Origin of the sequence: Nitrosomonas sp. Nm51, assembly GCF_900111165.1 — a bacterium.
In the GTDB taxonomy this organism is placed as follows: domain Bacteria; phylum Pseudomonadota; class Gammaproteobacteria; order Burkholderiales; family Nitrosomonadaceae; genus Nitrosomonas.
In genome coordinates this window covers 1-57,671 of the sequence record NZ_FOGH01000010.1, presented here as the reverse complement: position 1 = coordinate 57,671, position 57,671 = coordinate 1, and the positions used below count along the sequence as shown (strand labels likewise).

The 57,671-nt window shown below is 49.7% G+C and carries 56 protein-coding genes (1 of these 56 running past the window's edge); 22 read left to right on the top strand and 34 right to left on the bottom strand.

Annotated elements, in window-relative coordinates; genetic code table 11:
• The 5 genes in view from hrpA to BMY60_RS05670 are tightly spaced (at most 25 nt apart) and all read right to left on the bottom strand, a layout consistent with a single transcriptional unit that may run on beyond the window.
• Nucleotides 1-2,646, bottom strand: the 5' portion of a protein-coding gene (gene hrpA, locus BMY60_RS05685) for an ATP-dependent RNA helicase HrpA (protein ID WP_090332041.1). The gene continues 1,128 nt to the left of window position 1, outside the view; the window shows 2,646 of its 3,774 coding nt (coding positions 1-2,646); it begins with the start codon at nt 2,644-2,646; its stop codon lies beyond the left edge, outside the window.
• Nucleotides 2,647-2,661: 15 nt separating this feature from the next.
• The gene (locus BMY60_RS15240) at nt 2,662-2,865 is read right to left on the bottom strand and encodes a glutathione S-transferase family protein (RefSeq protein ID WP_143057365.1); all 204 of its coding nucleotides are present in this window, start codon (nt 2,863-2,865) and stop codon (nt 2,662-2,664) included.
• 16 nt (nt 2,866-2,881) lie between these two features.
• Nucleotides 2,882-3,673 carry a co-chaperone DjlA gene (gene djlA, locus BMY60_RS05680; RefSeq protein WP_090332039.1) on the bottom strand — a complete coding sequence of 264 codons (792 nt, stop codon included), beginning with the start codon at nt 3,671-3,673 and terminating at the stop codon, nt 2,882-2,884.
• Between the two features lie 23 nt (nt 3,674-3,696).
• The gene (locus BMY60_RS05675; RefSeq protein WP_090332038.1) at nt 3,697-4,764 is read right to left on the bottom strand and encodes an SDR family oxidoreductase; all 1,068 of its coding nucleotides are present in this window, start codon (nt 4,762-4,764) and stop codon (nt 3,697-3,699) included.
• 25 nt (nt 4,765-4,789) lie between these two features.
• Nucleotides 4,790-6,070: a nucleotide sugar dehydrogenase gene (locus tag BMY60_RS05670; protein ID WP_090332036.1), complete on the bottom strand. Its 1,281-nt coding sequence runs from the start codon at nt 6,068-6,070 to the stop codon at nt 4,790-4,792.
• A 482-nt stretch (nt 6,071-6,552) separates the two neighbouring features.
• Here BMY60_RS05670 and prsT point away from each other — a divergent pair, with 482 nt between their 5' ends.
• Entirely contained in the window at nt 6,553-9,351 is a 2,799-nt protein-coding gene (prsT, locus tag BMY60_RS05665) for an XrtA/PEP-CTERM system TPR-repeat protein PrsT (protein ID WP_090332034.1), read from the top strand.
• A 122-nt stretch (nt 9,352-9,473) separates the two neighbouring features.
• Here the strand turns inward: prsT and BMY60_RS05660 are convergent, their stop codons facing one another.
• Nucleotides 9,474-9,716, bottom strand: coding sequence for a BolA family protein (locus BMY60_RS05660; RefSeq protein ID WP_090332032.1), 243 nt, complete (start codon nt 9,714-9,716; stop codon nt 9,474-9,476).
• A gap of 611 nt (nt 9,717-10,327) precedes the next feature.
• On the opposite strand from BMY60_RS05660, the gene BMY60_RS05650 reads away from it, so the two are divergent.
• From BMY60_RS05650 to BMY60_RS05635, 4 genes are read left to right on the top strand one after another with little or no spacing between them, the layout of a single operon-like run.
• A complete protein-coding gene (locus BMY60_RS05650) occupies nt 10,328-11,080 on the top strand; it encodes an endonuclease/exonuclease/phosphatase family protein (RefSeq protein WP_090332028.1) in 753 nt (250 codons plus the stop codon).
• A complete protein-coding gene (gene clsB, locus BMY60_RS05645) occupies nt 11,077-12,261 on the top strand; it encodes a cardiolipin synthase ClsB (protein ID WP_090332026.1) in 1,185 nt (394 codons plus the stop codon). The genes BMY60_RS05650 and clsB overlap by 4 nt, the downstream gene beginning before the upstream one ends.
• Before the next feature lie 6 nt (nt 12,262-12,267).
• Nucleotides 12,268-13,281, top strand: a complete 1,014-nt coding sequence (locus BMY60_RS05640; protein ID WP_090332024.1) for an L-threonylcarbamoyladenylate synthase — start codon at nt 12,268-12,270, stop codon at nt 13,279-13,281.
• 5 nt (nt 13,282-13,286) lie between these two features.
• Nucleotides 13,287-14,072, top strand: coding sequence for an HAD family hydrolase (locus tag BMY60_RS05635; RefSeq protein ID WP_090332022.1), 786 nt, complete (start codon nt 13,287-13,289; stop codon nt 14,070-14,072).
• A 44-nt stretch (nt 14,073-14,116) separates the two neighbouring features.
• Here BMY60_RS05635 and dksA read toward each other — a convergent pair whose 3' ends face one another.
• Nucleotides 14,117-14,542: an RNA polymerase-binding protein DksA gene (gene dksA, locus BMY60_RS05630; protein ID WP_090332020.1), complete on the bottom strand. Its 426-nt coding sequence runs from the start codon at nt 14,540-14,542 to the stop codon at nt 14,117-14,119.
• A gap of 409 nt (nt 14,543-14,951) precedes the next feature.
• Here dksA and rpmE point away from each other — a divergent pair, with 409 nt between their 5' ends.
• Nucleotides 14,952-15,194, top strand: coding sequence for a 50S ribosomal protein L31 (rpmE, locus tag BMY60_RS05625; RefSeq protein WP_090332019.1), 243 nt, complete (start codon nt 14,952-14,954; stop codon nt 15,192-15,194).
• A gap of 289 nt (nt 15,195-15,483) precedes the next feature.
• Here the strand turns inward: rpmE and BMY60_RS05620 are convergent, their stop codons facing one another.
• Both BMY60_RS05620 and hemP read right to left on the bottom strand, forming a co-directional pair.
• Complete coding sequence (locus tag BMY60_RS05620; RefSeq protein WP_218141632.1) at nt 15,484-16,035, bottom strand: DUF2325 domain-containing protein; 552 nt, start codon at nt 16,033-16,035, stop codon at nt 15,484-15,486.
• A 133-nt stretch (nt 16,036-16,168) separates the two neighbouring features.
• Nucleotides 16,169-16,300 (bottom strand): hemin uptake protein HemP, encoded by a 132-nt coding sequence (gene hemP / locus BMY60_RS05615; protein WP_256250709.1) that lies wholly within the window; start codon nt 16,298-16,300, stop codon nt 16,169-16,171.
• Nucleotides 16,301-16,647: 347 nt separating this feature from the next.
• Here hemP and BMY60_RS05610 point away from each other — a divergent pair, with 347 nt between their 5' ends.
• Nucleotides 16,648-17,007: a hypothetical protein gene (locus tag BMY60_RS05610; RefSeq protein WP_090332014.1), complete on the top strand. Its 360-nt coding sequence runs from the start codon at nt 16,648-16,650 to the stop codon at nt 17,005-17,007.
• Between the two features lie 10 nt (nt 17,008-17,017).
• On the opposite strand, the gene BMY60_RS05605 is transcribed toward BMY60_RS05610, so the two are convergent.
• Both BMY60_RS05605 and BMY60_RS05600 read right to left on the bottom strand, forming a co-directional pair.
• The gene (locus tag BMY60_RS05605; protein WP_090332012.1) at nt 17,018-17,500 is read right to left on the bottom strand and encodes a disulfide bond formation protein B; all 483 of its coding nucleotides are present in this window, start codon (nt 17,498-17,500) and stop codon (nt 17,018-17,020) included.
• A gap of 12 nt (nt 17,501-17,512) precedes the next feature.
• Nucleotides 17,513-18,118: a tetratricopeptide repeat protein gene (locus tag BMY60_RS05600; protein ID WP_090332010.1), complete on the bottom strand. Its 606-nt coding sequence runs from the start codon at nt 18,116-18,118 to the stop codon at nt 17,513-17,515.
• Nucleotides 18,119-18,254: 136 nt separating this feature from the next.
• Between BMY60_RS05600 and BMY60_RS05595 the strand changes: the two genes are divergently transcribed.
• Entirely contained in the window at nt 18,255-19,094 is an 840-nt protein-coding gene (locus BMY60_RS05595) for a hypothetical protein (protein WP_256250706.1), read from the top strand.
• A 67-nt stretch (nt 19,095-19,161) separates the two neighbouring features.
• Here BMY60_RS05595 and queC read toward each other — a convergent pair whose 3' ends face one another.
• From queC to BMY60_RS05535, 12 genes are all read right to left on the bottom strand, one after another.
• Nucleotides 19,162-19,857 carry a 7-cyano-7-deazaguanine synthase QueC gene (queC, locus tag BMY60_RS05590; protein ID WP_090332008.1) on the bottom strand — a complete coding sequence of 232 codons (696 nt, stop codon included), beginning with the start codon at nt 19,855-19,857 and terminating at the stop codon, nt 19,162-19,164.
• Nucleotides 19,858-19,863: 6 nt separating this feature from the next.
• On the bottom strand, nt 19,864-20,559 hold the full coding sequence (gene queE, locus BMY60_RS05585) for a 7-carboxy-7-deazaguanine synthase QueE (protein ID WP_256250705.1): 696 nt from the start codon (nt 20,557-20,559) through the stop codon (nt 19,864-19,866).
• Nucleotides 20,560-20,572: 13 nt separating this feature from the next.
• Nucleotides 20,573-21,508, bottom strand: a complete 936-nt coding sequence (ybgF, locus tag BMY60_RS05580) for a tol-pal system protein YbgF (protein WP_090332005.1) — start codon at nt 21,506-21,508, stop codon at nt 20,573-20,575.
• A 3-nt stretch (nt 21,509-21,511) separates the two neighbouring features.
• Nucleotides 21,512-22,030 carry a peptidoglycan-associated lipoprotein Pal gene (gene pal / locus BMY60_RS05575; protein WP_090332003.1) on the bottom strand — a complete coding sequence of 173 codons (519 nt, stop codon included), beginning with the start codon at nt 22,028-22,030 and terminating at the stop codon, nt 21,512-21,514.
• A gap of 37 nt (nt 22,031-22,067) precedes the next feature.
• Nucleotides 22,068-23,366, bottom strand: a complete 1,299-nt coding sequence (tolB, locus tag BMY60_RS05570) for a Tol-Pal system beta propeller repeat protein TolB (protein ID WP_090332001.1) — start codon at nt 23,364-23,366, stop codon at nt 22,068-22,070.
• A gap of 46 nt (nt 23,367-23,412) precedes the next feature.
• A complete protein-coding gene (gene tolA, locus BMY60_RS05565; RefSeq protein ID WP_090331999.1) occupies nt 23,413-24,330 on the bottom strand; it encodes a cell envelope integrity protein TolA in 918 nt (305 codons plus the stop codon).
• A gap of 45 nt (nt 24,331-24,375) precedes the next feature.
• The gene (tolR, locus tag BMY60_RS05560) at nt 24,376-24,789 is read right to left on the bottom strand and encodes a protein TolR (RefSeq protein WP_090331997.1); all 414 of its coding nucleotides are present in this window, start codon (nt 24,787-24,789) and stop codon (nt 24,376-24,378) included.
• Nucleotides 24,790-24,797: 8 nt separating this feature from the next.
• Nucleotides 24,798-25,487, bottom strand: a complete 690-nt coding sequence (gene tolQ / locus BMY60_RS05555; RefSeq protein WP_090331995.1) for a protein TolQ — start codon at nt 25,485-25,487, stop codon at nt 24,798-24,800.
• A complete protein-coding gene (gene ybgC, locus BMY60_RS05550) occupies nt 25,484-25,894 on the bottom strand; it encodes a tol-pal system-associated acyl-CoA thioesterase (RefSeq protein WP_090331993.1) in 411 nt (136 codons plus the stop codon). The genes tolQ and ybgC overlap by 4 nt, the downstream gene beginning before the upstream one ends.
• Before the next feature lie 146 nt (nt 25,895-26,040).
• Nucleotides 26,041-27,321 (bottom strand): HlyC/CorC family transporter, encoded by a 1,281-nt coding sequence (locus tag BMY60_RS05545; protein ID WP_090331991.1) that lies wholly within the window; start codon nt 27,319-27,321, stop codon nt 26,041-26,043.
• A gap of 82 nt (nt 27,322-27,403) precedes the next feature.
• Entirely contained in the window at nt 27,404-28,171 is a 768-nt protein-coding gene (gene xth / locus BMY60_RS05540) for an exodeoxyribonuclease III (RefSeq protein WP_090331989.1), read from the bottom strand.
• Between the two features lie 59 nt (nt 28,172-28,230).
• Complete coding sequence (locus tag BMY60_RS05535; RefSeq protein ID WP_371264192.1) at nt 28,231-28,905, bottom strand: alpha/beta hydrolase; 675 nt, start codon at nt 28,903-28,905, stop codon at nt 28,231-28,233.
• A 95-nt stretch (nt 28,906-29,000) separates the two neighbouring features.
• Here BMY60_RS05535 and BMY60_RS05530 point away from each other — a divergent pair, with 95 nt between their 5' ends.
• From BMY60_RS05530 to BMY60_RS05490, 9 genes are all read left to right on the top strand, one after another.
• Nucleotides 29,001-30,107: a transglutaminase-like domain-containing protein gene (locus BMY60_RS05530; protein WP_090331975.1), complete on the top strand. Its 1,107-nt coding sequence runs from the start codon at nt 29,001-29,003 to the stop codon at nt 30,105-30,107.
• Between the two features lie 312 nt (nt 30,108-30,419).
• Entirely contained in the window at nt 30,420-30,554 is a 135-nt protein-coding gene (gene rpmH, locus BMY60_RS05525; RefSeq protein WP_090332080.1) for a 50S ribosomal protein L34, read from the top strand.
• Nucleotides 30,542-30,946, top strand: coding sequence for a ribonuclease P protein component (gene rnpA / locus BMY60_RS05520; protein ID WP_256250708.1), 405 nt, complete (start codon nt 30,542-30,544; stop codon nt 30,944-30,946). The genes rpmH and rnpA overlap by 13 nt, the downstream gene beginning before the upstream one ends.
• Nucleotides 30,931-31,140: a membrane protein insertion efficiency factor YidD gene (gene yidD / locus BMY60_RS05515; RefSeq protein WP_218141631.1), complete on the top strand. Its 210-nt coding sequence runs from the start codon at nt 30,931-30,933 to the stop codon at nt 31,138-31,140. The genes rnpA and yidD overlap by 16 nt, the downstream gene beginning before the upstream one ends.
• Before the next feature lie 113 nt (nt 31,141-31,253).
• The gene (yidC, locus tag BMY60_RS05510) at nt 31,254-33,203 is read left to right on the top strand and encodes a membrane protein insertase YidC (RefSeq protein ID WP_256250704.1); all 1,950 of its coding nucleotides are present in this window, start codon (nt 31,254-31,256) and stop codon (nt 33,201-33,203) included.
• A 74-nt stretch (nt 33,204-33,277) separates the two neighbouring features.
• Nucleotides 33,278-34,636, top strand: a complete 1,359-nt coding sequence (mnmE, locus tag BMY60_RS05505) for a tRNA uridine-5-carboxymethylaminomethyl(34) synthesis GTPase MnmE (RefSeq protein ID WP_090331971.1) — start codon at nt 33,278-33,280, stop codon at nt 34,634-34,636.
• Nucleotides 34,637-35,012: 376 nt separating this feature from the next.
• A complete protein-coding gene (locus BMY60_RS05500; RefSeq protein WP_090331970.1) occupies nt 35,013-35,222 on the top strand; it encodes a DUF2934 domain-containing protein in 210 nt (69 codons plus the stop codon).
• A 302-nt stretch (nt 35,223-35,524) separates the two neighbouring features.
• The gene (locus BMY60_RS05495; protein WP_090331968.1) at nt 35,525-35,983 is read left to right on the top strand and encodes a hypothetical protein; all 459 of its coding nucleotides are present in this window, start codon (nt 35,525-35,527) and stop codon (nt 35,981-35,983) included.
• A 111-nt stretch (nt 35,984-36,094) separates the two neighbouring features.
• The gene (locus tag BMY60_RS05490) at nt 36,095-36,652 is read left to right on the top strand and encodes a FecR domain-containing protein (RefSeq protein WP_143057363.1); all 558 of its coding nucleotides are present in this window, start codon (nt 36,095-36,097) and stop codon (nt 36,650-36,652) included.
• A 54-nt stretch (nt 36,653-36,706) separates the two neighbouring features.
• Here BMY60_RS05490 and BMY60_RS05485 read toward each other — a convergent pair whose 3' ends face one another.
• The 5 genes from BMY60_RS05485 to BMY60_RS05465 form a co-directional block, all read right to left on the bottom strand.
• Nucleotides 36,707-37,858 carry an NAD(P)/FAD-dependent oxidoreductase gene (locus BMY60_RS05485; protein ID WP_090331965.1) on the bottom strand — a complete coding sequence of 384 codons (1,152 nt, stop codon included), beginning with the start codon at nt 37,856-37,858 and terminating at the stop codon, nt 36,707-36,709.
• Nucleotides 37,859-37,890: 32 nt separating this feature from the next.
• Complete coding sequence (locus BMY60_RS05480; protein WP_090331964.1) at nt 37,891-38,070, bottom strand: hypothetical protein; 180 nt, start codon at nt 38,068-38,070, stop codon at nt 37,891-37,893.
• Nucleotides 38,063-40,258 (bottom strand): LodA/GoxA family CTQ-dependent oxidase, encoded by a 2,196-nt coding sequence (locus BMY60_RS05475; protein ID WP_090331962.1) that lies wholly within the window; start codon nt 40,256-40,258, stop codon nt 38,063-38,065. The genes BMY60_RS05480 and BMY60_RS05475 overlap by 8 nt, the downstream gene beginning before the upstream one ends.
• A 188-nt stretch (nt 40,259-40,446) precedes the next feature.
• Nucleotides 40,447-42,642, bottom strand: coding sequence for a tyrosinase family protein (locus BMY60_RS05470; protein ID WP_090331957.1), 2,196 nt, complete (start codon nt 42,640-42,642; stop codon nt 40,447-40,449).
• A gap of 193 nt (nt 42,643-42,835) precedes the next feature.
• Entirely contained in the window at nt 42,836-44,524 is a 1,689-nt protein-coding gene (locus BMY60_RS05465; RefSeq protein ID WP_090331956.1) for a multicopper oxidase family protein, read from the bottom strand.
• Between the two features lie 288 nt (nt 44,525-44,812).
• On the opposite strand from BMY60_RS05465, the gene BMY60_RS05460 reads away from it, so the two are divergent.
• Both BMY60_RS05460 and BMY60_RS05450 read left to right on the top strand, forming a co-directional pair.
• Complete coding sequence (locus tag BMY60_RS05460; RefSeq protein ID WP_143057362.1) at nt 44,813-45,088, top strand: hypothetical protein; 276 nt, start codon at nt 44,813-44,815, stop codon at nt 45,086-45,088.
• A 345-nt stretch (nt 45,089-45,433) separates the two neighbouring features.
• Nucleotides 45,434-48,256, top strand: coding sequence for an AMP-binding protein (locus BMY60_RS05450; RefSeq protein ID WP_090331949.1), 2,823 nt, complete (start codon nt 45,434-45,436; stop codon nt 48,254-48,256).
• 111 nt (nt 48,257-48,367) lie between these two features.
• On the opposite strand, the gene BMY60_RS05445 is transcribed toward BMY60_RS05450, so the two are convergent.
• From BMY60_RS05445 to BMY60_RS05415, 6 genes are all read right to left on the bottom strand, one after another.
• On the bottom strand, nt 48,368-49,513 hold the full coding sequence (locus tag BMY60_RS05445; RefSeq protein WP_090331946.1) for a HupE/UreJ family protein: 1,146 nt from the start codon (nt 49,511-49,513) through the stop codon (nt 48,368-48,370).
• Nucleotides 49,510-50,751, bottom strand: coding sequence for a tetratricopeptide repeat protein (locus BMY60_RS05440; RefSeq protein ID WP_090331945.1), 1,242 nt, complete (start codon nt 50,749-50,751; stop codon nt 49,510-49,512). The genes BMY60_RS05445 and BMY60_RS05440 overlap by 4 nt, the downstream gene beginning before the upstream one ends.
• A 96-nt stretch (nt 50,752-50,847) precedes the next feature.
• On the bottom strand, nt 50,848-52,365 hold the full coding sequence (locus tag BMY60_RS05435; RefSeq protein ID WP_090331944.1) for a DUF4331 domain-containing protein: 1,518 nt from the start codon (nt 52,363-52,365) through the stop codon (nt 50,848-50,850).
• 1,106 nt (nt 52,366-53,471) lie between these two features.
• Nucleotides 53,472-54,977 (bottom strand): DVUA0089 family protein, encoded by a 1,506-nt coding sequence (locus BMY60_RS05425; protein WP_090331940.1) that lies wholly within the window; start codon nt 54,975-54,977, stop codon nt 53,472-53,474.
• Between the two features lie 86 nt (nt 54,978-55,063).
• Complete coding sequence (locus BMY60_RS05420) at nt 55,064-55,267, bottom strand: hypothetical protein (RefSeq protein WP_090331938.1); 204 nt, start codon at nt 55,265-55,267, stop codon at nt 55,064-55,066.
• A complete protein-coding gene (locus BMY60_RS05415; protein ID WP_143057361.1) occupies nt 55,267-55,686 on the bottom strand; it encodes a hypothetical protein in 420 nt (139 codons plus the stop codon). Before BMY60_RS05415 ends, BMY60_RS05420 begins: the two co-directional genes overlap by 1 nt.
• A 547-nt stretch (nt 55,687-56,233) precedes the next feature.
• On the opposite strand from BMY60_RS05415, the gene BMY60_RS05410 reads away from it, so the two are divergent.
• The 3 genes from BMY60_RS05410 to BMY60_RS15970 form a co-directional block, all read left to right on the top strand.
• A complete protein-coding gene (locus BMY60_RS05410) occupies nt 56,234-56,689 on the top strand; it encodes a hypothetical protein (RefSeq protein WP_090331934.1) in 456 nt (151 codons plus the stop codon).
• Between the two features lie 356 nt (nt 56,690-57,045).
• The gene (locus BMY60_RS15235) at nt 57,046-57,348 is read left to right on the top strand and encodes a hypothetical protein (RefSeq protein ID WP_143057360.1); all 303 of its coding nucleotides are present in this window, start codon (nt 57,046-57,048) and stop codon (nt 57,346-57,348) included.
• 63 nt (nt 57,349-57,411) lie between these two features.
• Nucleotides 57,412-57,671: hypothetical protein (locus BMY60_RS15970; RefSeq protein WP_218141630.1), on the top strand; the 260-nt coding region annotated here is incomplete at its 3' end.

The window sequence follows — 57,671 nt, the reverse complement described above, 5'->3', positions numbered from 1 at the left end:
TTGCAGAAATTCCGTTACTGATTCGGGGATCGGCACCAGCAGGCGGCGTATCTGCTTGGGCAGCGCTTTCAGGTACCAGGTAACTTTTTCGCGGATCAGTCCGGGCACCAGATAATCAAATTGCTCGGCATCGAGCCGGTTGAGCACCGGCAGAGGAATGGGGGCGGTGACGCCGTCGAGCACGTGTCCCGGGTCAAAGCGGTAGCTGAGCGCAAGGCCGATGCCGCCGGATAATGCAAGCCGTTCCGGGAATTGCACTTCGACCGCATCACCCGAATGACGGGTCAGCAGCTCGCGGTCCAGATACAGCAGTGTAGAATTTTCCCGCTCGGCCTGCTTGCGCCAGTGCTCAAAACCGGCGCCGTTATAAATGCGCTGCGGTATGCGTGTATCGTAAAACGCAAAAATTGTTTCATCGTCCACCAGCACATCCTGCCGGCGCGTTTTATGTTCCAGCTCCTCAATCTCTTTGACAAGCCGCCGGTTATGCGCAAAAAACGGCGCCCTGGTGTGATATTCGCCGGCAATCAGCGCGCCGCGAATAAACAGCCCGCGTGATTCCTCAGGATTGATCCGGCCATAATGCACCGGCCTTTTGGTTACGACTGGAAGCCCGTACAGGGTAACGCGTTCATAGGCGATCACTTCGGCACGTTTTTTTTGCCAGTGCGGGTCGAAATAATCGTGCCTGCAGAGATTGCCTGCTATTTTTTCGATCCATCCCGGATCGATGCGCGCAGCGCAACGTCCGTACAGTCTGCTGGTTTCAACCAGTTCGGCGCAAACCACCCATTTTGCCTTGGCCTTGCCTTTTTTCAGCGCGGAACCGGGAAAGATTGAAAACCTGATGCCGCGCGCACCAAGATATTCACCTTCCTTTTCAGTTTTGAAACCGATATTGCCAAGCAATCCCGCGAGCAGGGCGCGGTGTATTTCATCGTAAGTCGCCGGTATTTCGTTCGGCCTGAAACCGAATTCTTTCACCAGAACGTTAAGCTGGTTATGGATTTCCCGCCATTCGCGCAGACGGCGGCAGGACAGAAAATGGGCCTGGCACTGCGCAACAAGTTTGCGGTTGGATTTCTTGTGTTTGAGCAGCTTGTCGAAAAATTCCCACAGCTTCAGATAACTCATAAAATCGGAGCGCTCGTCAAGAAACCGGCGGTGCGCCTGATCGGCTGCGTCCTGGTGTTCGAACGGACGATCGCGCGGGTCCTGCAGACTGAGCGCTGATGCGATGATAAGCACTTCATGCAGACAGTTTTCGTGTTTGGCCGCAAGTACCATGCGTGCGATGCGGGGATCGATCGGGAATTTTGCGAGTTGCCAGCCCAGCCGGGTCAAACGTTTGTTTTCGTCAACGCCACCGACTTCTGCCAGTAACTGATAACCATCCGCTATCATGCGCGCAGACGGCGCTTCCAGAAATGGAAAATTCTCCACGTCACCGATCTTGAGCGACTTCATGCGTAAAATTACCGACGCCAGTGACGAGCGCAGGATTTCCGGCTCGGTGAATTCCGGCCTGGCCTGATAGTCATCTTCCGAATACAGCCGGTAACAGATACCGCTTGCTATACGTCCGCAACGCCCCGCGCGCTGATCGGCTGAAGCGCGTGAAATCTTTTCCGTCTGTAACTGCTCAACTTTGTTACGGTAACTGTAGCGGTTAATGCGCGCCCAGCCGGTGTCGACTACATAACGGATGCCGGGCACGGTCAACGATGTCTCGGCCACATTGGTTGCCAGAACAATGCGCCGCACCTGGCCGAGCCTGAATACGCGCTCCTGTTCGCTGTATGACAGACGCGCAAACAACGGCAAAATTTCCACGTTAGGAACGCCGGACGGCTTGCGGTCGAAATGATGTTTGCGCAGCAATTCGGCTGTTTCACGGATTTCGCGTTCGCCCGGCAAAAAAACCAGAATGTCGCCCGATGAGCTTGATTGCATGATTTCATCGACAGCGCTGAGTATCTTTTGCTGCATATCGATATCTTCATCATCAGGCATGATCGGCCGATAGCGGATGTCAACCGGATAGGCGCGCCCGGATACTTCAATCACCGGCGCATGGTCAAAGTGCCTGGAAAACCGTTCAGCATCGATGGTGGCGGATGTCACAATCAGTTTGAGATCAGACCGTGAAGGCAATAAACGCGTGATATAACCCAGCAGAAAATCGATATTCAGACTGCGTTCATGCGCTTCATCGATGATGAGGGTATCGTATGCCAGCAGCTTCGGATCGCTTTGCGTTTCCGCAAGCAGAATACCGTCAGTCATGAGTTTGATATAACTGTCAGCGCCGATCTTGTCCGAGAACCGGACTTTATAGCCGACAGCCTTTCCCAGCGGTGAATCCAGTTCTGTGGCAATACGCGCGGCCACAGACCGTGCCGCAATGCGCCGCGGTTGCGTGTGGCCGATTATACCTCCGACACCACGTTCAAGCTCCAGACAGATTTTGGGCAACTGCGTGGTTTTACCCGATCCTGTTTCGCCGCAGACAATGACAACCTGATTTTCAGCAATCGCCTGTTTGATGGCTTCGCGCTTGGCAACAACGGGAAGATTCTCCGGATAGATGGGCTGAGGCAACCGTGCGAGGCGGTTTGCTAATTGATCCGGCAAATCATGCTCCATAAACCGACCGGCGCCCTACGCGTTCATCCACACCTGAAAAATATCCGATGATAACCGTGTATCGAACCATCGAATCAGACGCGTATACTGTAGACTGTAATGCATAAAACCCGTCTTTATCGACACACACTGCCGGACAAACGGAAAAGTAGCCATATCCGTCACAGTTAGCCGCTCACCCGTCGAATAGCGGCGAAAAGTAAAAGGCAATGGTTTCATTGTGTCAACTTGCCAGTTAAGCTGTAGTGCGGTTTTGCGTTCGGTGTTTTTTGATCAGATCATACGCTGTCTGAATTTCCTTGGCCTGCTCGGTAGCGACCGAAATCATTTCTTCGGGCAACCCCTGCCCCGTCAATTTATCCGGATGATACTGGCTCATCAGCTTGCGGTAGGCGCGCTTGATTTCCTGGTCCGAACTGTGCCGGTTCACGCCCAGCGCTTTATACGCATCCTCCAGTGCACCGGCAGAAGATGCCGCCTGCCCGCCGGCAAAGCGCATCTGGTTAATCACCATGTCCAGAAGGCGGTCAAACGCCGCTTTGCTGTAACCCAAACGGCCGGCTATATCTTTTAGGAAACGCGATTCCGCCGCATTCAGCTGACCGTCCGAAAGCCCCACACTGATCAAATACACCAACAGCATTTGCCGAAGATTTCTTGAGCTGCCACACACCGCCATGAACTCGGCCAGTTTGGGTTTGATATCAAACATCGGCAGGGCGCCGCGTTTAAACAATTCAATCGCCCTGATCCGGTGTTCAGACGTCATACCCAGTTGCCGCATGAACTGCTCGACGTGCGCGACCTCATTTTCGGAAATACGGCCATCGACCTTGGCCAGTTTCCCCATCAAAATAAATACGGTTTCCAGAAACACAGACTGACGCCGGGCAGCCGTAAAGATATTCATACCGCCCGTCCCAGTCGATTTGAACCGGTCGATAATGCTGCCTACTATAAAACCGAGAATACTGCCCAGAAAACCCAGGACCAGGAACCCCGCTACAACCCCCAGAATCTTAAACAAAACGGTTCTTCATCTTTGTATTATTATACTGCCTGGTGATTGCGTGGTCCGTTACCCGATCTTTTTGAAAGGTCAGTCACATACCAGTCCATTGCCGATTGCAGCCCTTCCTGAATTACGTGTGTTGGCTTAAAACCCAGTAAATTTCTTGCTTTGGTAATATCCGCCTGTGAATGGCGCACATCACCGGCACGAAAATCGGCATATTCAGGCTTAAACGTTTTTAAATGCGGGAATTTATCCACGAGCAAAGCATGCATCATGGCAAAAAGCTGATTCAGGCTCGTCCGTTCATTGACGGCAACATTATACACCTGATTGATGGCGTCCTCATTTGAGGTAAGCGCGGACAGCACATTGGCCTGTACCACATTGTCGATGTAACAAAAATCTCTGCTGGTCTCGCCATCACCATTGATGTAGAGCGGCTTGTTCCTGATTAATGCCGACACCCATAACGGTATGACGGCGGCATAGGCGCCGTTGGGATCCTGCCGGGGCCCGAACACATTAAAATAGCGCAGCCCGATGGATGCAGCGCCGTAGCAGCGCGCAAAAACATCAGCGTATAGTTCGTTGACGTACTTGGTTACCGCATAAGGTGAAAGCGGCTGGCCGATAACGGACTCCACTTTGGGCAAGCCGGGATGATCGCCGTAAGTTGAGCTCGATGCCGCGTAAACAAAACGCTTGACACGGGCATCACGTGCGGCAACCAGCATGTTCAGAAAGCCGGACACGTTGTTTTCATTGGTGAGAATCGGGTCATTAATAGAGCGCGGCACCGAACCCAAAGCCGCCTGATGCAATACGAAATCCACATTTTCACAAGCGGCATTGCATGTCTCGAGATTACGGATATCGCCCTGGATAAATCTGAAATGACCCCAGGTATCGTTTCCTACAATATCCTTGACCTGATCAAGATTATGCTGGTAACCGGTTGAAAAATTATCCAGTCCGATTACATGCTGATTCAATTTTAACAAAGCCTCCAGCAAATTGGAGCCAATAAAACCGGCGACACCTGTAATCAGCCAGCAATACCGGTTTTCGGACAAATGCCGTTGTATATCCTGATAACGCGTCATTTCAGTGGTTCCTCGCAAAACCGGATTAAAGCCGCCAGACGTGAAATCCAGCAGCCTGCAGCGCAGACTGGCTGAATTTTGATTTCACATCGATAAAACAGCCGTTCTCTGAGATTTTAGCCTGTATATCAGGAATCGTTTTCGTTAAAAATTCGACATGGGAAACGGCAACAATCATGGCCTCGGCACGCGGCAGATCCTCCCATGTTTCAAGTGTGACGCCATATTCATCCAGCGCCTCTGCCGAATCGGTTACCGGATCGCACACATGAATCTCTACACCATAATCCTGTAGTTCACGAACAATATCGATTACTTTGGAATTTCTCAGATCGGGACAATTCTCCTTAAACGTCAGGCCAAGTACATTGACTTTGGCTCCGCGCACATTAAAACCGGCTTTAATAATCTGTTTAATGGTCTGCTCCGCAACATATTTCGCCATATTGTCATTTATGCGGCGGCCCGCAAGAATCACCTGGGGCATATATCCGATCATCTCGGCTTTGTGTGTTAAATAGTATGGATCAACACCAATACAATGGCCGCCAACCAGGCCGGGGCGGAACGGAAGAAAATTCCATTTTGTTCCCGCCGCCTCCAGGATATCCGATGTGTCGATATCCAGCTTGTCAAAAATCATTGCCAGCTCGTTCATCAGCGCGATATTCAAGTCACGCTGCGTATTTTCAATCACTTTGGCCGCTTCTGCAACTTTGATACTCGCCGCGCGGTATACACCGGCGGTAATAACGCTTTCATATAATTGCGCGATTTTTTCCAGTGAATCTTCATCGTCGCCTGACACGACTTTGACAATCGTAGTCAGCGTGTGTTCTTTATCACCTGGATTGATACGTTCCGGAGAATAGCCGACATGAAAATCCTGTTTCCACTTTAGCCCGGAGAACTTTTCCAGTACAGGAATACATACCTCCTCTGTCGCCCCAGGATAGACCGTTGATTCATAAACGATAATAGCGCCTGCCTTCATGTTTTTACCAACCGTCTCGCTTGCGCCGGTCAACGGTCTGAAATCCGGTTGATGCGCCTGATCAACGGGCGTCGGTACTGCTACGACGATAAAATCCGCCTGCGCCAAATCCGCTGCATCCGTCGTAAAAACAAGCTGTCCAGCCGACTGCAGCTCTTTAGTTGAGACTTCTCCCGTGGGATCAATATGTTGCCGATAATTCTGAATTTTCTCGCCGGCAAGATCAAAACCAATTGTCTGACGTTTTTTGCCGAATTCAACAGCCAGCGGTAAACCCACATAACCTAATCCAACTACTGCAACGATACCCATAAATTTTTCTCCAGTTCAACATGTCTGCAATGCCAAAAAACAATTTATGCACTATAAATGGTTTAATGATTGATAAATACTGTACTATAGCGTCAGATTATTCATTTTTTGAACATGCATCGATGATCAGCGTGCATTAGCTCAAACTAAGCTGTATTTGCTGCTTTTATACGTATAAAAACCCGGGCCTGGGTATGGTATAACTATAAAAGTTAACCAGATAAAAATGCCAATTACGTTCCTAGCCTGCTAAAACATATTGATAAAACAGAGTGTAAGCACGTACCCAATCAAATTTCAGCACATCCGGTGATTTAAAACCGTAAACACGTTGTCAACATTGACGTTATGCTTATCATTCCAGGTATCATGGTTAAATACGCAATTTACGCAAGCCGATACCGACTAAACACAAACGTCAATATTAACAGGCTTTGAACGATTGGTCGTCTTTGGCAATAATTTCAAATTGGAGAATAATCATGCATGATTTCTTTTTTTGTATTCAAAAAAAACACTGGCTCAACAATATTAAATCCGCCCTGGTTTGCGCACTGATTATACTCGGATTGACAGCATGCGGCGAAACCAAGGATGCTGAAACTTTAATTGCTGAAGCTACTGAATACCAGAAAAAAGGTGATGTCAATGCAGCCATCATACAATTCAAGAATGCCATACGGCAGGAACCTAATAACGCAAAAGCACGTTTCTTACTCGGCGCCATCTATCAGCAGCGCAATGATCCGCTATCTGCGGAGAAAGAACTGAGCCGCGCACTCGAACTTGGAATGGATGCGCAACGCGTGCTTCCCGTCTTATACCAAGTATTATTCGATTTGGGAAAATTTCAGCAGTTACTGGACACGATTGAACAAAATCCTCAAGTCAGTTCGCATGAAATACAAATCCTGCACGGGAATACTTTGCTGGCATTAATGCGAAATCAGGAGGCCAAAATCATTTTTGACCGGCTGCTTGCTGAAAATCCAGATTCTCCAGATGCCTTGATCGGATTGGCGCAATACGCGCTCAGCGAGAAAGATCTCGCACTTGCCAGCCAATACGCCGATCAGGCAGTCGAAAAAAACCCGGAAAGTTTAACCGCCTGGAGATTTAAGGCAAACCTGCTGCGCGCACAAAACAAATTTGACGAAGCCCTGAAAGCCTTCGACCAGGTCATTCAATTATCTCCTGACAATGCAACGGCGTATTACGACAAAGCCTCCATTGAAATCGGTCTTGGCCGATTCGACGATGCCGAAAACAGCATAGCGCTTGCGCGCGAAATAGCACCTGACAGTATCTTATTACATCAAACACAGGCATTTCTGGATTTTAATCAGAGAGAGTATGCGAAAGCCTTGAATTCCATTCAAACTGTACTCAGCGCCGCGCCCGAGCATCTCCCAAGTGTATTGCTGGCCGGAGCAATTCAGCTTTCGCTGGGCTCATTTATACAGGCGGAACAATACCTTGAGCAGTATTTAAAAAATATTCCCGGAAATCTTTATGCGCGCAAACTCATGATCGACGCACTACTCAAAAACAATAAAACCCAACAGGCTATCGAGTATCTGGAACCTGCATTACCTGTTGCGCAAGAGGATCCGCAATTGCTTGCGCTAGCAGGTGAAACTTACATGCGTGCAGGAAATTTTACTAAAGCTACGGAATTTTATGAAAAAGCCAATGCGCTCGTACCGGATAACGCAATGCTGCATACCGCACTGGGCATGACCCGGCTGGCGATGGGAGACCGGGAACAAGGCATAGCCGAACTTGAACTGGCCACCGATTTGGATAAAGGTTCTCCGAGAGCCGGTATTTTATTGATTTTGATGCATTTTCGTGCCAACGAATTTGACAAGGCTTTAGCGGAAATAGATGAACTGGTGCAGTCAGATCCACAAAATCCGCTTTATCATAATTTAAAAGGTGTTGCATACATGGGCAAGGAGGATTTTGTCAAGGCCAGCGAGAATTTTAACAAAGCACTCGCGATTCAACCCGATTTTTTCCCGGCAATTTCCAATCTTGCCAGGCTCGATATGCGCGATCAAAAACCGGAAGCAGCTCAAAATAGATTTAAAGCCATACTTAAAAAAGATGATAACAATATTCAAGCCATGAATGCATTGGCGGCTTTAGCGTTATCGCGAGGCGATGTAAAGGAAGCGACACACTGGCTGGAATTGTCCAGCAATAAAAATCCGGACGCTCTTGAGCCTGCGTTGCGTCTGGCTGCACATTATTTAAACCAGGATGAACAGGAAAAAGCCCTGCTGCTTTCCCGCAAACTGTATGGCTCGCGTCCCAACGAACCGCGCGTACTCGAATTATTAGGCCAGGTGCAGCTTGCACAAAAGAACTATACCGCCGCCCTTGATAGCTATGAAAAACTGGCCGCACAATTACCGGATTCCGCTGCCGCTCAGTTTAAGATTGCCGAAATCAATGCAGCCAGGAAAGATTACGCTGCAGCAGAGTCGGCATTGAAAAAAGCATTATTTATCAACCCCGACTATATCCAGGCAAAAGTTGCGCAAGCCAAATTGGCCATGCTTGAAGACAATGATAACAAGGCTATATCGATCGCCCGAAAAATTCAAAAGGAACACGCCGATATCCCAGTCGGTTATGAAATCGAAGGCGATTTGTTGCTGCAACAAAAAAAACCTGAATTGGCATTAGCAGCTTATGAAAAAGCCTTTGCCGCCAAACAGACAAGTCTGTTGGCCATTAAAATTCATACCGCCCTCAACCACGCCGGTAATGAGAAAAAAGCACATGCGCATATATCACAATGGGTATCTGATAACCCGGATGACAATGCGGCACGCTTATACCTTGCCAATGTGTATTTAAACAAAAAGCAATACAATGAGGCGACGAAAGAGTATGAGGCCATCCTGAAAAACAACCCGAGACAGATTACATCGCTAAATAATCTGGCATGGTTATATCATCAGAGCAACGATCCGCGGGCTCTGGACATTGCACAAAAAGCATATGAAATGGCGCCAGAATCACCGGCTATAGCCGACACATTTGGTTGGATTCTCGCGCAAAAAGGAGAACTGGAACGCGCACTTGAACTGCTGGAAAACGCCGCATCCAAGCAACCCGACAATGCGACGATTCAATATCACTATGCGCATACACTGGTAAAGGCAGGCAATCAAAACGAGGCACGACAAATTCTGAATGAAATAACGTCATCAGATGCCGCGTTTCCTGAAATCAGCGAAGCCAGAGAATTGCTGGAACAGATCAAATAAGTTCCTGTATAAAAAAGCATATCGAGAACCGATGCAAATGAATACGCACCCTCGCTTCTGCTCAGAGCCGGATTGCCTGATTCTGCTTTATCAGGGGGTGCGTCATGCGGCTTTACCAACTCTCAGGTATTCTCGGCCCATTGCTCCGGCGTAAATGTTTTCATTGACAATGCATGAATTTCCTGTTTCATTTTATCGCCAAGTGCTTGATAAACAAGCTGGTGCTGCTGAATCGTTCGCTTTCCCTTGAATTCCGAACTGACAACGACCGCCTGAAAATGATGACCATCGTCACCCTCAACGCGCACTAATTCGCAAGGCAGCGAGGCTTCAATATGATTTTTAATATTTTCTGCTGTAATCATTTTTTTCTCTTCCAAAGTTTATATCGTAATGGATAAACCGGTTTTTATCATGCGTATTTCTCTGTTGTTTCCAATTGGGCTTAGCCAGCAATACTGCAATACTGCATACAGTTAAGAAAACGCTTCACAGACCAAAAGGCTTGAAAATATCTGATTTACGCCAATATTGGATGTTGAGGATGATCAAAAAATAGTTGCGTTTTTCCGTATTAATTTTTTTCATGCGAAAAATTCGATTTCTATAGTATGACAATCACCGGTAAAATTTCATATTCAAGCTAATTAGCATACTATGTGCATTACTGGCAAATATTTTACGCAAAAAGCTGTCGGTATAGATTAGAGGGTGCCGTCATGTGTTATGTGCAATTCTGTTTGTTTTTCGGACAAAAGGATCAGGTTTTTGTGCCGCAGGACATGCCGGAGCATATTCAAGGCGCGAAAACGACAATAATTTTGTCCGAAAAACAAACCCGAAGGGCGCGGCAGATTTTTGATGAATGTTTGTTCAAGCACTTTGAACAAACATTCATCAAAAATCTGCCGCGCATAATTACGCATAACACATGACTGCGCCCCTAGACAAATAATTTATTTCTTTACGATCAACCGTGCTTAACAGATTACATATTGCCACTTACAACATTCACAAAGGGTTCTCCAGTTTTAATCAACGCCTGATTGTGCATAAACAGCGAGACTGTTTGCGCGATCTTAATGCAGATATTGTTTTCCTTCAGGAAGTCGTGGGGCATCACGCCAAACATGCGGCGCGTTTTACAAACTGGCCCGGCGGCAGTCAACATGAATTTTTTGCCGATTCGGTATGGCCGGAGTCGATATACGGAAAAAATGCTGTTTACGAATCAGGACACCACGGAAACGCCATTTTGAGCCGTTATCCGATTGTTTCCTGGGAAAACGAAGATATTTCAGCCCATCGTTTTGAAAGCAGGGGTCTGTTACACTGCGAAATCAGCATACCCCGATGGGCGGAAAATCTGCATTGCATCTGTGTGCATCTGGGATTGTTTAAAAAAGGCAGACACACACAATTAAAAGCTTTAAAAAAACGCATTAAAAAACTCGTTCCTGCATATGCGCCATTGGTTATAGCCGGGGACTTTAACGACTGGCGAGAAATGACTGGTCCAGCAGTAGCGCACGCACTCGATCTCACTGAAGTTTTCGAATTCACTGATGGCAGGGTAGCGCGCAGTTTTCCATCTGCATTGCCGATATTGCGTCTGGACCGCATTTATGTCCGCGGCTTTCATATAGAAAATGCATCCGTGCATCATGGCCGCCCCTGGTCAAAAACATCTGACCATGCCGCATTATCTACCAGCGTCATTCGTAGATGAGCAGCGCAACGAATGTAAGTGGCAACGCTGTCAAGCTGCTTCGCAATGGCACTGATTTTTTTCCGGCCCTGGAACAGGCGATCGACTCCGCGCAGTATGAGATCTATCTTGAAACTTATATTTTTGCAGATGATTTCACAGGGCGCAAAATATCATCTGCACTGATACGCGCTGCTCAACGAGGTGTATCAGTTCATTTACTGATCGACGGATTTGGTTCATATAAACTGCCGGACAGTTTTATTCAAAATATGCTGGATGCCAATGTAAAAGTGCTGATTTACCGGCGTGAAGTGTTTTTTTTCAAGTTGCGCCGTTACCGGTTGCGGCGCATGCACCGGAAGCTCGCAGTGATAGATGCCCGCATAGCTTTCACGGGCGGCATCAATATTATCGATGATTATACGCAACCATTCGAACACGCGCCGCGTTTTGATTATGCTGTTTCAATTGAAGGCCCCCTCCTAAAAGAAATCTATGCAGCGGTACAGCGCTTATGGCGCACTGTCGCCTGGGCGCATTTCAAGAAACGCTGGGTCGGCACAGTAAAACTTTCACCTGCTGATAAACACAAGGGTAATCAGCTCGCCGGTTTTCTGATACGTGACAATCTTCGCCATCGTCACGATATTGAGCGAGAATATTTAAGCGCTATTGGCGCTGCACAAAATGAAATCATTATTGCCAACGCATATTTTCTCCCTGGTCGACACTTCTGCGATGCATTGAATAATGCTGCACGCCGCGGCGTCAATGTCATACTTCTTTTACAGGGAAAGGTCGAATACCGGTTGCAGCACTATGCAACACATGCATTGTATGGCAACCTGCTTGATGCGGGTATTAAAATTTATGAGTATACGCAAGGATATCTGCATGCCAAGGTTGCTGTCATCGATCAATACTGGACAACGATCGGCTCTTCAAATATTGATCCGTTTAGCTTGATGCTCGCGCGCGAAGCCAACGCAGTAGTACGGGATCCCGATTTTGCCAATCAGCTCAGATCGAGCTTGATGCTTGCTGTTTCGGAACATTCCCTGTTAGTTGCACGTACAGCGTGGCGATCAAAATCCTGGTTATACCATGCGGTCAACTGGCTCAGCTATTATGCTATTTACTACGCACAGAGCATTCTGGGTTACGGCCAGAAGCCTATTGAACATCACCTTACTGCATAATTGGATATGGCGCCAGGCAATGAAAAACTGAACCAGAAACAGCTTGTGCAAATATCTGCTGCAGCCCGGTTAATACGCCAGGGCGGTATCATTGCATTCCCGACCGAAACAGTCTATGGACTAGGTGCAGATGCAACCAATACAGCCGCCGTCCAAAAAGTGTATGACATCAAACAACGCCCCACAGACCATCCCTTAATTGTGCATATCGGCCATATTGCGCAATTGAATTACTGGGCACGGGAAATACCCGGGTCTGCGCGGTTGCTGGCCAGGCATTTCTGGCCCGGACCATTAACACTAATTTTGAAACGCAGCCCGCATATTCCAGACTGCGTCACCGGTGGTCGAGATACTGTCGGTATACGGTTGCCCGCGCATCCTGTCGCTTTGAAGCTGCTTGACATAATCGGACCGGACAAGGCAATTGCAGCACCGTCCGCAAATTTATATGGCAAGCTCAGTCCGACTACTGCGGCGCATGTACGTACAACGCTAGGTAACAAAATTGATCTGATACTGGATGGGGGTGCTTGCAGCGTCGGGCTTGAAAGCACGATTATCGGCTTTGATGATGATGCGGTTTTTCTGCTGAGGCCTGGCGGGGTTCCTGTTTCGGCCATTGAATCAGTCTTAAACATGCCGGTCATTTCGCACAAAAACAAAATACCCGCAATACCGGTTCCCGGCGCATTACCTTCACATTACGCACCTACAACACCGCTGCAGCTTTTTCATTTATCGGAACTCGTTCAAACAGCGAAAAAACTCGCAGCACAGAATTTGCACCTGGCGGTGATAACATGGTCCGGGATCGAACCGCCGCAATTCAATACACCACATATTCAGCATATCTGCATGTCTCAAGATCCTGTCCTCTACGGCCAGCATCTTTATGCTGTGCTTCATCAATATGACCAAGCAGGATACGACTATATTTTAATGGAGACGCCATCGGCGCTGCCCGCATGGCTTGCTATAACTGACCGCTTGCAACGCGCAAGCCACACTCATTTATAATTTTTATGGATACAACCAATAACCACACCTCTCTCAAAGCTGTTCTATTTGATGTTGACGGTACGCTGGCCGATACCGAACAAGATGGCCACCGTCCTGCATTCAATGCCGCATTCCAGGAATTTGGACTTTCCTGGCAATGGGATATTCCTCTATACGGAAAATTGTTACAAATAACCGGCGGGAAAGAAAGAATCCGGTTTTATATAGAACAATATGCTACAGAAGCATTGAACAAGGCCGGTCTGGATGAATGGATAGCCAGTCTGCATAAAGCCAAAACCCGCCATTTTAAGAAACTCATGGAACAGGGGGACATTCCCTTGCGTCCAGGTGTCAAGCGTCTGATTCATGAACTTCGCAGTAAAAACATCAAAATTGCTATCGCAACCACGACCACGCCCGAGAATGTCACTTATCTGCTGCAATCGACGTTGGGAAAGGACTCTATGGGTTTATTTGATGTAATTGGTGCCGGCGATATAGTGCCGAAGAAAAAGCCGGCGCCCGATATTTATTACTGGGTTTTGGAAAAATTAAAACTGGCGCCGTCTCAGTGCATTGCAATCGAAGATTCTGAAAATGGACTACTGGCGGCATTGGCGGCTGACTTGCCAACATTAATCACTGTCAATAACTATACCCGTCAACAGAACTTTGATGGCGCCTTGGCCGTACTGTCAGACCTGGGTGAGCCGGAACAAAATTTCACACAAGTCTCAGACAATCCGATTTTTGCTGATAAACATTGGATCGACACCGAAACTTTACAGCAGTTGATCGGAAAATGACGCCGTGGCTGTATGATAGTTTTGCCTGATACTCGAATGAATCATTACTTTGCTATTTGTCTTTCCCGTATTTCATCCAGAGTTTTGCAATCAATGCATAGCGTAGCCGTAGGGCGGGCTTCGAGACGTTTTAATCCAATCTCAACGCCGCAACCTTCACAGTAACCGTAATCTTTGGTGTCGATCTTGGCAATGATTTCGTCTATTTTTTTAATAAGCTTGCGTTCACGATCGCGATTGCGCAATTCAAGCGTCATATCGGATTCCTGGCTTGCACGGTCATTGGGATCCGCGAAAACTGTTGCTTCATCTTGCATTGTATGCACAGCCCTGTCGATATCCTTGCTCAATTCAACTTTCATACCCTCCAGTATCTTACGAAAATGATCAAGCTGTTCGGGGCTCATATAATCTTCGCCTTCTTTTGGTTCGTAAGGCGTTACATTTTTGCTCTGTAGCTCTTGCGGCATCTTAAAGTGCTCCTAATTTTCCTAATTTTTAGTGGGTAAAAATTGAAATACAGACTTTAAATTTAACAAAACATTATACAACAATTTATTTTTTCTCGCGCATTTGCAATTTTGAAATAGCCGCTACGTTCAGCGACTTAATTATATATGCCCAGGGCATATTAAAGCGCATTGATTCAACGCCAAACAACCGCGAAACAACCTGAAACCAGCTAATACGCTACTGCATCCAATAAATACAATGTGTATAGATAGCAGCCATTAGTTGCAATAACCATCAGACGAAATGCCACGCAAAAGTTGCACTCGCATGAATATTAAAGGATAATATACGGCTTAAAAATTAAGCAACCGGACTAAATTTTTTCAATCTTTATTGGCTTATTTATAGCGCAAGGGTGCAAAAACAATGAAAGCAGGAATACATCCCGACTACCAGGAAATAACCGTCACATGCAGTTGTGGCAACGAATTTAAAACGCGCTCAACATTGGGCAAGTCTTTAAACATTGAGGTGTGTTCGGTCTGCCATCCTTTTTATACCGGCAAGCAGAAAATTGTCGATACGGCCGGCCGCGTGGAGAAATTCCGCCAGAAGTACGGCACACAAATCCCAAAACGCAGCAATGCTAACGTCAAAACTTCACCCTGAAATTTCAGCTGCCGATTTCAACTGATTCGAGACATGAGCGCATGCTTTTTAGACTTATCAAGCATAGTTGCGCACACTCAGTTACTTTGGGCACGGTGTTTCAACAGGCTGTTAAAACTATCTGAATTGTTCTGTAGTTACACTGAAAAGACTCGAACCGGTCATATATATCAGGCATAAACGCACACCCGTTGCTAGCTTAATGATTTCGACGAATTGCTGATACCGAGTTAAATTTTGAATTGCTATATTTCAATAAAATATAAAAAACTGTCTTGAGGGATTCATGTCACTGTAATTTTTTTAGCATCCGAACGCCATTGTAGAATGTTGTCACTCTGGATTTATCCAGCATGACGCAGGGCTTGCGAAAACGTTCGCAATAATGTTTCGTTACCCAGAAAGCCTCATGCCTGATACAGTCTATCGGACAAATCACAAGATCGGTCAGCACCAGCAGTCTGTTTAAGCTGGCTAATGGAACATCGTTCCCACCGTGAAAATACAAAAAACTTCCGCCTGCATCCTCAATAATTTGACGGTATGCAGGATACAAATGCATTCGCCCGCCTACACACAACACAGAACGCCCGGAAAAACTGGCATTATGCAACTCCGTAATGAGCGTAGATGCTTTAATAAGCGGCACATGAAATTGCCTGATTCCAGAACGATCAGCTGTTTCTGACTGAATCGTTGATGGCGGAAGAACTGTGTCAGAATGACCGATAAGAGCCCGGACAAAACGAAAAACCGCGTCTAAAGGCGCAACACGGATTGGCGTGATGAATGTTGGCGTGCCTGCGTTGACCGGAAACGGTAACACCAAATCGAAAACCATTTTTTTTATCCGCTTCATAATTAAAACCATCCAAAAAAAGGCTGGCTTGCCTGGGGAGGATCAGGCTGGCTTGCCAAAATGCCGCGGTCAAAGGAGAAAGGTAGACCCCAACGGCAATTCAATGAATAATTGATTATTTGGTCAAAATCAATTTGCCGCTCCGCGTTTGCCGCAGCAAATAGCATTCGCCGTGATGCTGGATATACACAACATTATTGTGTGCAAATAATGAATTACTATCAATCGCCAGATTTTGCGCGGGCATTACTGTAGATACCCGCGCATTTCCGCACTGCATTGCATGTGTCTGTATTTTAACTGAATCAGGCATAACACGATCACAAATAGAAATGAGAATGATTCTTATTATATACATTATTAAATAAAATGCAAACTCGAAGTAAAACTGAATCCAGGCATCAAATACGCATTCAACTATTTTTAGCGCACAATGAGCAAAGAGACGCGCAATCTGTTCAGACCAAGATTGTTGAGTAGCCCTTCCTCGTTTACAGGGATTGCGCGCCAAGCGCGCGCAGCACATAATCCCTGAGGTAGCTATAATTTTGCGATTTCCATATTAGCCAAGCTGACGAAAAGGGATTCCCAGCCATGACAATCCACCGAATCACCATCTTTATCTCTGCGTTTGCCCTTGCGATGTTTACAGTGACTGCAGCACAGGCTGATAGCTGCGATACCATCCAATTTCAACGAGGGCACAACAGCGCAACGGTTAAATCCGTTGTCTCACCGAACGGTATGATTTGCTATGCAATTACAACCGCAGCGGGACAAACAGCCTGTATTGAGATAATAGGAGAAAATGTTATATTTTCAGTTGGCGGCGTAGCTGATGCGCAAGGTAAATATCGATTTACCACCGAAAAGAAAACCTATTCAATTCATATCAGTCAACTGATGAGATCAGTTACAGATCAACCATTTACACTCCACATATCCGTTGAATAAGAATTCGATGCTAGCGCTTGTTCTGCCCGGCAAACAGGACATAACAAGCCAGCAACCCCATCCCTGCAAAAGCGACAAACGACCAGTCTGGAATCGTCAACGACAGAAATTCCCAGTCAACATCGGCACAATCGCCATTGGCTTCAAACATGCCCGGCCACCATTGCGCAAACGGCAATGCATTGAGAAAAGCCTCTTCCGGACTGATACCGCATTCAAACGATTCGGGATAACGAATCAGCCAGGACTGCCGGAAAGCGATTACCGCTCCGGCAATTGCAAAAACCACCATAAAAAAACCGCAAATCCTACGCCCGATTGACCGCGGATTACCCAGAAATGCCAGTAACGCCGTTAACCCAAGCATCCAGTACGCCAGTCGCTGCGCCACGCAAAGCGGACAGGGCAGCAGATTCTCGACATGTTGCAGGTACTGAGCGTAGCTGAGCAATGCTGTACTGGCTAAGAAAATGAATAAAAAGAGCACTCTCATCAGATATAAATATCAATAATAGCGCCAACCATTATTGCGCCATTGATAATGATAGGGATAGTTGGAATACCAAGATCGCTGAAAAATCGGACGCCAACGATTGCTCCACAGATAATACTGTCTTTCGGTGTGTTTAAGATGCGATGCCTCTGCCAGCAGTTCTTCCGACTCCTTATCACCCGCAGCGGCCGCCAACGACAACCATTTTTCCGCTTCACGGAAATCAGGCCCCATTTCTTCGAGACCTGTCAAATATAACCGTCCAAGCGCTTTTTGCGCATCTAGATTACCGCGGTCAGCAGCGCTGCGCATCCAACGTATCGCCTGATAACTGTTACGCTTGATGCCATCACCTCGAAAATACCGCAATGCGAGATCGTAGGCCGCTACCGGATCTTCCTCCGCCATCGCAATCAAAGCCGCCGCCCGGTGTTGCTCGGGCGTCATTTCAGGGTCAGATATGCTTTGATACTGGACCGCTTGTACCGGTCGATCATAACAACCTGATGAATCACATACCCGATCATAGCCCGTATGCGGTTGCGGAATAGCACATGCTGTCAATAAACCCGTAATTGCTGCAGGAACAATCAGTGCAATAAGATTTTTAAATTCCATTTGTCGAAATATTTTTCAGTATTTTACTTAACCTAGTAACAATTATCATACTATAATCAAGGCACAAGAATAAAAATATACAGTTTTATTAATAATAAATGAAAAAAATATTCAGTACTAAGGGGGATATATGTCAATGACGGGTAAGATCAGAGCCAGCATTATGTCAAGCAGAGGCCTGGTACCTTCAATATGCATTCTAGCACTTGCTGGTTGCGCAAACGTCGCACCTGGAACTTACCAGACTGCAGGCACGGGAGCTGCTGCCGGCGGTGCCAGCGTTGGCGCCAATCCGACATTGGAGCGCTGCGATAAAACGCTCGGCACACTTGCCGTAGACGATGGGCGCGCGGCTGACTGGTATGGCCAATTTGGCAGCGCCACCAATATTACAACTATCGAACCGCTTATTCGTCTGGCCGTGCAGCAGTCCAATTGTTTCGTTATCACCTCTATCGGCAACCTAAGAACAGACGGCCGCCTTTCCCGCATCACTGATATCCAGCGCAGTTCAGGTGAATATCGCGCAGGATCAAATCAACAGGCAGGACAGCGCGTGGCAGCCGACTATTATATGGAGCCCAGCATTATTATTGACAATGCCGCGACCGGCCAGGTCGGCGGCGCCATGGCCGGAGTATTAGGTTCTTTTGTACACCCGTCGATTGGGCATCTTGCTGGCGCTATGGAATCAAGAGCTTCCGTGGTCACATTAACATTGTTCGATATTCGTTCAGCGATTCAGATTTCTGCTTCAGAAGGCAGTGCAACAGCAAATAATTTCAGCGCTGCGCTTGGTGCATTCGGTAGCAGAGGCGGAGCAGCTCTAAGCGGTTTTTCCAGAACACCATCCGGCAAGGCAACAGTTGCCGCTTTTATCGACGCTTACAATGGCATGGTACGGGCATTAAAGCACTATGAAGCGCAGGATGTTGAGGGTGGCCTGGGTACCGGCGGCGCCCTTCAAGTAAACTAACCATAAATTTTGAATAGACTGGAAACGCACCAGGAATTATTTTTTTGCGTTTCCAGTCGCTGACGGGCTAAATCACATACTGCGTTGTATCCAAAACGCCTGCCGCTTTAAACCCTGTCCGCCTGATCTTGCATGAATCACAAAGCCCGCAGGCCCGCCCCGCTTCATCTGCCTGATAGCACGAGACCGTCAGACTGTAATCGACGCCGAACGCCATGCCGGTGAGGATGATATCTTTTTTCGGCAGATCAATGAGTGGCGCATGGATGGTCAGTTTGTTGCCTTCGATAGCGGATTTGGTTGCCAGATTGGCCATGGTTTCAAACGCCTGGATATATTCTGGACGGCAATCGGGATAGCCGGAATAGTCAACGGCATTGACGCCGGTGAAAATATCGCGGCAATTCAAAGTTTCCGCCCATGCCAGCGCGAGCGACAGTATGATGGTGTTGCGCGCGGGAACGTAGGTGGCCGGAATACCGGTTGTTTCACCCGCAGCTGGTACGGCGACGGACGAATCGGTCAGCGCCGAACCGCCGAATGCAGACAAATCGACGGTAATAATTTTGTGGTTGGCAACGCCTATCGCACTGGCAACATTCCTGGCTGCATTGAGTTCGGATTCATGCCGCTGGCCGTAGTCGACGCTGAGCGCATAGCAATCAAACTGCCGGTCTTTGGCGATCGCGAGTGTGGTAGCGGAATCGAGACCGCCGGACAGCAATACCACGGCTTTTGCTTTGTTTTTCGTTGAGTCGTTCATGCGCTGTCAACGCCCCGGACCGTCTTCCCAAAGCAGTTTATGCAGCTGGATCTGCATGCGCACAGGCAGCCGGTCGCGCAGAATCCAGTTAGCCAAAGCAGACGCATCAAGTTGGCTGTGTACGGGTGAAAGCAATAGCGGGCAACGCCTGTCCAGATGGTGCGCCTTGATCATTTGGCACGCCCACTGATAGTCTTTCTCGTCACATAATACAAATTTGATTTCATCGTGCGGCGTTAAATAATTGAGATTGCTCCAGCGGTTTTTGTCCATTTCGCCCGACCCGGGGGTTTTAATGTCCATCACTTTACTGACCCGTATATCGACACCGGATAAATCGATGGCGCCACTGGTTTCAAGTGAAACCGAATAGCCCGCATCGCACAACGTATTTAACAACACCAGACAGGCCTTTTGCGCCAGCGGTTCGCCGCCGGTGACGGTTACATACTGCGTTTCATAAGCGGCGACCCGCTGCAAGACGGCGGCAATCGTCATACTTTCACCACCCGTGAACGCATAGGCGGTGTCGCAATAACCGCAGCGCAACGGGCAGCCTGTCAGACGAACGAAAACAGTCGGCAGTCCGCTGCGGCTCGTTTCTCCCTGCAATGAAAAGAAAATTTCACTGATACGCAAGGATATCGCTGTATCGCTTCCTGCTTCTTTTGGGTTTGCTGAAATACTGCCGGTGAAACTCAAATTTAACTGACTATTAGAGCCGGTTCAGCCTTTGCTTGGCTTTTTCAGCGGCATTACTGAACGGATATTGGGCGATCAATTCTTCAAGCGTTTTTCTGGCTGCTTTTCCCTCGGCCAGTTCATTCTGGCTGCTGGCAATATTAAGCAGCGCATCCGGCACTTTCGGGCTGTCGGGATAACGCTCGATCAGATTCTGCTGGGCTTTAATGGCATCCTGAAAATCACGCAGAGCATAATGCGCATTGCCAACCCAGTAGGCCGCACTCGGCGCAAGGCTGGAGTTCGGATATTGATCCAGGAACGCTTCAAACTGTGATTTGGCGCCACGGTAATCACCCTTGCTAAACGACCGGGATGCTGCTTCATAGGATTGTTTCTCTACCGCTCCGGCAGGCTGCAAATCCTGACCCGGTATCGCGCCCATCCATGCTTGTCCGTCTTCATCTGAAATCGTGGACTCCGTTCCTTCAGCTTGAAACGCGGGTTTTTCCGCATCAGCGATACCGGTTTCAGGAATCAAATCGTATGCTTCGGATTCCGGCACCATGCTCAAAGACTGTTCGGATGCGGCAGCTGACGATTGATCATCATCAGGTTTATGATAAGTCGGCAGTGGCGCGTCGGGGTCTTCGATCTGCCGTAAACGGCTGTCCAGATCAATGTAAAAATCCTTTTGCCGTTTTTGCAAAGACGCGTTGTCATGATTCAGTACTTCAATCTGACCGCGCAGCCGTCCAAGCTCCATTTCAAGCGTTTCAACCTGGGTGTAAAGCTCCAGCAGCGCCTGGCTCTCCAGCACCGTCTCCATCTCGGTAATGCGCGCCTCCATTTTCTCCACTTGTTGACGCAAAACGCCGATTTCTTCCCGCGCCTTGTCATCACCGAACAATCCAGCGTAACTCGCATTGCTGAACGTCAGCAATAAAAAACAGAAAACGCGCATTCGCATTGTTTATTCACCTCGATAAAGAATGTCCGTTCGGCGGTTTTCACTCCATGCCGACTCATCACTGCCATCAGCGCGGGGCTTTTCTTCACCTAAACTGACAGATTCAATTTGCGAAGTCCGTGCTCCCGACAAGGTCATGATGTTTTTGACCCCATCCGCGCGACGCTGTCCCAGTGCGAGATTGTATTCCCGGCTGCCGCGATCATCCGTATTACCTTGCAGAATCACCTGGGCGTTAGGGTTGTCACGAAGATACTGGGCATGTGCAATGACCAGCGGCCGGTATTCATTTTTGACAGTATAGCTGTCAAAATCATAGTACACGCTACGCTGCGACAAAATACTGTTCGGATCGTTGAGTGGATGAAACCCCGATCTATCCGAACCCAGCGCATTGCCATCTGCACCGTAACTGCTGCTATCTGCACCCATTGACCGGTCTTCTACATCAGTTGGCTGCGTCGTCTGGCTGGCACATGCTGACAATAAGCTTATGATCAAAACACCTGCTGTTTTCTTCATTTACCGCTCCTTTAATAACAAACAAAATCGTACTTAATCATTTTTGCTTTAGCAACGGCCCCCATGCCGGTTCACGAATATCGCCCGTCTGTACTGACAAATGCTGCCTCGTCTGACCATCTCTAGAGATGGCGGATAATATACCATGCCCCCCAGTTTCTGTGGCGTACAAAATCATCCTGTCATTCGGCGCAAAACTGGGAGATTCGTCAAACTGGGAATTGGTCAGAATCTGCACCTGACGTGTTGCAAGATCCTGTACCGCAACATTAAACCGGCCATTATGCCGGTGGATAAATGCAAAACCTTTTCCGTCGTGACTGAAAGCCGGACTGACGTTATAGCCGCCTTCGAATGTCAGCCGTTCCGCCGATGTCAATTCGGTTGCACCGGCAGGTATCCGGTAAATCTGCGGACTGCCGCCGCGATCGGATGTAAAAATGATATGGCGCCCATCTGGCGAAAAACTAGGCTCAGTGTCAATACCCGAACTACGGGTCAGCCGCTGTAATCCGCTGCCATCCGCATTGATCAGATACAGTTGCGAACCGCCATGCAGTGACAGTACCACCGCGAGTTTTTTACCATCGGGCGACCAGGCCGGCGCACTGTTGCTGCCGGCAAAATTGGCGATTGCCTTGCGCTCCCGTGTTGCCAGTGTTTGCACATAAACCACCGGTTTTTTATTTTCGAACGACACATAAGCAATCTTGCTGCCGTCGGGCGACCAGGCCGGTGAAATGATCGGCTCGTTATATTCGATGATCGAATGCGCATTGTAACCGTCCGAATCGGCAACCTGCAGCGCATACTTATTTCCCTGCTTCAAAACATAAGCGATACGGGTACTGAATACGCCGACTTCACCCGTCAGCGCTTCATAGATTATATCGGCGATACGGTGCGCGGCTGCGCGCAGCTGCGCGACAGGCACGATGGTTGCAAAGCCCGTCAGCTGCGCCTGCCGTGCAACATCCAGCAAACGGAACTGCAGTTCCACCTGGCCGCCGGGCATGAGAATCGTACGTCCGATCACCAGCGCACTGGCGCCCCGATCCGCCCAGTCGCCGTAGACGACTTCTGCCGGCGCGTAAGGCGTTTGACCGGCCGGATCAATCAACCGGAACAGGCCACTGCGTTGAAGATCGGCGGACATGACATCAGTCACGCGTTGCGGCAGTCCGCCTTCATCAGCGAAAGGAACGATCGCAATCGGAATGCGCTCCGTTCCGCCGCCAAAAATCTCAATATTCAGTCTGGCCTGAAGCGGTGCGCAGAACAGCAGCCATAAGAAAAGCCAGAAGCCGTAAAATACAATGCGAGTATGCGTTGACATAAATATAAAGCGCCAATTGTTCAAAAAGGAACATGGATTATAACAATCATTCCAAATAATGCACGGTCACATGCAAGTTGCGAAATTCATTAAACAATGCCGGATCGGGCGGCAGCGGCAGCGGTTTGGATAACAGTATGGCGCGCTCCACGGCGCTGTCGAAAGCTGGATAACCGCTGCTTTTGCGCAGCCGGACATCGAGAATATCGCCCCCGGGCAGTAACGTCACATCGAATTCGGTCGCCGGATTACCAGGCAGATTTGGCGGCATGACAATTCTGCTTTTGATTTTAGCCAGAATCATCGCTTGGTACTTGCTGATTTCGCCGGCCACTTGCGCACGCGCTGCCGCCTGCCGCGCTTCGAGCCTGGCCTTCTCTTCCTGCTCGTGCTTTTGCTGTGCCGCCGTTTCGCGCTTCTGTTGATCTTCTTGCGCGCGTTTGTTCTGCGCGTCCAGTTCCCGTTTTTTTTGTTCTTCTCGTTCGCGCAGCAACCGTTCTGCTTCCGCTTTTTTTCTGGTTTCCTGTTCCTGTGCTTTTTTCTTTTGCACTTCCAAATCCGGTTGCGGGTCTTTCTGAGCCGGTTTCGGTTTTTCAGCTTTTTCCTTGATTTCGATTTCAGGTTTTTTAGGTGGTGACGGTGAAGCCTGAGCAGGCACGGGCTTCAATGAATGCGGTTTGGTTTCAGCTATTGGCTTCGAATCAGGTTTTGTTTCCGGGGCAGGTTTGGTTTGCCGCTCAGGCTGCGCGGACGAAGCTGTTTTTTTAATCGCCGACTGTGGTACAGGCTGGGGCAAATCCTGCCAAATATCAACAATCATACTTTCGGGGTGCTCATCCTTCCAGTTAAAACCGGAAATCAGCACCGCAATAAATACGATATGCACCAGCAACGCCAAGACACCGGCCAGCAACGAACGCGGCTCTTTTGCAGGGGCATTGTATCTTCTGTCTGCAGCTACCATGTTTGACTCAATCAATGCCACAGCGTTAGGTTAATTGAAATCCGGTTATCTGGGTTGCGCCAGCAGGCCCACTCTTTGAACCTGATGCCGCTGCAGGATATCCATGACGTTTATGACTTCTTCATAACGCACATTTTTGTCGGCCGCAATCACAACAGGCTGTTTCGCATTTTGCTTCTGCTTGTGTTTGATTGCATCAATCAATTGCTGATGCGTTACAAACTTTTCAAGATCGGTTTGCGCGCGATCTCGCAATGCAAGGCTGTTGTCCGCCTTGATGATGACTTCCAGCGGCGCGGACGGTGCCGCGGATGACTTTCCGATCTCAGGCAATTCGATCTGCCCGGGATTGATCATCGGCGCAGTAATCATAAAAATAATCAGCAGCACCAGCATCACATCGATATACGGCACAACGTTGATTTCGTTTTTTAGTGGGCGCTTAGCGCGACGAGCCATGATGTCTGTCACTCCTGGCTGGTCGGCGCTCTGCGTTGCAGAACGTTGGATAATTCTTCCATGAAACTTTCAAACCGCGTTGCCAGTTTTTCGGTATCGCTGACATAGCGGTTATACGCGATCACGGCAGGTATGGCTGCAAAAAGGCCCATTGCCGTTGCAATCAGAGCTTCCGCAATCCCGGGGGCAACGTGCGCAATAGTTGCCTGGGAAATATTGGACAAACTGCGAAACGAATTCATAATGCCCCAGACCGTGCCCAGCAATCCGATATAAGGACTGACCGAGCCTACCGTAGCCAGGAAAGGCAAGTGAGATTCGAGTCTGTCCATTTCACGCTGATACGTTGCCTGCATAGCGCGCCGTATGCTGTCCATCATCATATCGATATTCGCGCCGGGTTTGTGTTTACTGAATTCACCGAAACCTGCAACGAAAATACGCTCCATACTGCTCGAGGTATAACGCGAACTGATAGCACGCTGATATAACACATTCAAATCCGCGCCACGCCAGAAGTTATCCTCAAACTCATCGCTTTGCTTGACAGCCTCACGCAGCAAAAACCATTTCCGGAAAATGTACCACCACGACACAAGCGACGCCAGTAACAGCACCAGCATAACCAGCTGCACAAAGACACTGGCACTGCTGATCAAATGAAAAAGCGATAAATCCTGAGTAACTGCAGCGTTCATTTTGTAGTCTCGATCTTTTTTCTTAGAGGAACGGGGATACTAACGGGTTTAAGGCTTTCTGTACTTACGCATACAGCATGAACCGTCGCGTTCACTAACCGGCTCTGGTTGCATAAAACTTCCTGCGCCAGCGTAATACGGCTTCGGCCCAAATCGACAGCATCGACGGTGATATGCAACAAATCGTCCAGTATCGCGGGTTTGAAATATTCGATCTCAAGTGAACGTATCATGAATTGCAGCTGATGCGCATCGAGCAGCTCATGCACACCATAGCCTAATAGCCGCAACCATTCGTAACGCGCGCGTTCCAGAAAATGAAGGTGTGTTGCATGATAAACGACACCGCCGGCATCGGTATCCTGGTAATACACCCGAATGGGCAAGGAAAATTTTTGATCGTGCATTATGTATAAAAAAACCTTATTTGAATCCAAAAAAGTCCGACAATTTTATACTGTAAATAACTTGAGAATATGACAAAAATTAATTGAAGTTAAAATTAAAATTTATTTCTTATCAACGTAATTGAGAAAATATCTGCGGGTATGTTTTATTGCGCGGCTTTAACAGAAACCGGATGAATTCTTACTGTTTTTACAGCCTGATTTTTGACCTGAATAATCTCCATGGGATAATCGGCAATATTCAACCCTGTTCCACTTTCCGGAATATCCTGCAGATATTCCAGTATCAGGCCATTCAGTGTCTTGGGACCGTTTAGCGGCAACTGCATATCCAGTTTGCGATTCAAATCCCGCAGCAAAGTACTGCCTTCAACGAGGATGCTTCCGTCTTCTTGCTTATGATACGTATTAGCGAGGGTCGGTGCATGTGTTGTAAATTCGCCAATGATCTCCTCGAGAATATCTTCGATCGTTACCAGACCCAGCCATTCCCCATACTCGTCGACAATCAGCCCGATTCGCTTTCGGTTTTCCTGAAAAAGCTGCAACTGGGAAAACAAAGGCGTCCCGGACGGAATGAAATATGGTTTCTGCATGGCCTGTTCCAGCGATGCAGCCGTGACAGGGCCGCCTTTCATCAGGTTCAGGACCTTGCGCATATGTATGATACCCACGATATTATCCACGCGCTCCCGGTAGACCGGCAAACGGGTGTGGTGACAAGTCAGCAGCTGCGCCTGAATGGTTTCATCGTCTGCTGTCAGATCAATCGCCTCGACCAGGCTGCGCGGCACGATCACATCGTCTACGGTAACTGTTTCAAGATCAAACAGATTCAGCAACATGCTCTGATGCTTCTTCTGGATAAAATGACCGCCTTCCAGTACCAGCGTTTTCAGTTCTTCTGTGCTGACCGTCTGGGTCGCCGCCGACTGTTTCGGCTTCAGGCGCAGCAGCATTAACAAACCGCTGACGAACAGATTAATAAACCAGACTACCGGATAAAAAATCTTCAACAGTGGCGTCAGAATATAGCTCGCAAACAGCGCAATGCGTTCAGGGTAAGCAGCAGCAATGACTTTAGGCGTGATCTCGCTGAAAATCAGGATGGCGAATGTGACGCATATGGTACCCATCAGCAACGCCAGCTCACTCTGTCCAAAAAGCATTGCAATAATAACGGCAACCAGTGTGGCCGAGGCCGTATTGAGCAAGTTATTACCAAGTAAAATCACGCCGAGCAAGCGGTCTGTCTTGTCCAGCAACCGGCTGGTTAAACGCGCTCCTCGATGCCCCTGCTTTGCCAGATGCTTCAGCCGATACCGATTGATCGCCATCATGCTGGTTTCTGACAGCGAGAAAAAACCTGACAGAATCAGTAGCAGAAACAGTATGATCAGTAAGATATAAAGCGGTATATTTTCCAAAGAACACCTTTTTCGCCAGTTAATGCGCCAAGACCATAAGTCCAAATAAACGCCAGTACTCTATTTAATATTGATGTAAGTACTAGGCCGACAGCTCAACGACCACTGGCGCATGATCAGAAGGACGTTCCAGTTTCCGGGTGGCTTTATCGATCCAGCATGCGGTGCAATTTTGCGCCAGCGGCCGGCTCAATAAAATATGATCGATGCGCAATCCTCTGTTGCGGCGAAATGCCATCATACGGTAATCCCACCAGCTATAGGTTTTTTCAGGCTGATCAAACAATCGAAAGCTATCTACGAGCCCAAGATTCAGCAATTGATCAAATGCATCACGCTCCTGCTGACTGCACAATACCTTTCCCGCCCAGGCCTGCGGATCGTGAACGTCACGGTCATCCGGCGCAATATTATAATCGCCCAGCACAGCCAGTTGAGGATATGTATTGAGCTCATCGCGTAACCATTTTGCCAGTGCCGGCAGCCATCTGAGCTTATAATCATATTTTTTTGACCCCACAGCTTCGCCATTAGGTACGTACACACATATTACGCGCATCCCGTTAACCGTAACGGCAACAAACCGCTTCTGCTCGTCTTCAAAGCCGGGAATTGCTGTCAACACAGCATCGCCTTGCCGCCTGCTCAGAATGGCGACACCGTTAAAGGTTTTTTGTCCGGTATAGACGGCTCGGTAACCCGCATCCGCTATCTCGTCCTGTGGGAAATTTTCATCGGTCAGCTTGGTTTCCTGCAGGCATAGCACATCCGGCTGGTGCTGTTCCAGCCAATCCTGTACCTGGCCAAGCCGGACTTTCAGTGAATTGACATTCCATGTCGCCAGTTTCATGTTTTCATTATCCAGTCTATTAGTACGCTATCCATATCGATAGGGATAGCGTACCAGGGCTACAATAAAATCCGCTGCAGCCAGCAATCTATGTCGTTGATTTCCTGCATGCACACTGTGTGCTCCATTGGGTATTCATGCCATTCAAGCGCATAATCGGCATTACGCAAACCGTCTCTTGAAACAACAGCCAGCGATATCGGCACAATTGGGTCAAATGTGCCATGCGCCATCAGGATGGGAATCGCCGCATTGGCAGAGTGCGCTTCGTCGGCCAGATAACAGGCCAGTGGCAGATAACTGGACAATGCCATAATACCCGCCAGTTGATTTTTCTGGCGCAGACCGGCTTGCAGCGCAATGGCTCCACCCTGCGAAAAACCCGCCAGAACAATGTTGCGCGCGGCAATACCGCGTTGTATTTCATGGTCAATCAATGCATCAATGGCTTTCTGGGCGTCTCTGATACCTGCTTCATCTTCCTCGGAATCAATTCTGGCACCGTAGATATCGTACCACGCGCGCATGACATAACCATTATTAATGGTAACCGGACGCATCGGCGCATGCGGAAACAAAAACCGGATGCCTTTTTGTGATGATAATTTCAATTCATCAATGATCGGAACAAAATCATTACCGTCCGCCCCCAAGCCATGCAGCCAGATAACCACATAAGCAGGGTTGGGTGTTGTTTCAATTTCAACGGTGGACAGCAAATCTGTCATTGGCATGCAGGGTAATCAATCAATGTACCGCATTGACTAAAGTAAACGATAAGATAAAATTCGTCAGCAGGTAATTATTCAAATTTTTATAGGGAACAGCTATGAAACGTAGGGATTTTATCAAAATTGTGGGGGCGAGCGGACTTTTTATGCCCATGACGGCATTTCCATTATCTGCCGGCAAACGGATGCTGGATTATGAAAAATGGAATAGTTTCCGGTTGACCTATGAAATCAATTTGCCCGCAGGCGGGAAAAATGCGCGTTTATGGCTGCCGCTGCCTAACTCTCTTGAACCCGGTTATCAATACACCCAGGGAAGCAACTGGTCCGGCAACGCTACTCAGGCTCAGTTTTCGACCTTTGGCAAAGAAAACTTTCCAGTCTTCATGGCGCAATGGCGCGGTGAAAGCGAGAGCGAGCGCAGAGCCTCTGTCCAGTGTATTATCAAAACATCTCATCACGCAGTCGATCTTGAGCGTTACCAGGCTTCAGACAATGCCGCCGTACCCGGCGCCATTCGCCCTTATCTTCTGCCGACACGGCTGATCCCTGTCGACGGAATCGTCAGAGATGTAGCCTACTCCATCATTTACGACGAAGACAATACCGCACTGGATAAGGCGCGCTCGATTTATGACTGGTTAATTGATCATTTTCAGCATGATGAAACGGCGCCCGGCAGCGGTACAGGTGATATCAAGTTCATGCTGGAAAACAGCCGGCTTAGCGGCAAGTGTATCGACGTACATTCGCTGTTTGTAGGGTTAGCCCGTGCGGCAGGCATACCTGCACGTATTCAGTACGGCATCCGTATGATGGAGTCCGAAGTACATGAGGGGCTTGGCCGGCAAACCGATATCAGCCGCGCTCAGCACAGCCGCGCGGAATTTTATTTGAATAATCTGGGTTGGGTGCCTGTCAATCCGGCAGATGTCTGTAAAGTCGCAAAACTCGACAATCTAGAACCTGATGCATCAGAAACCGAGCATCTGCGGGAAAATTTTTTTGGGTCCTGGGAAATGAATTGGATCACATTTAATCATGGACAGGATATCGAGCTGACAAATAGCAAATCCGGAAAATTGCCTTTCTTTTTATTTCCACACGCTGAGATCGACAATCAAGCGCTGGATAGTCTAAGCCCTGAAAAATTCAGCTACCGGATAGCTTCAGCTGAACTGATTGGAACGGGCGCTTCATTCTAGTACTATCAATATGATATTGCCATGTACACTGACAAGCTCACTGAACCCGACAAATCAAATACCGGATAAGCTTTAGCCGAATCATTCTGACTGCAATTGAACGATCCTTGAGGAATGAACAAATGTCCGTACAAAAAAACGTAATGCATGTCTCAAACCGGTTGACAACGCCACAATTACGGAAACAATTACATTTCGGCAGCCTGTTTAAACACATCTGCGGCACATCTGCAAAAAGAGTTGACATCAGGTCACATAACGGGTTGTAATACACGGTTTTATTGATTAAAACCAGACAAGAGAGAATTAAAAATGAAACGCACTTTTCAGCCATCTGTAACCAAGAGAAAACGCACGCACGGATTTCTAGTACGTATGAAAACGCGCAGTGGTGCCGCCATTATCAGAGCGCGCCGCGCCAAAGGACGTGCGAGATTGGGCGTATAGGTCTGATAACATCGAAAAATCAAACCGTTAGTTTAAAAAATTATTCTCTGCCGAGAAACCGCCGGTTACGCCATGCCAATGCGTTTGCAGCTGTTTTTCGCTACAAGCATCAGAGCCGGGGAATTTATATCCAGGTTTATGCCAAACCCAACGGGCTGTCTTTTTCACGTCTGGGATTGATTGTTCCCAAAAAGGTGGAACGTAGCGCAGTTAAACGCAACCGGATCAAACGGCTGCTGCGGGAAACGTTTCGAACGTTTCAATATGGTAATGCAGCCCAGATGGACTGGGTTATGCGCTTGCAGCTCCCGATAACCGCAGAAGTCTCAAAGCGGCTCACCGCCGAAATCAGGTTGTTGATGCATCAATTACAAAAATGTCACGATTCATGATCGTTATTATAAGATTTTATCAATACTGCATTAGCCCTTTAATGGCGCCCGCATGCCGCTTTACGCCAACCTGCTCCGAGTATGCATGCGAAGCCTTTGCAAAATATGGCTTCCTGCGCGGCATGCGGTTAAGCATCTGGCGTATTTTGCGCTGCAATCCCTGGTGTAAAGGCGGATATGAACCCGTGCCTTAACAAAATTTTCAGTGTATGTGGGCTGCTGCGCGTATTGGGCAAAACAGCGACACCGTGCTTTATTTACAATGCACAACCCAATGTCGTCATACAATTAATCTGATCAGATAACAATGGAAACAAGAAAACTTATACTCATCATCATTTTGTCGACTTCCCTGTTGCTATTATGGGAGTCATGGCAAAAAGAAAATCAGCCACCGGCCACTCAGGTAACACCTGCACCCGCAGCAGATGGCAGCAATCAGCGTCATGATCCCCTGCCAGTACCCGGCGATGAACTTGCCACTTCGAGCAGCTCAGAAGCTGCGGCAGGTATAGAAGGCATTTCACCGTCAATTACACCCAACCTGTTTGAAACCGGCGAAAAAATTCACGTCACAACTGATATGGTGGTCGCCGAAATCGATACGGCCGGCGGTGATATCCGCAAACTCGGGTTGTTGAAACACCCTGCCAGAGAAGATGAAACGCAACCCTACCAATTGCTGCTGGATCATGCCGCCCGTTTTCAAGTATCGCAATCGGGATTAATTGGCGATGGCCTGCCGACCCACAAAACAAAATATACCGTTGACTCGAATCAATACAATTATGAATTGAGTCCCGGCGAAGACAGCGTGAGCATCCGCCTTTTGGCACCTGAAGTCGATGGCATCCAGGTGGACAAGATATACACCTTCCATCGCGGCTCGTATGTCATAGACGTCAAGTTTGAAATTGTCAATCACAGCGACGCCACAATCCTGCCGTTCTCTTATTTCCAATTGCTGCGGGACGGAAAAGATCCGGTCGGACAGGGTTTCCTGGTACATTCCCACACCGGTCCGGCACTTTATACGGAAGAAGAGAAGTTTCTCAAGGTCAAGTTCTCCGATCTGGATAAAAACAAGGCCGAGTATCCAGCCAACGCCGATGACGGCTGGATCGCCATGCTTGAGCATTATTTTCTGACTGCATGGCTGCCGGAGCAGGGTGAACCCCGTGAATACTATATCAAACGATTAGCCTATAACCAGTATACCGCCGGCGTGATTGCGCCTGTCGGAGCGATCGGGCCGGGGCAGACACAAACCATAGCCATGCCGTTTTATGCCGGTCCGCAGGAACAGGACAAACTTGCCGAACTTTCACCGGGTCTGGACCTGACCGTTGACTACGGGTGGCTGACCGTTCTGGCGAAGCCGTTATTCTGGCTGCTTTCCTTCTATCACTCATATGTCGGCAACTGGGGCATCGCTATCATACTGCTGACATTGACGGTCAAGTTAATATTCTTCCCGTTGTCGGCAGCCGGTTACCGCTCGATGGCGAAATTGCGCGTGGTTACACCAAAACTGCAACGCATCCGTGAGCAGTACGCCAGCGACCGCCAGCGCATGCATCAGGCGATGATGGAATTTTACAAACAGGAAAAAATCAACCCATTAGGCGGGTGCCTGCCGATTCTGGTGCAGATTCCGGTATTTATCGCCTTGTTCTGGACACTGTTGGCCGCTGTCGAGTTACGGTATGCGCCACTGGCATTGTGGATTACCGACATGTCCGTACCGGATCCATACTATGTCCTTCCATTGCTGATGGGCGTATCCATGTACATTCAATCCAAGCTGAGCCCTAAACCAACCGACCCGATTCAGGCGAAGGTTATGCAGATCATGCCGATCGCTTTCAGCATATTTTTCTTTTTCTTCCCTGCCGGGCTGGTATTGTACTCGCTGTGCAACAACATACTGTCCATATTGCAACAATGGCAGATAACGCGGATGCTCGAGAAAAAAGCCGAAGCAGAGGAAGAGAAAAAAAGTAAAGGCAAAGGCAAGCTGAAAGACAACAGCGCCGCAGACGAAGAGGAAAGCGAGATTTCCGCGGAACCCCGGCAGCTGACGCACACTGAGAATACCGAGGCAAAAGAAGATAGCAATATTGAAGACGCCGAAGTCGTTGAAGACAAAGATACAAAACCGGAAAAAGCGCCGCCGGAACCTGCAAAACCCAGGCCAAAACTCAAACCTGCAACCGGCGCGCGGCGCGGTAAAGGGCGAAAAGGCAGGCGAAGATAGCAATTACAGTTTGCAGCCGGCGCGACCGTGTCGGCTGCTGGCCGGTTTTATTTGCACGGCCTTAATCACAAGGCATGCTTGAGCGACCCGATATTATTGCTGCCATTGCAACGCCGCCAGGCAAGGGTGGCGTTGGTATCGTACGTATCTCAGGAAAAAACCTGGCGCCCATTGCAAAAACCTTACTGGGTGAATTGCCAATGCCGCGTTATGCACAATTAACCCGGTTTTGCGACACACGGGGAGAAGTCATCGATGAGGGCATCGCCCTGTATTTTCCCGCGCCGCATTCCTATACCGGCGAGGATGTCCTTGAACTGCAAGGCCACGGCGGGCCGGCCATCATGAATTTATTGCTCGGCGCCTGCCTGGACTGCGGCGCACGGACGGCGCAACCAGGCGAATTCACGCTACGCGCTTTTTTAAACCAGAAACTGGACCTGGTTCAGGCCGAAAGTGTTGCCGATATTATTGAAGCCAGCACCAGTCAGGCGGCACGTTGTGCCGTTCGCTCGTTGCAAGGCCGATTTTCGAAAACGATCGATAGACTGGTTCAATCATTGATATCGCTGCGCATGTTGGTCGAAGCCACGCTTGATTTTCCTGAAGAAGAAATTGAAGGTCTGCACAATGAAGCAGTTAACAACCAGCTCAACACAATCAAAACGCAATTAAATGGCGTTTTATCGTCCGCGCACCAGGGTTATCTGTTGCAAGAGGGCATCAGAGCTGTGCTGGTTGGCGAACCCAATGTCGGCAAATCCAGCCTGCTCAACCAGCTTGCCGAAGATGATGTTGCCATTGTCACCGAAATTCCCGGCACAACACGCGACAGCATACAGAAAACCATTACACTCGCGGGCGTACCGGTGCATATCATCGATACCGCCGGTTTAAGAGAAACTTCGGATATTGTCGAACGCAAGGGTATTGAACGCACGCAGTCCGCCATCAAAGATGCCGATATCCTCATCCGCCTCACCGACCTCAGCCGCGATACATCCGAAAAAGAAGACGAGGCACTGCGGGCATTTTTCATTAACAAACCCCATATCAACGTGTTCAACAAAATTGATCTGATTGATCAGGTGCCTAAAGCCGAAACGCACGAAAATACTGTCAATGTGTATCTCTCCGCGAAGACCGGCGCAGGCGTTGAACTGTTGCGCGAACTGATTCTTCACGCGGCCGGCTGGCAAACAGAGCAAGCCGGAGAAGGATTGTTTATGGCCAGACAGCGCCACCTCGAAGCGCTCGAACATACTCAAAAGCATTTGAACAGAGCATGCGTACACAGCGAAAATGAAGCCGAATGGGTATTGCTCGCTGAAGAACTCAGACTCGCTCAGGATGCTCTATCCTCAATCACCGGGCGTTTCACAGCAGACGATCTGCTCGGAGAAATATTTTCGCGGTTTTGTATTGGAAAATGATACTGTGCCGGAAAGCTATTCGGTCATAGACGTTGCATTCATGAATAGAAGTTTAACAGGCCGCTGAAACCCGGCTTATCGTTAGGAGTCGTTCATAAATAACTGTAATACTTGCTAGTGGTTTCGCTCATTAAAAAATAATGGTTTCCCTAATATATTTTTTTCATTCGCTGGCCTAGAGTACTCACGAGCTGATTCATTCGGCGCAGCCGTCAAAAAGCCAAAGCTGCGTAACTGTTTTGCCAGTTTTTACTTTTTAGCATCTGTTCGTGAATAAAGCTTGTGCTTCTTTTAGTCCGGACTTGCAAAGCAAGTGAGCCGGTCGAGATTTTTGTAAAAACTGAATTGCCTGAGGCTTTTTAAACGAGGAATTGAAATGGAATCAGTCAAAAAACCACTCAAAGTTGCCAAAAGAACAAAGAAAAAATCATCTGCCACGAATAGCAAGCCCCAATCCGGGTTAGCCGATACAGACCGGTATGCGCATATTGCGGTTTCTGCTTACTACAAGGCGCAGGCACGCGGTTTTGAACCGGGACATGAACTGGCAGACTGGCTGGCTGCAGAAGCAGAACAGCGGTTATGAGACTATTGGCGATGCATGAATCAGTATAAAACTGCGTAATTACAATGCCGTGACCTGCAACGTTCTGACCGTTTCTGTTTGAGAAGACCACAGTCTTGATCTATTCATTGTCGAATTTGCAGAAATCTTATGAATTTGAGGTTGATGGCGCAATAAAGCCGCGTTTATACGCTGATAACAAATGTTCTTGCCGGTATCTTGATCGTGGGACCGCTACACATTTCAAAAAGCGTCAGTAGAAGTCTGTTTTGAGCTAATCGCAAATACAACGATTAGTCATCGCGTTTCATGAGGAAAATAAAATGAAAAAAGTGCTTGTGATTATGCTTGGTTTGGCAGCCTTTGCCGTTCAGGCAAATGATCCGGATAAACGCCAGATACTTGCGGTCAACGAATTGCAGCGTGCGCATATTCTTGAAGAAATGCGCACGCTGCTGATGGGAACACAAAAGATTCTGTTCTCACTTTCTGAAGAGAATATGGCAGCTGTCGCTCAACATGCCCGGTTGCTTGGAACGGACATGGCTCACAAAGCCGAAGGCCACCTCAGCGAGGTATTGCCCAAGGAATTTATGCAACTGGGTATGTCTGTTCATCGTGATTTTGATCAAATCGCGAAGGACGCTGAATTATTACAGGATGTCAAACATACTCTGCGGCAATTGAGTGAGTCTATGAACAAGTGTGTGGCATGTCATGCAACTTATCAGATCCAGACAACACAGTCATCTGGCAAACGTGACCAGAAAACCGATCTGTAACAAACCGGCCGGGCAACTAAGGTTTATGCGCATGCTCAGGCAGAATGACTGGAATTGCCGGTATACGGTCATTATAATGAGCATTTGGTTTTTATTGCGTATTTATTAAGCATGCCTCAAAAAAAAGATTCGGATTCCAATTCAAAGGATATTAAACTTACGTGGCGGCAGTTATTGTTTCATTTTGTACTGCTTTGTCTGTGTGTGCTGCTTGGTGTGTTTTCCTGGTATCTGTCAAGGCCGCAAAGTATCCGTCTGCATGAAACCGGAATGCACGAATACCTCACAGTGTCGCTAACACCGGAAATAGAAGTGTCGCTGGATCACGGCAGCTCGTGCGCTGTCACCGATTACGAGCCATTGCGTATCGAACTGTTCCGCGGAAATGCTTATTTTAATATCAAGAAAAAGCAGGCGGATGATTTTCGCGTAAAAGTTGGCGAAGCATTCATTGAAGATCTTGGCACGCGCTTTAGCGTACGTATGCGAAAGGACGGCAATCATATTGTTTCGGTTGGGCAGGGACAAATCAAAGTACATGTCGCTGACGGCGAATATCTGATCAGCGCGCTTGAGCAAGCGAATTTCAATAATTTCAAGATCAGCAAACACAGAATGATCAGCGCAAACGAGGTCGCGCCCTGGGATTCGCAGCAGATCGTGCCGTAAACGGATTGACTACACACCATTAGCACCTGATTGACACACCGGATTCTGTCGATATTATGCACCCCCTGGATGCTTCTGTTGCTGCCGTCTTTGCCAGAACGGCGCCTGCACAAAACGTTTTTCAAGCTGATAATACTGACGGCGTGTGTGCTGATACTGCTTAAATTCCGATTCGAGCAGATGCTGGTATTTCGATATTGCGTCCGGCTTGCCCTGTAATTCATCCCTGATCGCATAGGAGGCCAGCAGGCCATGACGCAGGGCTTTGAATATGCCCAGCGACGAAAGTGGATCGAAGACGCAAGCCGCATCGCCTGCGGCATACCACCCAGGCCCGCAGAATTGCTGCAGGCACTGGCTGCGCGCCGGTTTAACCTGCAATGGCGAAAGCGGTGTTTTTTTCTCAAACCGGGTTCGCGTAAAACTGGTGTTTACCAGAGCCTTGAACCATCCTGTTTCACCAAGCACATCCATATCCCGGGCTAGATCGCTGTCGGTCATCAGTGCCGCGATCCATTGCCCCTGCGGCAAGCGCGCGGAATACCACCAGCCGGCCACATCGCTTTCGATCAGTGTGAAACTGGCATCGCCGCATGCCGTATCATTTTCTTCATCCTGAAAAAAACGGAAGATCCCCGTCAGCCTATCGAGTTTGTTCGCCCGCAAGCCCAGCTTACGGCAGAATGCGCTGCCGCGCCCGCTTGCATCGACTACCAGCGCTGTCTCAAAGGTTACAGTTGAAGCGGCTGAACGGTGAACCGTCACGCGCCAGCCGTGACGATAGTTTTGAGTCCCCGTCAGCGTTGACCCGAAAATAACCGTTGCGCCTGCGCGTTCGGCATGCCGGACCATCCAGCTGTCAAATGATGTCCGGTCAATATGCCAGCCATGACCGTAACAGGAAAACCAGAACGGGTATTCATGGACTTGCACGCTGCCCCAGATGGAACGGGTTCCCATTGCGGCCATATCGCCACGCGCAAGAAAACTTTCCGATAATCCCAATTGCTGCAATAGCAGCATCGTCTGCGGCGGCAATGTTTCACCGATGCGAAAGGGTCGCGATACGCTGCTGCTGCGCTCCAGCAATAACACGGACAGATTGGGTATTTGTTGTAACAACGCGATAGCAGTAGCACAGCCTGCGATGCCGGCGCCAACAATGATGACATCGTAACGCCGGCGCAATCGATTAACCGTTGCCATCCTGTTTAACAGCGAGCCATTGCGCCATCTCCTCAGCCGAGGCCATAAATCAGGCCCGAAAAAATTTGCATCGGACCCGGATCGATACGGATATTGCCGCGCCCGAATTCCAGCGAATCGAAATCGGCGTCGACATCGGGGTTGCCCAGAAAACTCCGGTAAGTCCAGATTCCCACCAGAATGGGTGGTATACCGTCCACCACATCACTCATTGTTTGATTCCTCTTTTATTTCACCACCCAGTGTTCGCTGTCCAGGCTGAAGCTGCGGTCCGAGCGCCTGATCGTTGCGTTCTATCTGATAGTAGCCCGGGTTGCCGTCGTTCGGTTCAAATTTGATAAACCCAAGATTGGCCCAGTCACGCACCATCTGCACGCCGCCAGCGTAATTATCGGGAATGCCCGATGCCCAGTAATACTGTCCGCCGCTTGCCTTCTGGATCACCATTGGCCGGTGACCGGGCCACCAGGGAATGTTGTAGGCAGTATTCTGTTTGGCCGGATCGCCGGTGCTGCCGGGATATATGTCGTTCCACATTTCGTAGGTGACATTGATGTTCTGATCGGTACATTCATGAAAATCCGCCTGCCACGGTAGCCCCATGTATTTGGTCAGATCGCCTGGTTCCATGCCTCTGGCAATATCGTCGGCCTGGCTGCCGTCCTTAATTGCTACCGGCGCGGGAATACTGAGGCCGCCAGCGATATATGCAGCCTGATGGATACGGTATGCACTGCTGTAAATGGCCGGATTCAGCATGATCCATCCGACTTCAGCGCCGGGGCAGAAAGCGCCGCCAAGCACATTGCCCAGTACACCGCGGTCGATCGCGCTGCCGGTCTTCGGTGGGGCGGTCCAGGGGTTGTCGCAGGCCGTATTGCCTTCACCCCATTCGTCGCATTCGTTGATGAATTTGCCGTCCTTCCACTGTTTCAAGAAAAACAGCTGGGTATCGGTCATGCGCAGAAACTTATCCGTCACTGTGTTACTGATGGGATTGTTGCCGTTCAGCATCGGCATCAGGCGCGGTTTTGAGGCTGAGTTATGAAATGAGGATACATATTGCGCGCTTAAGTCGTCAGGAACGGTATACAGATTCTCCTGTCCCTGTTTACGCATGACCGCATAGATAAATGCGCGATGCTGGCGGCTGGGATCATGGCCGTTTTTTGGCGGCTGCGACAGCGCCGTTTTGTCGAGGTTGCCACCGGTACCGCGGTTATGCGGCATGCCGCCGCCGAACGGGTCGAAATCGTAGGTAAAACTGTAATTCTCCGGCCGGTTGAACATAGGCCAGATGTCCCTGAAAAAACGGGGATAGTAATCCGGGTTATAGGAGGCATCGCTGCGCCATACAGCCCATTGTTCCGCTGTCTGCGGCTGGTTGCTCTGCCGGTCGAAGGGGACGACGCCGTAAACCGCCGGATCATAAGCAAAATGACGCACCGATAAGTCGTAAATCGCTTCATCCATGGTAATCATGTCTTCGATTTCCGGCGCATACGATGGATAGCCAACCAGCAGCCAGGCGGGCGCGTCCACTTCATAAAACGAAAATTTTTTCTTTCTGACCGGTTTGCCCTGTGCGTCGGTATAACGGTGGATATAGCTGTACCTGATTTTCGCGCGCACCGGCCCGTCGGAAACATCGTCATACCAGCCGTCATTATTGGCGTAATTGCTGATAACCGGTATCGTATTGCCGTCGGCATCCTTGTAACCGGAGCGGCCGTAGCCGCCCAGCACAATCAGGCGCCGGTGATTATCGTTGTCTTCATTGACCATCATTTCGCCAAGCGTGGTGATGTTGTATGGCTGGATATCCGGTGGCGGAAAACGCTGCGGGTAGGCGTTGCCGTTATTTTGTGCAAACGACGCCTGGCCATCATTGCCGGAAACCGTGCGCGGCCCCGGATCGATAATCAACTGGCGCCGCCGGTCGGGTTGCGTCACCTGCGGATTACGCAGCGGATGATCGGGGCCGTAGCCGTGCATGCCGTCATTTTCGCTGAATGCATACCATGATGCCTTTTTGTTGGCCAGATGCACGGTCCATTCGATATCGACAACGGTGCCTTCCACCATTTGCGGTCCGGTTGTTGAGGTATTCAATGGAAACTGGAATTTATCGCCGATCTTCAATTCCCGGTCGCTGTCGAGCTGGTTTCCGCCATATACAAAAATGCGAAAACGCGCCGCCTGGCGCTTGATACAGCCAAAGTTACCCGCCTCCTTAAACTGGCTCACGCGAACAGGCAGCCCTTTCTCGTCGACGACTTCCCGTCCCCGGTCATCGCATTCGATCGGCAGTGCGCCGGTCTGTTCGGGCGCGAGGTAAAATTCGTCGCTGTTGCCAATGCGCGCGCAGCCGATGGCCGGGTGAATTTTAAACGTTTGCATGTTTATTTTCTCCAAGTCTAGTACTCATCAATATGATATTGTCGTGTACAGCGTTACCATGGTGTTATGCAACAAGGCACAGTACAGCAGGAAAGGGTTGTTCTCTTTTCAAGTACTGTAACGCAGTCGCAGGACACCATGGTCACTGACAAGCGCACTGAACCCGGCAATATCATATTGGTAGAGCACTAGTCCATGAAATCAAGAGAAACGCCGTCGATAAACACCGCGTCGTCGATTGGTTTGCCATCGAGACCCATGACAACCAGATGCACGCTGATATCGGTCTCGCCGTTGGCCAGCATGCGCTGCACCGCCTCGGTTGCATCGATACGGAAGTTGCGCGGCGCATGATGCTGCAAAGGCCGCTGGTCAAATCTGCGCGTCCTGGGTAGCGGTTTATCGCAATGCCCGGGGCCGCCATAACACGAACCGTGAAACGTGGTCACCTGACCGACGTAATGCCGATTATTGTCTACCGGCGTCGCGACCGTGGCGTCCGGCGCGTTGAGGAATACGCGAATGACGGCGTTGAACAGATTGGCGACATGCATGCGGTGCAGACGTATCTCTGCTTTACGGAAGGTATCCAGCACCTGCGGCTTAACACCGGCTTTTTCAGCGTTGAACCGCAACAATCCCTGTTGGCCGTTTACGGGATAATGATAAGTGTCGCGCATATATTCATAACCCAGTTTGCGCGTGCTGAGCGTATCGCCGACATTCATCGACCAGGGCGGCAAGATGCCGTCCAGGCCTTCCGGGTTAAGGCCGGGACGCATCTCCTGCCAGACAGCCCACAGCCGGTCAACATTCGAATGATGCGCCCAGAAAATGGGATCGAAAGCGGTGACGCGGTTATCCGTCATGTAGCCGTAGTTCGGATTGAAACTGTTTTGCGGGTCGGGATTATCCACGCCAATGGCTTTGGCAGCCGATAAAAACAGGGGGTTCTGTCCGCCTGAGAAGTTATGCATGCCGTTATGCATTTCTTCCAGCCAGCCAAAATGATGATCGTATACGGGACCGCCGCCGAACTGATTCCAGTTGTTCGAAGACAGAATGCCCTGCACATCCGCGGCAGTGGGATAATGCGTTGCAATGCCCAGCGACCCCGGCCAGCGGTTCGGAAACCACAGCGGATTGGCGCGGCGCAGCTCGGCATAAATCGCGTCGACTTGATCCGACCACATCACCTTGCCGGCGCTGAGCTTCAAAGTGAAATCAACTTTGGCCGCTTTGAGAAAACGCAGGCCGGAGTTATAGACTGTTCCTTTTTTCTGCAGCCTGGCGAGATTGGCCAGTTCGCTGTCGCTGAACAGCTTGCTGTCCTTCAGCGCCGCAAGGCCGGCAGCATCGAGAAAGCAACCGTACGCTCCTGGCAGTACACCAATATCCAGCTGCTCCGTATTAAACGTCGCGCGATTAACGTCGGCGTAATCGTTCCACGACCAGTAGGGCAACGTGATACATGCATCGTAATCCTGCAGCGTTTGTTCGAAGAAATACAGATAAAGCCGATGCCACGGCAGAAACTGTTCCCAGCCATGCTGACACGAATCGGTATGGATGCGCGCCCAGTAGTTAAAACTGCGCTCATCGAAGATATGCGGATCGTAGGTGTACATGCAGGCCAGCGCCTCGCGCAGCAGCGAAAGTTCATTTGCAGACAGCGTGCTCACCTCTTTTCTGACCTTCAAGCCCTGTACATCATCGCTGATAGCATTGCAATGCTTGGCGGAGACCGTATGCAACGCATCGCCTCTGGCCAGGGCCAGTATTGACGCGCCGGTGCTTATCTTTGCACTGTCTTGAGGGCCGTCTGTTTCGGGACAGCCGTCATCGATCCATGCTGCGATAAAGTCGATATCCGAAGGACTGACCGCATTTTCCGTCTGCCATAATAACGGCGGAAACTGGCTGCCGTCGAAAGGAAACTGTTTGCGCAGGCCTTTGATCAGGGCGGATCGGTCGCTGCGTGTCTGCTGTGATTGGCCTGCGGTTTGGTCGCTACTGCCTGCGGGGCTGCTTGCTGTCTGTTTGGCCGGATTCTTGCCGCCGGTCGGCCAGCACTCACCCACAGTTGCAGCGCTGCCGCCGGGAATCAGCGCCTGATTCAATGCCGACTCGCTGGCGGCAAGTGAATCGACCACACCGCCGCCGTCACCGCAACAGCTTTTATCGCCGGCGTTGACCGGCTGATGACCGGATTCATCAGACTCAGGTGCGATCAGGCGCTGCCCGTACAGCTCGGCTGTTTTGAACGTATTTAAATCCCGCCAGAAAGCGCCGAGCCCCTGATAATCGGGAATGCACGGTCCCTGCGATTGATCCAGTATCTGCTGCACGCGCTGATAACGCGACAGTTTTTTTCTGTCATTCATAATTCACCTCGAATGTACATGACCGGCCGCCAGCCACGGTTGGTTGATTGCGGGCTGGACCTAGTCTCGATCAAAAGAGCAGTGCCAGGCAAAACCTGGCGAAAAAGCGGAGCATACACAAAGTGCGCACGCATCTTAAGTTCGATTTTAGCGCAGTGATGCACTATTCAGCGAGATCTTGAACAGGTATATGTCAATGCGTCTGTGCAACCGGCGTATTGACGACTTCCTGCACTTCCATCATACCCAGGTCTTCGTGATCGAGGATATGGCAGTGTATGACAAATTTCCCGATGTAATCGCGGTATTTTGTGTAGATGTTGGTCACCGCAGGCCCCTGTACCAGCAGCGTATCTTTCCAGACCAGCTGCGGCTTTCCATCGGGACCGTGCCGTTCCCACTGGAACGGATTAACATGGATGTGAAATACATGCGGTGTCGGCGGGATGGGATTGGGAATGGCTGCCGGGTCGCCGGCAGTCGTCAACGACCACATATCGACCGCGCCGAGTTCAAGCTGGCGCACATGATTCGGATTGAACGCGCGGTAATTGACCTGAAAGTAGTTTTTCTTCTCTTTTGCGTCCTGACCAAGCTTGAATACGACTTCCTGCACGCCCAAGGCCTCCTTGCGCAAGTCGGTATCGCCAAATGGCGCGAGCGGCGCCATCTCCCTGCTGGTCGGCAGCACCATGTCATTCGTTTCTTCGGTAATTCTCAGAATGGCCAGCAGATTTTCCGGTTCGTTGATCTGACGCAGCGATTTCTTGCTGGAAGCAGCCTGATCGAGAATGCGGTAGTCTCCAGGCTTGTTACCGGCCTTGATCAGCACATCGCTGCGGTAACCCGATTGCAGTTCGATCGGCGTGCCGGCTTTCCAGGTGTCGACACGCCCGAGATAATTGCCGTCCAGCGCGATCTCATGCAAATCATGGCCTTCGACAGCAAAGAAAATCGATTCGCGGAACGCGGTGTCGATCAGCCGCCAGCGCTGCACTTCACCGCGTTTCATGGTGATGATCGGAACGATCTGCCCGTTGATGGTGATATGACGGCGCGAACAATGCCAGGTATCCATCGCGCCCTGATCGTTGCAGTTTTGGGGTGTCGGGTTCGACGGACCGGGGAACAGGCTGGTGATGTTGTTGAGTTCGCCCTGCTGGTCGTACAGAATCGTCTGCAGCACAAAGATTTTCTCGTTGGCGTTGGCCGCTTTCAGCGCCGCGGGTATCGCCTTTGGATCGTCCTCGACGATCAACGCGCCCGCCATGCCGCTGCCGACCTGAATCGCGGTCGAACCGTGTGCATGCGCATGGTACCAATACGAGCCGATCGGGTGGTCGGCCGGCACTTTCACTTCATAACCGAACTCGCTTTGCGGCGGGATCGCCAGCAGCACATTGTCGCTGTTGCCGACAGGCGAGACATGCATGCCGTGATAATGCACATTGGTGGTATTGTACGAAGCCGGCGTGGTGTCGAGATAGGCGTTCCGGTTTTCCTGTTCGAACTGTGCCTGGATTTGGTCGGGCGTTTCCACCGGCAGTCTGTTTTTCAGCATCAGGTTGATCGTATCGCCCTGACTGACCCGTAACGTCGGCCCCGTTAGCTCGCCGTTATAGGTGCGCAGTTTCAGCGGACAACCACCCAATGTGGCGGTACCGGCATCGGTATACTGAACGGTAAGCGTGGCGTCCAGTTTGCCGTTCTTCGCACGGATTTCCGGCGGATTCCGAAACGGCTGCTTGCCGTATTTGCCGATATCGACCGGCAAATACGCGCAATGCGGCTGAATATCGCCGGCCTTTGCGATTACGCTGCCGAGAACGCATGCTATCGCAACAATCAATTGATAAGTAATTTTTAAATGCAGGCTCTGCATGGCGCTCCTCCTCTAAAACCAGGCAAGAAATAACTTTAACGGTGTCGCAATCCATTGTTGGTATTTATTTATTGTATCTACCTGCTCAGCAGAATAATTCCAACCGCCCTACTTATTTGGTAACTGCAACCGAAGAATAGCCCCCAAAGAATGACAGGTCAATTCATATCCAGGTTTTTAAGTGTGACGAAGCCTGGAAAGTCAGTATCATGAGCCTCTTGCAAATATCGGGAAGCCCTTATAGAGGATTCCAGGTTCAATCGTGATGTAGCGGACGGTAGTATACCGGTGAGCGGGTTATTAACACCGGCATCGACACACGACAGTCGGACAGCGATCCCTTCTTTGACGTACATGACCGCTGAACGGGCCGTTAATCTGTATGACCTGATGGACTCTGCCTATGATGTGCCACTGATTGATGTGAATCCGCGCCGGAATCCGGTGCTGAAAGCGGAAATTGCGGCTGAAAACAATCGTCGCCGGTTAGTTGGCCACAAACCCAGGCTGAAGCTGCCCGTTATCACGAACGCAGTACGGTTGAACGCGCCAACGCACGCTTGAAAGGCGAATCTGACGGTCGCATGGTGCGTGGCCATCCAGGGTCATGTGCCATTTGATGTTTGGCATTCCTGTTCTGACAGCGAATCAGCTAGGAGTGCCGTCATGTGAAAGCCCTTTGGTCCATTTTTAGTCTTCAGTCCTAACGATTGATGGAATAGGTATGCCCGGATTTTGGAATAAATGATGATATAACCCCGCAACAACACAAAATCAGAACTGTCACTCAAAAAAACGGACCGGCCGGCCTGCGTGATTCGCCATTTCTCTCGCAGAACTTTCACTAAATTTTCATATCGAAATATTATCAGACAGTTAAACTCACCGCACGGTGCGGGCTATAGGACCATGTCGGCAGAAGAACGGAAAGCTATTGAATTGATCGAAATTATTCGCGGCTTGGGAAAGGAGTTAAAACTTCGCCCCAGAAGTATGGATGCACTAAGCCTGGATAGTTGCTTCGATAAGGATCTTGGCCTCGACAGCTTGGCCCGCGTTGAATTTATAAACCGCATAGAGCGGCATTTCGGTGTCAAGTTATCTGATCGCGTTTTCGCTGCCGTTGACACCCCGCGTGAATTGCTGCGCGCGATTCTGAATGCCGGCACAGTACAACAGACCCAGACTGATCATACGCTGGAAGTATTATCACTTGAACCAACGGTAACGGCGCCCCACTCAGCTGGTACATTGGTTGATATGCTTGACTGGCATGTACAAATGCATGCTAACCGTCCTCATATCAGGCTCTATGGTGATGACGAACAAGAAACAATCATTACCTACGGAGATCTGAAAGCAGAAGCGGAGCGCATCGCATCGGGATTGCAAAAGCTTGGAGTAACAACAGGAGATACCGTTTCCCTGATGCTGCCGACCGGACGTGATTATTTTTTGAGCTTTTTCGGCATTCTTATCGCCGGCGCCATCCCGGTTCCCATTTACCCGCCGTTGCGTTTGAACCAGCTGGAGGATCACCTGCTGCGCCATCGCAGCATTCTGCAGAACTGCCGTGCCGTGGCGCTAATTACCGTGCCGGAGGCAAAAGCGGTGGCACGCTTGCTGAAGCTGCAGATTGAAACCTTGCAAACAGTGATCACGCCGGCCGAATTACAGGTGACGCAAGGGCGCGTTTTATTTCCGTTACTCGTGCCTGAAAACATTGCGCTACTCCAGTATACCTCGGGCAGTACCGGTAAACCCAAAGGCGTCACCTTGACTCATGCAAACCTTCTTGCCAATATCCGCGCCATGGGAGAACATGTCGAAGTGGATGCCAGTGATGTTTTTGTCAGCTGGTTGCCGCTTTATCATGACATGGGACTTATCGGTGCTTGGCTGGGAAGCCTCTATTTCTCGGCACTGCTGATAGTCATGTCACCGCTGACTTTTCTGGCCAAGCCAGAACGTTGGTTGCGGGCCTTGCACCGCAACCGGGCGACATTGACGGCAGCCCCCAATTTTGCCTACGAGCTTTGTCTTAAAAGGATACGGGACGAGGATCTTGAAGGGTTGCGGTTGGATTCCCTCAGAGCGGTTTTCAACGGCGCCGAAGCGGTGATGCCAAGCACGCTTGAACGTTTTTATGCGCGTTTTGGGTCTTATGGTCTTCAAAGAGAGGCGTTAATGCCGGTTTACGGTCTGGCCGAATGTTCCGTGGGACTCTCCTTTCCACCGGTCGGCCGGGGGCCGCGCGTGGATAAAATTGACCGGGAATATTTCATGAAGACCGCCCGCGCAATTCCATCAGAAAAAGATGAAAATGCATTGTACTTTGTGTCCTGCGGTGAGCCGCTGAGCGATCATGAAATTCGCATCATCGACGCAGCCGGACATGAACTGCCGGAAAGGCGGCAAGGCCTACTGCAGTTCAGGGGACCTTCCGTAACCAGCGGTTATTATCGTAATCCTGAAAAAAACAAGGCGCTTTTCGATAATGGCTGGGTGAATTCAGGTGATTTTGCTTATATCGCTGATGGAGAGGTGTATATTACCGGGCGGCAAAAAGACATTATTGTTCACGCGGGGCGGAATATTTATCCGCATGAAATCGAGGACGCCATTAACGAAGTCGACGGCGTTCGCAGAGGCTGCATCGCTGTGTTCGGCAGCACCAGCCGTGAAATTGGGACCGAACGCCTCATTGTGCTCGCCGAAACCCGTGAAACTGCTTCAGATAGCTTGGAGCGTGTTCGCGCTGAAATCAACAACATCGTCATCATGCTGACCGGCGCCCCGCCCGATGACATCGTGCTGGCTCCGCCTCACTGTGTTCTGAAAACTTCGAGCGGCAAAATCAGGCGCGCTGCATGCCGGGAAATGTATGAACAGGGTTCCGTCACCATGCCGCCGCGCACGCCTTTGCTGCAAGTTCTGCGCCTGCTTGGCGTATCATTAGCGCCGCAACTGCGCCGCTGGAAACAGTCTCTGGAAGCGTTGAGTTATGCAATTTATGCCTGGCTGGCGCTGTTATTTCTGGCGGTACCGACATGGCTATTGGTGCTGTGCATCCCGCGGCTGTCATGGCGTTGGAAACTTATTCGCCTGAGCACGCAAACACTTGCTTTCATCACGGCTACGCCGGTTAGCATCAAAGGACTGGAACATCTGCATGACCGCAACACATCCTGCGTACTGGTGAGCAATCACGCCAGTTATCTGGATGGTTTGATCATGGTGCATGCACTGCCGAAGCCGGTCAGTTTTATTGTCAAGCAGGAACTCGACCGGCAGTTTATCGCGGGAAATTTCCTGCGCCGCATCGGATGTGAATTCGTTGAACGTTTCGACATGCAAAAAAGTGCGGCGGATGCAAAAAAAATCGCGTATGCGGCAGCTGAGGGACGTTCCATTTTGTTTTTCCCTGAAGGCACTTTTAGCCGGGTTCCCGGTCTGATGCCGTTTCGCATGGGTGCGTTTGTGGCAGCCGCAGAGGCCGCTATTCCAGTGGTGCCGGTTATCATCCGCGGCACCCGCTCCGTTTTACGTTTTGGCTCCTGGCTGCCGCACCGTAGCCCGATTTCGGTTACTATCGGCGAGGCCGTCTATCCAAATCAGCTGGCGAAAACGAATGTCTGGGACACGGCCGTGGCGTTGCGCGACTTCGCGCGCAGCCGCATGCTGGCAGAAGTGGGCGAACCGGATCTCGCTTTTGATAAAACCAGGCGGTAATATGGCGCCCATCAGCATCAGACGAAGCGCTTAATGTGCCTGTACCGGATGCGGTTTTGATCAATAAGTTATCGGCCAATACCATTTGCTGTTCAAATTTTCCGCCGCCATTCATATCAATCCCGGCAGCCCCAAATCCAGCTCCATGCTTCTTTCCACCAGCCAGATACCGGCAATTAACGCGATTAAAACCGAGCCGAAGCGCAGTACGTATCGCTGGTAAAACCGGGTGTGGCGCAGCATGAATGCCAGTGGAACAAACAAGCCGACAATCACGATTTGTCCGGCCTCCACACCTAAATTAAAGCCGGCGAGCGCGAACGCCAGCGATTGTCCGGGCAAACCCAGATCGATTAATACCGATGCGAAGCCCAAGCCGTGAATCAGCCCGAAAATAAACGTCATCACCCACAGGCGTGTGCGGATAACCGGGTAGAGATTATGCAGTGCGGCCAGCAGCACCGATGCGGCGATGACCGATTCCACCCAGCGCGAAGGCAGGCTCACCAAACCGAGTACGGCAAGGCATAACGTGATGGAATGCGCGATAGTGAAGGCGGTTACGATTTTAAATACTTCCCACAAGGCCAGGCGCAAAGAGTACCGGGGCAGCCAGCGTCCGGCCTGCCAACATAGAACGGCGGGTAAAAGCAGGCTGACGAGAAAAAGAATATGATCGAAACCAATCCAGATGTGCCATACACCTTCCCGCCCGAACTGCAAAAATTCGCGCCAGGGTGCGCTATTGCCAAGATCCAGGCGGATTTTCCGTTGCCCGGGACTCAATACGCCTGTTTGCACCCGGCCATTGACATCGACCTGCAGCAGCCCGCGGTGCAGCGAATCCAGATCGAACAACAAGCCGTACGCGACTTCGAAGGTGTCAATGGCGGTCGGGCAGATCACTGCAAAGCGCAGTACGGCGTAAGCTCCATCGGTATGGTGATCGACCAGATGCCCGGGAATCTGAGGCTGGCAGCGGGAGCCATCGCCGTGTATTTGCAAGCGGGAGAGCGCATATTCGGTAACGGCCTGATGCCGGACACGCAACTCGCCCCATGTAATCCGTCCATCGCCGTTATTGTCCAGCCCAATGGCGTAATCCAGGTCGCGCAATGCAATGTCCCACTGCGCCTGAATCGCGCCGTTCTCCATTTTGAAACGCAGATAGCTGTCGCTGGCTTTGTGCGCGGACGTGTGACCGCTGAGCAGAAAAAGCAGGATGCCGATGGAAATAAAACCGAAGTGGCGGTTCATGACAATTGCTCCATGAGTTTGTTCAGTTGACTGTCTTCCAGATTAACCGATCTGATCCAGTCGATCACCGGTTGCGCCGCCGCGCGGCCGCCATGCTGCAAGGCTGCTTCCAGCAGAATGCGCGCATCCCGGGGTTCGCGCTGCGTGCGCCAGTTATCCACCGCCAGTTTGAGTGCTCGTTCGGGCCGGCGCAAAAGATTCAGCGTAAAACGCGCATCTTCCCGGAGATGCCTGGTTTCATCGCGCAGCCGGGTGGCGGCAAAGCGCGCTTTAAGCGTTTCGATATAGATATCGAGTTCCGGCGCATTCACTTTCCGGGCCGCCAGCGCCAGACGCAGCAGTAAGCCGTCGGATTGGGTGGTTTTCTTGAGCAAATCAAGTACATCTTCCGGCCGGTTCCGGTCCAGCAGAAAGTCGCTGTATGCCCCCAATAGATAGTGATCGTGCCGTTCGCCAGCAAGCGCCGCCCGGAAATAGCGTTCCGCCTCATGGTATTTTTCCAGACGAGCGGCCGTTTCCGCCAAAATTGTCAGTGCCCACCGTTTTTCCTGCGGCGCCGCAGCGGGCGCTTGTTCAATTGCTTTTTGTAAGATCCGATAGCTTTCATGTGCACGGCCGTTCAAACTTGACACACTGGCGATACATGCTGTTGCCAGCAGGTTGCTGCTCAAGCGCAACAGCGGCATACAGCTTCGATAAGCTGCCCGATAGTCTCCGCGCACCTGATGAATGGCGGCCTGCGTCAGCCAGGCCTGAACATTGACGGGCTGCATTTGCAGCGCCCGGTTTAGGTCATCGAGCGCTTGAACAAAATCATGCTGGCGCTGCCGCACAATCGCTCGTAACACAAGCACTTCCGGTGGCGGCTGGTGCATGTCCCACCAGGGTTTGAGCGCAGCCTGCGCATATCCGTCATAACGTGGATCGGCCATGATCCGCCCCATTTGCAGATAACCGCGCGCAAATTCTGTGGCGAGTGTCAGGTCTGCGGGTGATTTTGACAATGCATTGCGCAACCGGCCGAGCGTTTGCATGCCGGCATTGCCAGACGCCGGAAGTTTTTGCAGTACGACGGCATCGTTGTCAGGAATATACGGCGCCGCGTAGGGCGTTGCAGTAAAAAGCATCTGACCGGAAACGATCAAGCTTAAAATAAACAAATGCGCTACATAACCCGGTGTTCCGAATCCTGTAGGGAAAGCTGCCGTGACGTAGCTGATTGAAATATGTTGAATCATTATCGGCACCTTACTGATTTAATCGTTGTGTCTTCACGCATCCGGACGGGACAGGTGCGTGTGTTTCACCTGCCCGGCCTCTTGACCCGCCTACTGTTAATTGCATGAATTAGCGTCCATTTCATCGCAATCGATATGGCGGCGGTTGCGGCCATCCTGCGGTGTCGGAAGAAATGGGAAAATCGTGTAAATGCCATTTGTTGTTAAATTGGAACCCGGCGCATCCTCCAGAAAGTTAACGCCATCGCCGACACGAGCCTCCACAAATGCCTGGCCGCCTACGACGCGCGCCGCAATATCCGTCACATCGTCATTGGGACGGCGGCCGTTGGGGAACCCGGCGGGATCCGGCGGCGTCGCCAACCCGCCCAGGCGTTTCTGGTCATGCGGCGCGGTGGGCGGGACGCTGACATCCAGTCTTAGCAGTTCCGCACACGGCGAGCCGCAGCTAGCGCCGTGCACCGATTGTCCTGGATATTTCAGAAAAATTTGCATCAAGTCAGTGCGCGGTGTTTCGGGAACTGGCAATCCAAAAATCAAATTAAGCGCCGTGGCAAGAGAAGGTGCCTTATAAAATTCTTCAAATTGCATTTCATCTTCCGGCTCGGATGCATTCCACCGGTCCTTGAATGGAGTATCGATGATCAACTCATTCACCAGCGGGTTCGCCATCCGGGAGACTTGGATAAATTTTCCGGCTTGTATGTTTTTTCCGTTTTTTCGCAAGACTTGTAATTGCTGCCTGCTTGTTGATGCATACATGCCGATAACCGGCGATTGCGTCATTTCCGCCGTCTGCTGATCCCGGGTAATGCGCTCAATCGGAATTTCAATGGCTATGCTGTTGATATTAAACCCGCTGAAGCGGTTGATCCCGAAGGGATTAATATGATCGTTAGCGTCTTCTTCCGGTGTCAGTGCCGGCACCGGGCGGCGCAGATTGACTGTGTCAAAAACCGCGCCGAGATCAATATAAAACGTCTCGTACCGCTGACCGGCGAAGATACGAATGCCGGTATTGCCGTCGCGGTAAATGCCTTGCGCCGCTAAAGCCTCGTAATCCGGCATGGTTGCGGGCCCCGCGTTCGACGGCACCGCGATCAATATCTGGTTCTCGAAAAGTTTCTGCTGCTTGTGGCCGCGTATTTCGGTCACCGTATAGGTTTGACGGCGCGTCAATCCTTCTGATCCTGCGCCGTCTAAAGCTGTGATACCCTGAAGTTCGGCGACCGCAATATTCGGGTTGCCTACAAATGGCAACGGAAAATTCAGTGAACCGAGCGCCGGCCGGGTTTCGGTCTCAAACCTGATCTGATAAACAATATCGCCGGCCCGGCCATTTTGATTGTTGTCAATATGGATTTCGTAGAGAACATCATCGTCGAAAGCGAAATAATTCGGTCCGTCTGCCGGGTCCTGTCCCGGTATGGTGTTGAGAATAAAAACGACCTTTCCCGGATCTTCCCAGCTTCGAAAAGCATACACATCGGTGTTGTCGGCAGCCGGATCCAGTGCGATCAGCGGCGCTTCACGGTGGCTGGCTCCCAAAGCAATGATTGTTAAACCCATCAGCAATGCAAACATCAAAAGTTTCGGTAAAAATCGAATTTTCATAACATGATCTCCTTGTCCGATTAAAATTTCCGGCTACTGTAATTTTGTTTCCCAACCTGTTGTTAGAGTTGACTTATTCAAACGGTTGAATTTCCATTCCATTCTGAGATTTAACTGTCTGTAAAACATGCAGTTCATATATCTATACGAGCGTGCAGGCTGTCTGGATCGCTTTTCACAAAATTTTTTTGTTTTTTTCAAATAGCCGCTCGATCGAACGCCTTTGTGTTACGCAAAAAGAAAAAGGAAATACAAATCGCTGGATGAAATAAGCGCGCAACGAATTCCGGCCGGCTCAGTCAACGTGAAATTACGAAAAAGACTGAGAAATCACCCAATGCTGTGAAAACGCGACTGCGTCAGATATGATAGATTTACCACAAGGTTGCGGGCGTTTTGCCCAGGAATGTGATTGTAACGGGTGTTGTATTGTCCGGAGAATGATCATCGGGCGGAAGCGGGAAGTATTCATACTGAAACTACCGCAAAAAACAGGATCCGATGTTTGTATTTTTTCTGAAAATGAAACACTGGAGCATGCTCAGCGGGCATGATATCCGGCGTCGGATTTTGAGCTCAACAGGCTTTTCTGCTGCCAAGTCTGGTTATCCGCCAACTTGACAACGTGCTTCCGGCTTGCTTTTCAGCACTATTGGAATGGCAGGCTTTACCGCCTCAGATTATCGCCTGCCGAAAAACCAAAAACGCCCGAAGGCATTGAAAAATTCACCGCGAGGCGGTTACAGCATGCTCCGTCTCCATGTTTGCAGTGCTTGCGCTGAACCGCGGCTATTGACTGCGCTCCGCTGCAGCAGTTTGCGTTAGGGGGCGCCCCTATTACTCTATCAATATGGTATTGCCGGGTTCAGTGCGCTTGTCAGTGTGCATGGCAAGACGTGCCCTGCAGGCAATAACTGTTCTATTATCAAAAGGCGCAACGCAGACCATGGACGCTGACAAGCTCATCCACAGACAGGGCGCTACCGTGGTGCTCTGGCAACTGCGTTCAGTACTTGTGAAAAGGGAACAACCCTTTCCAGCGTGCTGTGCCTTACTGCATAACACCACGGTAACGCTGTACCCGGCAATATCATATTGGTAGAGTACTAGGTCAATCGAACAACACGGATTTGATACGCGCCTCTGCCCAAAGCTGAGAAATGCCGTACCGCTGCAAAATAGCTTCCCGGGTTCAGTTCAAGGATAAGCCTGGCGTTTAACCCAATGCCGCTATCGTCATCGGCTGCGACGAATGCACTCTGGCTGTTTGGTCCGTATACGGACAAGAACACGTCAGTAGTGCCCTGGGTTTCAACCCGGTATCTTCCGGCTGTAGAGATATTTATTTGATAGACATCACTTTCACGGTCGGTGGATATTGCGGCAGCAAAAGGCGGGTTATCGACGGTTAATACTGGAATGGACGGCGCCGGCGTCCCTGTTTCAGTGCTGAGCTGAATCTGGTAATCGCCCGTACTTCCGGGACTAAATAACCGGATAGATGCGCGGTAGGTGCCAGCCGATAACGTCATTGAAATACGGCTGTTGAAATTGCTGCCGCCATCATCATTGATTGCGATTTCACGGGTAAAGTCGTCAGGCCCGAACAATGTCAATACGGTATCTGAATTTCCGGATGTTTCCAGGGTGGCATGGCGGCGCTGATCGAGATTAAATTCAAACAGATCGATTTCTCCGGGTTGCGAGATTTGTCCAGGAACCGGTGCTGTGTTTGCATTCAGTTGCGTGATATTCTGTGCGGGCGGCGTCGGTTGCGGTGTGCCGGGCAGCAATTGATCGTATTCAATACCTAAAGCGGCGCTGTCAAGCATATCAATGGGTCTCGAACCAACCGGACTGTTGGGCGTGCCGGCCATTACATCCGTGAGATTCTGGCCAAACGGCCCGCCTGAAACAGGCAGGTAACCTTGATTTGGAAAACGTAATTGCCATTCATGCCACAGCTTGTCCACCATGCAGTGATGCATGAAAAAAACCGGATCATTGGGCGAAGTCATCGGCAGCATGGAACCGCCCACCCATACATGACCGCGATTATGCAGATTAGGCCCTGCCCAGCCTTCCAGCTGATTACGGAAACTGGGTGAACTGCCGATATTCCACGGAAAACTGTCGTATGGCGTTATACCAAGCACCTGTAAAATTTCAGACTGCGTAGGCAGCGTGCTTGCACCGGAGCGGCCGAACTGCCGTCTGAGCGGGCCTGTGGTATTACCGTCCGAGTTGATCACAAGCCACTGGCCTGAACGGAAAGGGCCGGTTTCAACAATGCCGGTTATCGAATTGCCATCGCCGCCGAGCAGATCATCATTCCACATCGAGGCGTTTGGCCCGCCGCTTGGCCAGTTCCAGTAAGGAAGGCCTAGATTCGGATTGCCGGAAACTCTTTGCAGTTCGCGTTCAAAATCAAGAATAAAGCGGCGATGCCAGGGCAGGAATGCAGGACTGCGGTGAATCGCAGCCATTGGCGTATTGGCATGTCGCAATACAAATTGATTATAAAGTCCGCTTTGCTTTAGCGTATGGACTGCCTGTACAAATTCCTGCCTTTCCGCAGGCGTGAGCGTGTTTGCATCTTTACGAATAGCCATGATTGCAGTCTCCTGTTAAATAATGTCTATATCTACATTTATTTTTGACGAATGCGTTTGCTGCCATGGAGTCAAGGAATGAGCCTTTATTTGAATTCCTCGGAATCGGCGATAATTTGCTTGGCAAGCGCTAACAGATCATCAAACTCCTTGTAGGGTATCAAGTGTGTCGACCACTTGCCTGTATCGTTGTCAAAAACGACCTGTATAGGTTTGCTGTCGATTAACAGTTTTTTGTTATCCTGGACTTCGATGGTTTTGTCCTGATAGGTTTCCATGATGGTTGACATTAATGTTGCCTCCTTTGATTGTTTTTGCAATTGACCGGAACAGTTAATACTGAAGATACCGGGTGACGCATCAGCTGCTGTGCAGACCAGACATCCGTAAACATACCTTTTTCCGTGGATTTGTCCAATACCAGATAAGCGATGGTTCTGGGAAAAGCAATAAAATCGGTTACGGGATCATAGCTCTCTCCCAGCAATTCAAATTCTTGTACGTTCCCGGTATTCACCGTCCGCAAAACGCGGCCCTGGATTTCTAAGGTTCTTTCGCTGAAACAGGATGCATACTGAGCGGACAGACTGAAATGAGAATCCGTGAGGCTGAATTTTGCATGCGTGATCACAGGCAACGGGGAGCATTCAGCGCGCTGCACCTTAATTATACAAAACATGTCTGCACGCACTGCATTGAAAGATGCCACTGCCGCTCCTGTAATCAAAAAGCAAATACAATAAATTAATCTTTTCTTTTTCTTGTACATTAAGTTTGCACAAAACGGCCATTTTTGCTGCATGATAAATTTGAACTGATATTTATTACTCATCCGTGAGTATATGTAGAAATTATAAGCGCAAAAGTGTGTCATGCATGTGGTTATTCTCACATAATAATCGTGCACGCGTGACTTTGCCGGTATTCAATCGGTCATAGAGACCGGCACCGGGAATTTTGCGTATTGTCTGAAATAGATCGTTTTGTTAAAACCACCAGCAAACCTCTTATTTTGCACATAATGCGATTACAGCTTTTATACCTAAAATGGTTTGCACTCAAAGAACGCTCATATCGTGGATTGCCGTTGAGCAGCTTGCTGTACTATTTTCCGGATAATCCTGTCAGATCAAAATTCCTGATAACGCATTGTTGTTAATGGTTTCTCTTATAACAGAATAATGATTTTCCCAATATACGAAGATTGTTGACTTCTTTAAACTTACACTCAAGTTAAGTTTTGAGAAGAGACGATTATGAAATCAGACAATGTAAAAAATATTTGGATTGCGGTAATGATGGCCGCCGTGTTAAGTGTGCTTTCAACGAGTGCATTTGCCGCAGTGTCGAGCAACAGATCCGATCTATCAATTGCCGATACAGCCAGTGTCGATCACGATGCTTTGGCGCACAGATATGAAAACATGGCGCTTGCCATGCAGGAAAAAATACAGGCGCAGTTAGAAGCATTAAGTAATAAACCACGCACCAGCTTTTTCGGCAGAAACGGGCAACGTATCAAAAAACATATCACCTATAAAATCAACAAATATGAAAAAGCCGCTCGTGAAAATATGCAGAAAGCCATATACCATAAGCAAATTGCAATGGAGCAATCCACGCGCAGAGCGGCGGCTGAATCAGCAGAAGCCAAAGATCAATCAATCAACAAGGCAGGCAAAAGGCTGGACAATACAGCCGGTGCCTTGTAAAGCAATTAACCAGTTAACCACGTAGCTCTCCAGAACCCACTTCGGTGGGTTTTTTTAATTTTGTCAACAAATCAAATGAATTGATTTAAACTATATGTCGTGTGAAATATGCGGCAGTATCAGTGACAGTTCTTTAACGAAATGGGCGCGGCAATTTGATTTGTAAAATATAACCACGTTGGGGCACTCAGATGAATGATGTATGGCAACAGTTTGTTCTACTGAAACTGGATCGCGAATCAATCCGGATCAAACAAAGATTAATTATATTGCTTATATCGCAATCAATATTTCTAGCTGTTTTTTTACTTTTTCAAGTTGATCATTTTAGGGCGCAATTAACGTTTGACACGAGAATGATTCATGGGCTGGCCTTTGTTTTTCCAGTATTAGGCATTATGGTGGGCACATCGACACTGATTGCCAATTTTGCCGCTTACACCGGTATTTACCGGGTGTCTGCCCGGACGGAAAAAGATATTACGATTGACGGCTCAGATGACGCAATGGATAAAGGCAATACGACCGCCATAGCCATCCTGATTCTCTCAACCGGCATTGCTTTGCTTATTACCATTACATGGATCGCAATTTTGTCCTCAATGACGTGCGCTTATCAGCTACCAAGCGACTTTATTGCTAAATTGCACGCCCTCTAGAACTGCCTATTACCCGTAATTATTGACTGGACATTTAATCTGTTTTCATGCAGGATGAGTAGCATGAAAACACAAAACCTAATAAAAAGCACTTTATCCGATGCCTCAAGCTTGTCGCATCTTAATGGCCTGCTCAGGAACAACAATTATTCCAACAGACAGGAATTTGTCCGTCGGGTATGTCATGATTATCACTTTTATGACCCTCAAGGCAAAGAGCAGCTGAGTGGATGCTCGAAAGCTTTACGTGAACTTGAGGCAGGTGGACATATTGTTTTGCCAGAAGCCAGACGTAAGGTTCGGAATCAGACGATCAGGAAATC

Bases quoted from the DNA above. Each gene is read 5' to 3' on its own strand.
- BMY60_RS05475 (WP_090331962.1), bottom strand. From the start codon at position 40,258: ATGCAAACGTTTAAAATTCACCCGGCCATCGGCTGCGCGCGCATTGGC.
- tolA (WP_090331999.1), bottom strand. From the start codon at position 24,330: ATGGTAGCTGCAGACAGAAGATACAATGCCCCTGCAAAAGAGCCGCGT.
- rpmE (WP_090332019.1), top strand. From the start codon at position 14,952: ATGAAAGCAGGAATACATCCCGACTACCAGGAAATAACCGTCACATGC.
- BMY60_RS05490 (WP_143057363.1), top strand. From the start codon at position 36,095: ATGCCTCAAAAAAAAGATTCGGATTCCAATTCAAAGGATATTAAACTT.
- BMY60_RS05530 (WP_090331975.1), top strand. From the start codon at position 29,001: ATGAAACGTAGGGATTTTATCAAAATTGTGGGGGCGAGCGGACTTTTT.
- BMY60_RS05440 (WP_090331945.1), bottom strand. From the start codon at position 50,751: ATGATTCAACATATTTCAATCAGCTACGTCACGGCAGCTTTCCCTACA.
- ybgF (WP_090332005.1), bottom strand. From the start codon at position 21,508: ATGCGAATGCGCGTTTTCTGTTTTTTATTGCTGACGTTCAGCAATGCG.
- hemP (WP_256250709.1), bottom strand. From the start codon at position 16,300: ATGCCCGCGCAAAATCTGGCGATTGATAGTAATTCATTATTTGCACAC.
- yidD (WP_218141631.1), top strand. From the start codon at position 30,931: ATGTCACGATTCATGATCGTTATTATAAGATTTTATCAATACTGCATT.
- BMY60_RS05480 (WP_090331964.1), bottom strand. From the start codon at position 38,070: ATGAGTGATGTGGTGGACGGTATACCACCCATTCTGGTGGGAATCTGG.
- tolB (WP_090332001.1), bottom strand. From the start codon at position 23,366: ATGTCAACGCATACTCGCATTGTATTTTACGGCTTCTGGCTTTTCTTA.
- queC (WP_090332008.1), bottom strand. From the start codon at position 19,857: ATGAACGACTCAACGAAAAACAAAGCAAAAGCCGTGGTATTGCTGTCC.
- BMY60_RS05610 (WP_090332014.1), top strand. From the start codon at position 16,648: ATGACAATCCACCGAATCACCATCTTTATCTCTGCGTTTGCCCTTGCG.
- tolR (WP_090331997.1), bottom strand. From the start codon at position 24,789: ATGGCTCGTCGCGCTAAGCGCCCACTAAAAAACGAAATCAACGTTGTG.
- rpmH (WP_090332080.1), top strand. From the start codon at position 30,420: ATGAAACGCACTTTTCAGCCATCTGTAACCAAGAGAAAACGCACGCAC.
- BMY60_RS05445 (WP_090331946.1), bottom strand. From the start codon at position 49,513: ATGAACCGCCACTTCGGTTTTATTTCCATCGGCATCCTGCTTTTTCTG.
- BMY60_RS05495 (WP_090331968.1), top strand. From the start codon at position 35,525: ATGAAAAAAGTGCTTGTGATTATGCTTGGTTTGGCAGCCTTTGCCGTT.
- BMY60_RS05420 (WP_090331938.1), bottom strand. From the start codon at position 55,267: ATGTCAACCATCATGGAAACCTATCAGGACAAAACCATCGAAGTCCAG.
- ybgC (WP_090331993.1), bottom strand. From the start codon at position 25,894: ATGCACGATCAAAAATTTTCCTTGCCCATTCGGGTGTATTACCAGGAT.
- BMY60_RS05425 (WP_090331940.1), bottom strand. From the start codon at position 54,977: ATGGCTATTCGTAAAGATGCAAACACGCTCACGCCTGCGGAAAGGCAG.
- BMY60_RS05595 (WP_256250706.1), top strand. From the start codon at position 18,255: ATGACGGGTAAGATCAGAGCCAGCATTATGTCAAGCAGAGGCCTGGTA.
- BMY60_RS05485 (WP_090331965.1), bottom strand. From the start codon at position 37,858: ATGGCAACGGTTAATCGATTGCGCCGGCGTTACGATGTCATCATTGTT.
- pal (WP_090332003.1), bottom strand. From the start codon at position 22,030: ATGAAGAAAACAGCAGGTGTTTTGATCATAAGCTTATTGTCAGCATGT.
- BMY60_RS05605 (WP_090332012.1), bottom strand. From the start codon at position 17,500: ATGAGAGTGCTCTTTTTATTCATTTTCTTAGCCAGTACAGCATTGCTC.
- BMY60_RS05660 (WP_090332032.1), bottom strand. From the start codon at position 9,716: ATGATTACAGCAGAAAATATTAAAAATCATATTGAAGCCTCGCTGCCT.
- BMY60_RS05500 (WP_090331970.1), top strand. From the start codon at position 35,013: ATGGAATCAGTCAAAAAACCACTCAAAGTTGCCAAAAGAACAAAGAAA.
- BMY60_RS05670 (WP_090332036.1), bottom strand. From the start codon at position 6,070: ATGGGTATCGTTGCAGTAGTTGGATTAGGTTATGTGGGTTTACCGCTG.
- BMY60_RS05465 (WP_090331956.1), bottom strand. From the start codon at position 44,524: ATGCAGAGCCTGCATTTAAAAATTACTTATCAATTGATTGTTGCGATA.
- BMY60_RS05470 (WP_090331957.1), bottom strand. From the start codon at position 42,642: ATGAATGACAGAAAAAAACTGTCGCGTTATCAGCGCGTGCAGCAGATA.
- BMY60_RS05410 (WP_090331934.1), top strand. From the start codon at position 56,234: ATGAAATCAGACAATGTAAAAAATATTTGGATTGCGGTAATGATGGCC.
- BMY60_RS05640 (WP_090332024.1), top strand. From the start codon at position 12,268: ATGGCGCCAGGCAATGAAAAACTGAACCAGAAACAGCTTGTGCAAATA.
- BMY60_RS05435 (WP_090331944.1), bottom strand. From the start codon at position 52,365: ATGAAAATTCGATTTTTACCGAAACTTTTGATGTTTGCATTGCTGATG.
- BMY60_RS15235 (WP_143057360.1), top strand. From the start codon at position 57,046: ATGATTCATGGGCTGGCCTTTGTTTTTCCAGTATTAGGCATTATGGTG.
- BMY60_RS05675 (WP_090332038.1), bottom strand. From the start codon at position 4,764: ATGACGCGTTATCAGGATATACAACGGCATTTGTCCGAAAACCGGTAT.
- BMY60_RS05635 (WP_090332022.1), top strand. From the start codon at position 13,287: ATGGATACAACCAATAACCACACCTCTCTCAAAGCTGTTCTATTTGAT.
- dksA (WP_090332020.1), bottom strand. From the start codon at position 14,542: ATGCCGCAAGAGCTACAGAGCAAAAATGTAACGCCTTACGAACCAAAA.
- BMY60_RS05620 (WP_218141632.1), bottom strand. From the start codon at position 16,035: ATGGTTTTCGATTTGGTGTTACCGTTTCCGGTCAACGCAGGCACGCCA.
- xth (WP_090331989.1), bottom strand. From the start codon at position 28,171: ATGAAACTGGCGACATGGAATGTCAATTCACTGAAAGTCCGGCTTGGC.
- tolQ (WP_090331995.1), bottom strand. From the start codon at position 25,487: ATGAACGCTGCAGTTACTCAGGATTTATCGCTTTTTCATTTGATCAGC.
- clsB (WP_090332026.1), top strand. From the start codon at position 11,077: ATGAGCAGCGCAACGAATGTAAGTGGCAACGCTGTCAAGCTGCTTCGC.
- BMY60_RS15240 (WP_143057365.1), bottom strand. From the start codon at position 2,865: ATGAAACCATTGCCTTTTACTTTTCGCCGCTATTCGACGGGTGAGCGG.
- mnmE (WP_090331971.1), top strand. From the start codon at position 33,278: ATGCTTGAGCGACCCGATATTATTGCTGCCATTGCAACGCCGCCAGGC.
- BMY60_RS05600 (WP_090332010.1), bottom strand. From the start codon at position 18,118: ATGGAATTTAAAAATCTTATTGCACTGATTGTTCCTGCAGCAATTACG.
- prsT (WP_090332034.1), top strand. From the start codon at position 6,553: ATGCATGATTTCTTTTTTTGTATTCAAAAAAAACACTGGCTCAACAAT.
- yidC (WP_256250704.1), top strand. From the start codon at position 31,254: ATGGAAACAAGAAAACTTATACTCATCATCATTTTGTCGACTTCCCTG.
- BMY60_RS05450 (WP_090331949.1), top strand. From the start codon at position 45,434: ATGTCGGCAGAAGAACGGAAAGCTATTGAATTGATCGAAATTATTCGC.
- BMY60_RS05535 (WP_371264192.1), bottom strand. From the start codon at position 28,905: ATGCCAATGACAGATTTGCTGTCCACCGTTGAAATTGAAACAACACCC.